Here is a 56253-nt window from a genome sequence, read left to right as displayed (position 1 = left end):
AATAAGGCGGGTAACCCAACTGACGTCTGATACCCATCTCATAGGCATAGAAACCTTCGTAGTCCTGATCCTTGGCAAAACGAATGGCATAATGCTGAGGATTATAGGACTGAATCAAGACCTGTCCTGCTTTCTCAGCTCGACCTGCTCGTCCAGCTACCTGGGTCAAGAGTTGGAAGGTTCTCTCAGAAGAACGGAAATCAGGCAGATTCAAGGCTGTATCCGCATTGAGAACACCAACCAAGGTCACATTTGGAAAATCCAAGCCCTTGGCAATCATCTGGGTTCCTAGCAATATGTCCGCTTCACCATTGCCAAATTGTTCAAGTAGAGCTTGGTGACTGCCTTTTTTACGAGTTGTATCTACATCCATTCGCAGAATGCGAGCCTCTGGAAAGAGTTCAACCAGCTCATCGTAGGCCTTTTGAGTTCCTGTTCCATAGTAACGAATACTGCGACTCTGACAGTTTGGGCAGACATGAGGAATTTCCTTCGAAAAACCACAATAATGACAGTTCATAGTCTTAGTGTCCATGTGGAGCGTCAGAGAAATATCACAGTTTGGACAGGTGTCCACGGTCCCACATTCCCGACACATGACAAAGCTAGAATAGCCACGGCGATTGAGCATGAGAACAACCTGCTCTTTTTTATCCAGTCGATCTTGAATGGCCTCAATCAGTGGTGGTGTAAAGTTTGATGTTTCATTTTGCCCGATATAATCACGAAAGTCAATGAGTTGAACTTCAGGGATACTTGCTAAAGGATTGGCACGTTGAGTTAGGCGTAGATGTTGATAAACACCCTTACCAGCACGCGCACGACTTTCTAGACTCGGTGTTGCAGAACCAAGGACTAATGCTGCTTGATTGTACTGCGCTCGTAAAAGAGCCACATCTCTAGCATGGTAACGTGGATTGCTGTCTTGCTTGTAGCTGGCCTCGTGCTCCTCATCGATAATGATTACCCCTAGATTTTTCAAAGGTGCAAAAATGGCAGACCTAGCACCAACAACTACCTGGGCTTCTCCTCGCTCCACCTTGCGCCATTCATCATACTTCTCACCATTGGACAAGCCAGAGTGGAGAATGGCAACTTTCTCACCAAAACGAGCAATAAATCGCTCGGTCATTTGAGGTGTCAGAGAGATTTCCGGGACTAGAACAATCGCTGTTTTTCCCAAATCCAAAGCCCCTTGGATAATCTGCAAGTAAACCTCCGTTTTCCCACTTCCAGTGATTCCTTGTAAAAGAAAGGGAGGGTGTTTCTTCCCAATCGCTCCAACAACCGCCTCACAGGCTTCTTTTTGTTCTGGATTTAACTCTAAGGATTGGCTAGCCTCAATGTCTTCAAAATAAGCCGCTGAACGTTGGACTTCTTTTTGCACGATGGTGATAGCACCGTGATCCACGAAGAAATTGACTTGTTCGCGTGAGTAATGTTCTAACAAATCAGCCAAAGGAACTGTTTCAGGATGTGCTAATAAATATTCTCGCAGTTCCAATTTCTTCTTGGCACGATTTGAAATTTCTAGCTTTTCTAACTGTTCAAGATGAACTTCAACCCAAGACTGCGTCTTAACCTTCTTCTGATCCACAGCCTGGTACTCTAGTTTTAAAAGCCCTTTTCGAGTCAATCGCATCATCTCAGCCTGCTTTTCTAAGTCTAGAGATGAAAATGCTAGAGACTCCTGTGAACCGAATAAGCGTTCTCTATCTTCTTGACTTAAGCCTTCCAGAGGATAGAGGATCTTATCATAGCTAGAGTTCAAAAATCCAGGGAGCATAGCTTTTAGAATGGAAATTTTGTAGGAGAAGACTGATTTACGTAACTCCTCTGCTAGCCAGAGTTGTTCCTCTGTTAAAACTGGAGAAAAGTCAAGTACCTCGGCAATCTCTTTCAAATCTTCGTCTGCCACATCTGCATCAGATTGAGACTCCATTCCAAGAACAATACCCTGAATCAAGCGATTGGCCTTCCCAAAAGGTACATGAACTCGCATGCCAACTTCCAGCATCCCCTCAAATTCCTCTGGAATCTTGTAGCTATAGGGCTGGTCTGTCTGCATCAAGGGAACATCTACAATGATTTTTGCAATAGCCATATCCTCACCTCCTTCTCTTCTTAAATCTTTTCAATTGAGTGAGTATTCTTGCAATAGAAAAAATAAGATTGAGTCCCCCCAACCTTAAATTTTTTCACCTTCTTCTTTTTCTTTCGCGATTTGCTCTTTGATTTTCTTTTCTTCTTCTTCTTTCAATCGTCTTTCTTCTTCGATACGACGGCGAACAGCTTCGCGTTTTCCTTCTGGATCTGGGTGGATGGTTACATTCCCAGATTCAATCTCTTCCAAGGCACGAAGTGTAGATTTTACAGATTTAAATTCTTGAGTTGGAGGTGCTCCAGCTTCTAATTCGTGAGCACGTTTTGCTTCCAAGATTACGAGTGAATATTTTGATGGTACCTTATCAAGCAAGGTATCGATAGAGGGTTTAAGCATCATTTGTTTGTACCTGTTTTCTAAATTTTATCGAATAGTCGGAGACTTTGGTAGCATATCCTGATAGTGACCAATCACACGGTCCACACGGAAATGTTCTGCTTCAATCACACGTTTTACACGTTCTGCGGCAAGAGGAACATGGTCATTGACAATGGCATAGTCATACTCACGCATCAAAGCAATTTCTTCCTTGGCTTTTTCGATACGCTGAGCAATCACTTCTGCACTATCTGTACCACGGCCTACGAGACGGTCTTGCAATTCTTCCAAATCTGGTGGTGTCAAAAAGATAAAGACAGCATCTGGAACTTTTTTCTTGACCTGAAGAGCTCCCTGCACTTCAATTTCAAGAAAGACATCGATTCCCTTATCAAGCGTTTCATTTACATAAGTCAGAGGAGTTCCATAGTAGTTACCCACATACTCTGCATACTCTAACATTTGCCCTTGACGGATCAATTCTTCAAATTCTTCCCGTGTACGGAAGAAATAATCAACACCATCTACTTCACCTGGACGTTGTGCCCGCGTTGTCATAGATACAGAATATTGAAATTGATTTTCAGAACTCTCAAAAATTTCTCGTCTAACCGTTCCTTTTCCAACTCCTGAAGGACCTGAAAAAACGATTAGTAAGCCTCGGTCTGCCATTATATCTCCTTTGGATAGTTTGTGAAATGACTTGAAAATTTCTGTAAGATTATATATCTAAAGCCATTTCTGCTCGCTACAATCTTTCTATCTAGTGTAACAAAAAAGCAGTAATTTTTCAACTGCTCTTTCTTATTTATTTTGCATAATCAACTGCACGAAGTTCACGAATCACGGTTACCTTGATATTTCCTGGGTAATCGAGATTGTTTTCGATTTTCTCACGAACTTTATGAGATAAGATTGTGACCTTGTCATCCTTGATTTGACCTGGATTTACCATAATGCGGATTTCGCGACCAGCTTGAAGGGCAAAGCTATTTTGAACTCCTTCAAAGCTATTCGCAATTTCTTCAAGGTCATGGAGACGTTTAATGTAGCTTTCGAGTGACTCACTACGAGCTCCTGGACGGGCTGCGCTTAAGGCATCCGCTGCAGCAACGATAACTGCGATCACACTTTCAGGTTCTACATCTCCGTGGTGACTTGCAATGGTGTTGATTACAACTGGATGCTCTTTGTACTTGCGAGCTAACTCGGTACCAATCTCAACGTGGCTACCTTCTACTTCACGGTCAATGGCTTTACCAATATCGTGAAGGAATCCCGCACGACGAGCAAGGGTAGCATTTTCACCAAGTTCGCTGGCCATAATACCAGCCAACTTAGCAACTTCAATCGAATGACGCAAGACATTTTGTCCGTATGAAGTACGGAACTGCAAGCGACCCATGATCTTCATCAAGTCTGGGTGAAGGTTCGGTGCACCAATTTCATAGGCTGCGGCTTCACCATATTCACGAATCTTGTTATCAATCTCTTGACGATTTTTCTCAACCAACTCTTCGATACGAGCTGGGTGGATACGTCCATCCTTAAGCAAGGTTTCCATCGTCATACGGGCAATCTCGCGACGGATAGGGTCAAAACCTGACAAGGTTACCACTTCTGGAGTGTCGTCAATGATAACATCAACCCCTGTCAAACTTTCAAAGGTACGAATATTACGTCCTTCACGACCAATGATACGACCTTTCATAGTATCATCAGGCAGATGAACCGTAGAGTTGGTAGACTCAGCCACATACTCACCAGCAATTCTCTGCATGGCTTGAGACAAGATGTCCTTAGCCAATTTGTCGGAACGTTCCTTAACTTCTTGCTCAGCCTCACGAATGCGACTAGCAATTTCCTTAGTCAAGTTTTCCTCTGTCTGGGCCAAGATAATGTCTTTTGCTTCCGACTGAGTCAGAGTTCCAATACGCTCTAGTTCAGCTTGCTTTTGTTTCTCAATTTCTTCTAGTTGCTCTTCACGTACATCAAGGTTTTTTGCTCTATCAGAAATACTTTGTTCTTTTTGTTCAAGTGTTTTTTCTTTGTTCGTCAAATTGTCATCTTTACGATCAAGACTGCTAGCACGTTCGGTCAAACGACTTTCGATTTGCTTGAGTTCTTGACGTTCTGATTTAAATTCAGCGTCCACTTCTTCACGGTATTTTCTGGCTTCTTCTTTGGCCTCCAATAGTGCTTCTTTTTTAAGAGACTTGCTTTCGCTCTTAGCTTCATTGAGTAATAAATCCGCTTCGCGCTCAGCTTGTCCTCGTAAATTAGTTGCTTCTTGTTCAGCATTTAAAAGCATCAGCTCTGCAGCCTCTTGTGATGATTTCATCTTGACTGAGATGCTGACATATCCAATGACTAAACCAATGATGACGGCAAAAACAACTATAACAATCGCCATAATTTCCATGTTTTTACCTCAATTTATTTGTTTATCCGAATGATATGCATTCTTATACATTCTACCATAAAAAATCATTTTTAACAAACCTTAAATTGAGGTTGTTTTGGACATTTCAAGTCTAAAAATCCTTATTTTCCCTAATAAAATAGGCTATTCTCCCTAAGTAAATTTTTAAAGATTTTTTTAGAAAAAAATAAGTTAAAAAGCCTACCTTTCAGTAGACTCAGTTTGATTCGATTTTAATTGGCACTCGACCAAAATTTTGTTCTGCGATACTTGGGTGTCCCAGTTGATAAATTTGGTCTGCCTTTTGAGTCATAGCATCCCAGGGCTCTTTGCCGATTCGACTAACTAGATGGACCTGGTCTTTCAGAGACTTGAGGTGTTGTCTGCCTTTTTCGGTAAAACCAAGGACATGAATACCTTCTGGAAGGTCACTTTCTCTGGCTTGTACCAAGATATAGGTCAAGAGGCGTCGCACACGCGCCTTGGTGTAGCGTTTGGTAGCAACTGCGTCGACTAATTCTTCAATAGACTGAACTGTCTTTATAGCATCCTTGATGCGCACCGCCATTTCTTGATTGACCTGATAAATGCTAGTTAGGTCAGGATTTGACAAGATTTGATAGCGAAGCAAAGGATAATAATCTTCCCAGTTTACCTTGCTAGCATTTTCAAAAAGGGCAACAGAAGGCATAAAGCGTTCTATGAAATCTTGGTCATTTTGGTGCTGACGAAGAGCTGTCGCCGAGGCAAAGTCCACATCCTTGTCCACAGAATGGTAACCCGCTCCCTGACGTTGAATTGGATGAAGCTTGATCTTTCGCCCCACTACCGCCTTAGCATATGCTAGAGCAAGGACATGATTGGGCGTATCACCAGAAAAATTAAGACCTGCAAATTCCTTCCACATAGCTTGGGTTTTCTGGGGATAAGAAAGAGAATCAGGTAAATTATCCACAAATTTCTCCATCTCTTGACCACGTTCTGAGTATAGGTCAGCAATTTTCTGATAATCCAGAACTTCCTCTGTCCCAAAGGCTAAGGTATCAATTCCCAAACGAGCCAAGATAGCCACTGCACCTTGGCCAAAAAAATCCGCCGCTTGGACACTGACTAAAAAGGGCAATTCCACTACCAAATCCGCGCCATGTTCCAGCGCCATCTGAGCCCGTGTCCACTTATCAACAATAGCCGGCTCGCCCCGCTGCATGAAATTCCCAGACATGGCCACAATTTTCAATCCCTCCGCCTGTTCCAGCAGGTATTTGTGTCCATTATGAAAGGGATTGAACTCCGCGATAATACCTGTGATAGTCATGGTAATCTCCTACTTCTGCGCCACAAAAAACCAACGGGTACTGGTTTCTGTTGGATCCTTATCCTCAAAGTCCGCAAAGAGTTTAAAGGATTTAAAGCCAGCCTGCTCCAGCAGAATATCATAGGTTAAGACTTCATAAGTACGCTCTTCATGGACTTCATCATGACGACTAAAGGAACCGTCTGCTTCCTTGACAAAGAAGGTCAGTTCATGCACGATTGAGTGAGGAGCTTCGTCCTCATAGGTATCCCAAAGCATAGCGAAGTCTTCCGCATTTTCATGATAAGAATAACCTGGGAAGACCTCATCTGTCTGGTAAGTCGAATGCACATCAAAGATAAAGACGCCATCTTCATTGAGGGCATTGTACACTTCCTTAAAGACGTCTCCAACCTCCACTTCATCTTGCATGTAGCAGATAGAGTCCGAATAACAAGTGACAAAATCGTATTTACCAGCCTTAGATAAATCCAGCATATTGCCTTCAATAAAATCAATCTTTTGCTTGGCTGAAGCCGCTCTCTTTTCAGCAATCTTCAACATATCCGCACTCAAATCAAGTCCAGTCACATCAAAACCAGCTTGCGAAAAGCGAACGGACTGGATGCCTGTCCCACAAGCCAATTCCAAGAGTTTCTTTCTGTCCTTGGTTTTAGGCAAATGGCGTAGCGAAAAGTCCGTCCATTTGTCGTATAAACTATCATCCATAACTGCATCGTAAACAGCCGCAAAAATTTCATAAGTCGCCATAATCATGATACCAAGAGCGTCCATGGCAAACACCACTCGCCCTTTACCTTTCAATCAATTTTTCTAAAATAAGCAAATAAAACCCAGTTGACTGCAACTGAGTTCAATTGTAACGCTATAGTCTTTTCGTTTGCTTTTAGTACTAGGCAACGAATTGCAGGCATAACTAGAGTTAGGCAAAATGAGTTAACGCCGTAATAAAAGATAAAGGAAAAGACTATAAAGTTTCTGAGAGATCTACAGAATTAGCCTCATGCCAAAGTTTTTCTAGATTATAGTGGACACGCATTTCTTCTGAAAAGATATGCACAACGACACTGCCGAGGTCTAGCAAGACCCAACCTCCAGCTGCATCACCTTCGACATGGCTGCCTTTAAAGCCTGCTTCCGCTACTTTTTCACGAATATTGTCAGCGATAGCATCCAACTGACGGCTATTCATTGAGCTAGTGATAACAAAGTAGTCTGTCACACTGGTCAATTCTTGTACGTCAAGTGCGAGGATATCCTCGGCACGTTTCTCATCAGCCGCTTTCACGACTAGTTCTAGTAATTCTTTTTCGTTCATTTAGTCCTCTTTCTAGAAAATATGTTTGTAATCTAGGACATCTGCAAAGCGCTCCTCCCAAATGCCCTCATAAAATTCATTTATCGTTTCTGCTGGAATGTCATCGCCATCAAACGTTGTACAAGTTCCTTCTGGAATAATAAGCTGATAGCCATATTCAAAGGCAACCTTGACAGAGGTATCCACACAATATTCTGTCTGCATACCACATAAAACTAATTTTTCAATTCCCTGTTTATCCAAGTATTCTTTTAAACCAGTTTCTTTGAAAATGCTGTTATACTTCTTCTGAAAGACCTTTTCATTAGGTTTTCGACTTAAAAGCTCAGATAACTGCCAATCTTCTGATGTTTGAGCTGCAGAGTTCTCAATATGTTGAACATAGATAATTTCGATATTCTTGCTTCTAGCCTGGTTTTGTAAATAAGAAATTTTTTCCAATAGACTTTTTGTCTGAAACCCAGTTTCCACTAAAATATTCTGAACATCAATGATTATAAAAGCCGTCTTCATTTAGTCCTCTTTCAAATAGTGCACATAGGCGTTATAGGTTTCAAGGGTTTGGGGATAGATGGGAAATCCCAGGTGAGCTAAATGCTCCACAGTACGAGCTGTTTCGTAGGCCACCGCCTTATTGAGCGATAGTTCAGCAATTTCACGCGCCTCATCTACTCCTGGAAAGGCACGATTGTGCTCGATGTAGTCTGCGACGTAGATAACCTTATCAAGGTCCGTCATCTGACCAGCTCCAACTGTATGAATTTCTATTGCACGAAAAATTTCAGGATCTTTCAAATCTAAATCTTCCTGAATCTTGTAAATTCCTACCATCCCATGCCAGACATTATTGCCCCAGTTTTTAAGGTCAGGGTCTAGCTGATAACGGTTAATCAAGTCTATAAATTTCTGATCTGACAGTTTTTTAGCATAGTCATGAAGGAGACCAGCTAAACCAGCCTTCTCAACATCTATACCGAAACGTTGAGCTAATTCAATAGCTGCACGCTCCACACCCAGACAATGGGTTAGGCGTTTCTCGGGTAGAATCTCTGCCATTTTTTCCAACAATTCTTCACGCGAACAGTTGATATAGTCTTGGTATGCCATCAGTAAAGCCCTTCTTTATCAATATAGTCTAGTACAGGCTTAGGTAGGAGAAAGTTAGGTGTGCGTCCTTGGGCGATGAAATCACGCACCATGCTGGATGAAATATCCATGAGAGGCACATCCACCCAGATAACTGGATAAGAAGTCCCTGCCTTGTAACGTGGACGCTGAACCCCCACAAACTGAACCAAATCGACCAATTCGTCAATTCGATACCACTTAGGCAGATAGTCTACCATATCGGCACCGATAATGAAATAATAATCTGTATCTGGATTCTTCTCTGTTAAAAGCTTCATGGTGTCGTAGGTGTAGGAAACTCCCTTGCGTTCTAGCTCGATTGTCTCAATAGCTAAACCTTCGATTCCTTCGATAGCCAATTCAAGCATTTTGAGACGGTGGGGTTCAGGAATGGTTTCCTTTTTATCTACGTGAGGTGGTTGGTATTCAGGCATGAGCAGAACCTGGTCCAATCCCAACTGTTGGCGCACTTGATCTGCAACAATCAGATGGGCATTATGAACGGGATTAAAATTTCCACCCAAGATACCGACTTGTTTGCGTTTTTTATCCTTGATTTCTGGCTCTAACTCCACTTTGATAAAGGGAGTTAATAATTCAATTGCCATAGGTTAATCTCCTTTAGTCTTCTGTAAAAACAGCTTTTGGGAGTATCGTTCTTAGATTTCTTTAACTTTTTTAGAAATCTTGCGATTTTCTTTCTTGCTTGATTGTTTATACAAAATCAAGATGCGTCCGATTTTTTGGACTGTATCCACACCGATTTCTTCTTCCAAGATTTCAGCTACTTCGTGGATATTTTCATCTGTGTTTTGCAAGAGAGTAACCTTGATCAATTCACGAGCGTCAAGAGCCTGACGAACGCTGGTTTTGATTTGGTCGTTGAGTCCATTTTTCCCGATTTGAATGATGGGCTTGAGGGTGTGTGCCTGGCTGTTGAGGAAGGCACGTTGTTTCGATGTTAATGACATATTCTTTCTTCCTTTTTTGATAGTTATTTTAGGTGGGGGGGGACGGTCGGAACTAATTTTTCAATGATTTCACCTTTGAAAAATGGATTTCCGGACCTCACAATTGAGCCTAGGTCTCAATTGTGCCCCTTGCCAATCTATGGATTGGCAATCACACCACGGCAATAACTATCTTTTTATGAGCTCACTTTGTTCGCTCAGTGATTTTATTTTAAATAATTGCTTTTCGTGTGACGACTGCGACGCCTTCTGGGGCCCAGACAGCGACTTTGGCGGTGCCTGTTACGCGAATCCAGCCGAGTCCTGAGATGACTAGGTCTGTCTTATCCTTGATGGTAAATACATGTTGGACTAGTTTTGGAAAGTCTTCTTTTTCCTTGGTATTTGGTGGCGTGAGGAGAGTTCCAAGGTGCTTATCGTAAAAGTCACTCGCTCCTTCAAGCTTGGTACGGTGAAGTTTGAGTTCATTGTCAAAGAAAGCTGTAAATCCTTGCTTTTCTCCTGCAATGAAATCAAAGCGTCCCAAGCCACCTAAAAATAGGGTTTGTTCAGGGTTTAGCTGATAGGTTTTTGGCTTGATTTCCTTTTTAGGGCTGATATACTTGAGATTTTTGGCCGTCAAGTAGTGAGCCATCTGGTGACGATGGATAATTCCAGGCGTATCGTAGATATAAGAACCATCATCGAGCGGAATTTCAATCTTATCTAGAGTTGTCCCTGGGAAGCGTGAAGTTGTGATGACGTTCTGGTCACCCGTAATTTCCTGGATAATAGCATTGATAAGAGTTGATTTCCCAACGTTGGTCACACCAACTACGTAAACATCACGTCCCTTACGGTAGTGCTCGATCTTGTCAATGACTTCCTTAATGGCATGCTTATTTTGTGCAGAAGTTAGGACGACATCGACTGGACGAAGACCCTCCTCATGGGCACGTTCCATGAGCCATTGGCTAATTTTACCAGGCTTAACAGACTTAGGAAGGATGTCTTTTTTATTTCCAACCAAGAGCACATCATTACCTGACACAAAGCGTGGCAATCCTGGGATAACAGAGCCATTGAAATCAAAGATATCAATCACATTGACCACCAAGGCATCGCTATCTCCAACCTCGTGCAAGAGTTTGAGGAAATCATCATCTGTCAACTGAACATCAGTGATTTCATTGTAGTGACGAAGACGGAAACAACGCTGGCAATAAACTTCTCCAGTTTCCAAACCTTTTTCAAGTGCTGACTGAGGTGTAAAACCTAAACCAGTCTTATCTTCCGTCTGAATGATTGCTCCACAACCAATACAGAGAATTTCTTCCATAATTAGATTCCTTTTTTATATGTAATCGGTCCGTACTTTTCAGCGATTTTTCTCATCACACGACGCTCACGCGCTCGGTTAATCTGAGTCTTAATAGAGTCGTGCTGGACCAAGGGTTTAACCAAAATCGAACGAATACCTGCTCGGTGGGCTGCTCGAATATCCGTCATCAGCTGGTCGCCTACCATGACCACTTGGTCTTTTTCATAGTGGAAATGTTTCATGGCACGGTTAATTCCTAAAGTAAAGGGCTTCAGTGCCCAGTAAACATAGTCAATATCAAATTTTTCAACTGCTCGTTTGACACGTTTGGGAGTATTGTTAGATACCACAATGATACGAATCCCAGCATCTCGGAGGTCATGCAACCATTGCTTCATCTCTACTGTTCCATCTGGATTATTCCAAGCAATCAGGGTATTATCCAAATCAACCAAAACAGCCTTGATCCCCTGCTCCTGCAGGCTTTGGACTGTCAGATCATAAACTGCTTCTACAGCAAAGTCTGGCATGTAGTTTTCAATCACCATTTTGGCTCCTTTTCTTTTATTTTCTAGTAATTTTCTTCAGCCATTGAGATAAGGCTGCCCATAAAATCAAGCTAGCCATTAAGATATAAATCCAAGCATTAGGCTCTTCTGTAAATGGTAGAGGAACATTCATTCCGAAGAAACCTGTAATAACCGCAAGTACTGCTAGTAAGACGGAGATAATAGTCAAAATTGACAAACTATCATTCAAGTTATTGTTTAGGATGTTGTTGTAAGAAGCTGAGAGTTGTTGCAAGACTTGAGAAATCAAGTCTGTCATAGACACCAACTGATGGGCTTCAATCATGGCATCATCAAACTGCTCTCGTTCGACATCATTAAATCTCCGATAAAGAGCATGGCCCTGGATATGTTCCAAGAGGAGTCGATTTTGTTTTGCCGCTGCTGTCAAGTAAACCATACCTGTCTCCAAGTCAGAGAGGGCGAAGAGATTTTTCTTTGTTGTAGTTTGACGTAGCAAGGCACTAATTTCGTCCTTACTTTTATCCATCTCTTCAATGACAGGATAATAAGCGTTACTGATAATCTCTAAACCAGCAAAGAGAAACTTGTAAATAGAAAGCGACTCATGGCTATCCAGATAAGCTAACATCTGATCAATGACATAAGCATTCTTATGGTTGCTGATGGTAATCATTCGTTTGTTTTCAACGATAAAGGTCATGGGAATCGCTTCATAGTAATCCTTGTCCTTTTCTAAATCCAGAACATTGTAGATAAAGGTCACAGTCCCATTCTCACGGTTATAATCCATATGGGCACGTTCATTTTTATCCAGCGCATATTCGATGGTTTCCTTATCTAATCCGTAGATTTCAGATAAATCTTCAAGATTTTTAATTTTTTCTACATCTAGGTTGATCCAAACACAACCATTTCCTAATTGCTTATCTAAAAACATCGTTTCTCCTTTACCAAACTCTTTCTATTGTACCATAAATCAAGTAAAATTTCAGTTCTCTTCTTTTCTTGAAAAATTGCTAACCACAGTAATATTGCGGTTAGGAACAAAGTGAAGGGCTTGGTCGTCACTTCTCAGTTGAGTCGTCCGAATTCCAACACTGACAACTTTACCTGATACAGTAATAGGACCATTGGTCAAAACAACCTCATCTCCCACATCCAACTGACGTTCAAAGAGAATAAAGAAGCCGTTGATGACGTCTGATAGAAAGCCTTGTGCTCCCATACCGATAGCTACCCCAGCAATCCCTGCACCTGCAAGCAAGCTAGAGACAGGTAAACCTAGAATGGATAAAATACAATAAATCAAAAAGAAATAAAGTGTGTAGTTAAAAATGTTTTCAAGCAAACGAGAAATGGTCTTTTGTCTACCTGCATCACGATTTGAAAACTTAAGTGAAGGTTTAACAATCTTTCCTACAGCAACATGGAGGAACTTTTTAGCTATGTAAAATAGAAGAATGAGAAGTAAAAGAGAAATCACCTTGGTCAAGAGATTCTCTAAAACAGTTGTTAGATCTAATTTATCCAAATAACGTTGAAAAAATTCTTGCATATAAAACTCCTTTTCTATCCATTATACCATAAATCCTTCCCAGCCATCCTTTTCATAAATATTCATTAATTCCAATGAAACTTATAACTCACTTGCTTTTCAAGCATATTTATACTATAATCATAAACAATACACAAAAAAGGAGACCTCTATGAAAAGAATCATTCGTGCTTGGAACAAAACAAATTTGATCAAACGTATCGGAATCGGAATGGCCTTGGGAGCAATTCTAGGTCTACTCGTTCCTAATCTAACTGGCATTGGTTTATTGGGAGATTTATTTGTAGGAGGACTAAAAGCTATCGCTCCTATCCTGGTTTTTGCTTTAGTCGCTAACGCCCTTTCCCAACACCAAAAAGGCCAAGATAGCAATATGAAAAGAGTCATTTTCCTCTATTTGCTGGGGACTTTTGCTGCGGCTCTTGTAGCAGTTTTGGCTAGTTTTCTCTTCCCTGTTCAGATGGTCTTGAGTAGCGCTAGCACAGAAGTTACTCCTCCAGACGGTATCGGACAAGTGCTCAGCAATCTTCTGCTAAAAATAGTAGATAATCCTGTCCACGCCATCATCGAAGCTAACTATATCGGAATTTTATCTTGGGCTATCGTCTTTGGAGTTGCCATGCGAGAAGCTAGCAAAAATAGCAAGGAACTACTCAAAACAATGGCCAGTGTGACTTCAAAAATCGTCGAATGGATCATCAACCTTGCGCCATTTGGTATCCTCGGGTTAGTCTTCGAAACCATCTCTGGCCAAGGTATCGCTAGTTTAGCAAATTACGGAATCCTACTCGGACTTTTGATTGCCACTATGGTTTTCGTTGCCCTAGTGATCAATCCTCTGATTGCTTTTCTCTTTATCAAGAAAAATCCATATCCCTTGGTGTGGAAATGCTTGCGTATCAGTGGCGTTACAGCCTTTTTCACCCGAAGTTCCGCTGCTAATATCCCTGTTAATATGAAACTCTGTGAGGATCTAGGTCTTAATCCAGATACCTATTCTGTCTCTATCCCACTTGGATCAACTATCAATATGGCTGGAGCTGCTGTTACCATCAACATCTTAACCCTAGCTGCTGTCAATACCCTTGGAATCTCAGTTGATTTTGCAACAGCCTTTGTACTCAGTATCGTTGCAGCCATCTCTGCCTGCGGTGCTTCAGGGATCGCTGGAGGTTCACTCCTACTGATCCCGGTTGCCTGCAGCCTCTTTGGGATTACCAATGATATTGCTATGCAGGTTGTAGGTGTAGGTTTCGTCATCGGTGTTATCCAAGACTCTTGCGAAACAGCCCTCAACTCTTCAACAGATGTCCTCTTTACAGCAGTAGCCGAATTTTCCTCTGCTCGCAATAAATAATCAAGGCAAGCCTATTTAGGGCTTGTTTTGTCTGGTTTCTATCAATTACTTTAGGAAATGTCTCATGTCTATCACCCAACGTACTTTTAAACTCGTTCTGGCAACCTGTTTAGCCTGTGTTCTAGCCTACTTTCTGGATTTATCTTCAGCTGTTTCTGCTGGGATCATCGCCCTTTTGAGCTTATCGGATACCCGTCGAAGCACCATTAAGCTGGCTCGCAATCGTTTATTTTCAACCCTTCTTGCTCTTTTCATTGGCGTCCTTTCCTTTCACCTGACTGGCTATCACATCTGGAGTTTTGGTCTCTATTTGGCTCTCTATGTCCCTCTGGCCTATAAACTTGGCTGGGAGATTGGCATTACCCCGAGTAGTGTCCTGGTCAGTCATCTCTTGGTTCAGAAGTCTACATCACCTGATCTGCTAGTGAATGAACTCCTCCTATTTCTGATCGGTACAGGATTCGCCTTGACTGTCAATCTTTACATGCCTTCTCGGCAAGAAGAAATCCATCTCTATCATCTCAAGGTAGAAGAAAAACTCAAACACATCCTACAACGTTTTGAATATTATCTTGGAAAGGGCGATGGTCGTAACCGTGCCCAACTCGTTGAAGAACTGGATCAGCTTCTTGAAGAAGCTCTCAAACTGGTCTATCTTGATCACTCTGACCACCTCTTTCATCAGACCGACTATCATATCCACTATTTCGAAATGAGACAGAGACAGAGTCGCATTCTTCGTAATATGGCTCAACAAATCAATACCTGTAATCTAGCCGCAAGCGAAAGCCTAATCCTTGCCCAGCTATTCGCTAAAATTGCGGATCAACTCAGTCAGACCAATCCTGCCAACGATTTATTAAATGATATTGAAAGCTACCTGCAGGTATTTCGCAATCGTAACCTCCCTAAAACAAGGGAAGAATTTGAAACACGCGCAACCTTACTTCAACTCCTGCGCGAATTGGAAAACTTTATTCAACTGAAAGTTGACTTCTATCAACGCTATTCTGAAGAGAAAAGCAATCTATCATAATCAAAAAACTTCTATTAGCCAAATAGTTGCTAATAGAAGTTTTTGTTATTTTAGGATTCGAATTGATAATTAGTGTTTTTTTCGAATCGACATGAGACTGATATCTCGTAAACTAAAGTACGTGAGGACCAGCATGGCTACTGTGATAAAGAATTCTGTTGGTAGCTGAAAGATTTGCAGGATGGACAACATAAGCAAAATCACGAGGGAAACGAGACCAAAAACAAGAATTACAATATTAACCGTTCCCTTGATACTTTGAGGTGTCGCAAATATATAGAGTAAGAGTAATAAAATCCCTATGATTAAATAGACCATTTTCTGCTCTTTCTAGCTCTTATTCAGCTGATTTTTTCTTTTTGTTTGCTTTCTCACGCTCTGCCTTGTTAAGGATTTGTTTACGCAAACGAATAGATTCAGGCGTTACTTCCATGTATTCATCGTCGTTCAAGAACTCAAGTGATTCTTCAAGAGTCAAGATACGAGGAGTCTTGATAACCGCTGTTTGGTCCTTAGTTGCTGAACGAACGTTGGTCATTTGTTTCGCTTTCGTAATATTAACAGTCAAGTCATTTTCACGAGAGTTTTCACCGATAATCATGCCTTCGTAAACCTCAGTACCTGGGTTAACAAAGATTGTTCCACGTTCTTCGATAGACATGATAGAGTATGTTGTTGCCTTACCAGTATCGATAGAAACAAGGGCACCACGGTGACGTCCACCGATTTCACCTGGAATCAATGGCAAGTATTGGTCGAAGGTATGGTTCATGATACCGTAACCACGAGTCATTGACAAGAACTCAGTTGAGTATCCAATCAAACCACGCGCAGGAACTAGGAAGACCAAACGAGTTTGACCATTACCAGTTGAAATCATATCCAACATTTCACCTTTACGTTCAGAAAGACTTTGGATAACAGATCCTTGGTATTCTTCTGGTGTGTCAATTTGCACGCGTTCAAACGGCTCACATTTAACACCATCGATTTCTTTTACGATAACTTCTGGACGAGATACTTGAAGCTCATAACCCTCACGACGCATTGTTTCGATAAGGATTGACAAGTGCAATTCCCCACGTCCTGATACAGTCCATTTATCTGGTGAATCAGTTGGCTCAACACGAAGAGAAACGTCTGTTTGCAATTCTGCTTGAAGGCGCTCTTCTACCTTACGAGAAGTGACCCATTTACCTTCCTTACCAGCAAATGGTGAGTTGTTGACCAAGAAGGTCATTTGAAGAGTTGGTTCATCGATGTGAAGAACTGGAAGAGCTTCAACTGCGTCTGTCGGAGTGATGGTTTCACCGACAAAGATATCTTCCATACCTGATACGGCAATCAAGTCACCAGCTTTGGCTTCTTGAATTTCACGGCGTTCCAAACCAAAGAAACCAAAGAGTTTTGTGACACGGAAGTTCTTAGTTGTACCATCAAGTTTAGAAAGGGTAACTTGGTCCCCAACCTTTACACTACCACGGAAGACACGTCCGATACCGATACGTCCTACGAAGTCATTGTAGTCAAGAAGTGACACTTGGAATTGAAGAGGCTCATCAGAGTTATCAACCGGAGCTGGAATGTGATCGATAATCGTATCAAATATTGGCGCCATAGTCTTTTCTTGATCTGCTGGATCATCTGACAATGAAGATGTTCCGTTGATCGCTGACGCATAAACGACTGGGAAGTCAAGCTGGTCATCATCCGCACCAAGCTCGATGAAAAGTTCCAAGACTTCATCTACTACTTCTGCTGGACGAGCTGATGGCTTATCAATTTTGTTAACCACAACGATAGGCACAAGGTCTTGTTCCAAGGCTTTTTTCAATACGAAACGAGTCTGTGGCATAGTTCCTTCGTAAGCATCTACGACCAAAACAACACCGTCAACCATTTTCATGATACGTTCAACTTCTCCACCGAAGTCCGCGTGTCCTGGTGTGTCCATGATGTTGATACGAGTTCCGTTGTAGGCAACTGCTGTATTTTTCGCAAGGATAGTGATTCCACGCTCTTTCTCAATATCGTTTGAGTCCATTGCACGCTCAGCTAACTCTGTACGCGCGTCAAGAGTTTCAGATTGTTTCAACAATTCGTCAACGAGGGTCGTTTTACCGTGGTCGACGTGGGCGATAATCGCGATATTACGGATATCTTCTCTTAATTTTGTCATGATTTCCTCTATTGTATTCAAAAATTTATTTTCTAACTGAACGATTATACCACAATTTTAAGCAAATGACTTAATTCAAGTAAGTGTAAATGTTTTCAAAAGAAAATTCATTCCTTCTCTTTTCTTTTCAAAAATCCCGACTTGTGATAAGATAGGCTGGTATGCGTTTAGATAAATTATTAGCCCAAGAAAAAATCAGTCGAAAAGCCATGAAACAAGCTCTTCTGAAAAAAGAAATCTTTGTAGATGGACTCCCTGCAAGTTCCTTTGCACAGAATGTTGATACCGGGTTGCAAGAGCTGATTTTCAAAGATAGAAAAATCCAAGGATATGAACACACCTACCTCATGCTCCATAAGCCAAATGGAGTCGTGACTGCAAGCAAGGATAAGAAACTCCCAACGGTCATGGACCTCCTTCCTCAGCATCTCCAGTCAGAGCAACTCTACGCCATCGGTCGTCTGGATCGAGATACGACGGGGCTCCTTCTCTTAACGGATAATGGACCTCTAGGTTTTCAACTCCTCCATCCTCAATATCATGTCAATAAAACTTACCAAGTAGAGGTCAATGGGCCACTAACTTCCGACCATATTCAAGAATTTAAAGATGGGATTGTTTTTCTTGATGGAACTGTTTGTAAACCTGCTCAGCTTGAGATTCTATCTTCAAGCCCTGATCTCAGCCGAGCCACCATCACCATCTCTGAAGGGAAATTTCATCAGGTCAAGAAAATGTTCCTCTCAGTTGGTGTCAAGGTCACTGCTCTCAAACGAGTTCAGTTCGGGGATTTCCTATTAGACCCTGAACTAGCAGAAGGTGATTGCCGACTTCTAAACAAAGAAGAATTACAGGTTATTAAAGCTTACTTAGAAAACAGTGGATAAAACAAAAAAAGCTTTAAACAAATAAAGCTTTTTAAAATCTTCTTTAGCGTATAAATACCATGACACCTAAAATAAAGTGAAGTGCAGAAATTACAATCCCTAGGATGGACAGATTTTTCTCTCTCTTATAGTCTAGGCCAGATTCTTTTTGATGTGAGTTAGCTAAGACTAGACCAATAATCCCCAAAATCAAACTTACCACCGGCGAAAGCAAACCAAGAATGATAGACAAAATACCTAAAACAAGTGACGCTTTTTTCTTTTCTTGCATATTCTAAAAACTCCTTAAACTCATACAAATGAATAATACTATAAAAATTAGCTTTATCAATTGGATAAAACAAAAAAAGCTTTTAAAGATAAAGCTTTTTTTGTTAGAATCCTGATTAGTGCATCATTAAGATGAGCCCTGCAACCCAGTTAACTACAGAAATTACAATCCCTACGATATTAAGAATTCGTTCTGTTTTGTAATCAAGCTCAGATTCTTTTTGATGTGAATTAGCCAAGACTAGACCAATGATCCCCAAAACGAGACCTACGATTGGAGATAGCAAACCAAGGACGATAGATAGGACACCTAAAACAAGTGATGGTTTTTTCTTTTCTTTCATCTTCAAAAACTCCTTAAATTTTATACTAACAATTATACCATAAAAAGCCAAGACTTTATATTAAACATATGTGACAAGATTTTTCACATTGTTAATTCGATTTCACCTTCCCTGTCCAAGAATCCAATCCGTAAGAGAGGATATAGATTTCTGAGAAACCTTGTTTTTTCAAGAAAAGTGCTGCGTTTGTGACACGTTGCGCACGTTGGTTTTCATAGAGAAGGACAGGTTTATCCTTGCGAAGAGCTGCAAGACTTGTCTTCAATTGATTTGAAGGGATATTACGAGCTCCGAGGATATGTTTTCTATGAAAATCAGCTGGATCACGCAAATCAATCAACTGACCTGTACGAATTAAAGACTCAAACTCTGCATTGTCTACAATTTTCGCTGCACGACGAATGCGAAGATAGTTATATCCCATCCAAGCCAACATCGCTATAATAAGTCCCCATAATACCCAAGTTACCATATTACTTAATCTCCATTTTTTTCTAAATAGTCTAATTCTAGTTTGTGCTCTCTGCGAAGAACAGCCTCCGCTTCAAGATAATCCAGCTTGTCCATCAAGCCTGCATCATAGATTCGAGATAGCTCGATCTTCATCAGTTCAATGTCATAGAGACGTTTTCCCATATAGACAATGATACCAAACTGTTTGAGAAATTGTTGCACATCGTAGAGTGTTTTCATAGCTTTCATTTTAGCAAATAATCAGAGTTTTTTCAATAGTTCCCTAATAGTTCGGGGTAGGTTTCCTTTTTTCACGATTATCTGAATTTCTTTACACTATGACAAAGAAGAAATCCTAGAGTCATTCCAACGATATTTTGCATGAGATTTGGGATGATTTCTGGAATAGCTGCTCCCCAACCATTCATCCAAGCTGATGCCAAGGCATAACCAGCTACCATGAATAAAGTCGCTAAGACTAAGCCTAGCCATTGCCATTTCCCTTTAAAACCTGCGAAATAGCCTTGGAAACCATGGTTAATTAAGCTAAAAATCATCCACTGAGGGTAGCCTGAAATGAGATCAATAAGAAATCCTGCTACACCTCCAACAACGGCCCCTTCACGACTGCCAAAGTAAAAGGCTGTGAAGAAGACTCCAACGTCCAAAAGTGTTAGAAACCCAGTTGGTGTCGGGATTTTTATAAAATACCCCAATACGACAGAACTAGCTGCCAAGATGGATACTAGGGCAATTTTAGTTGTTTTGGTTTGCTTCATATTGTCTCACTCCATATTGATCTGCTTGTGCAATGGCACGGTAAACAAAGGCTTTGGAAGTTTCAATTGCTGGTAATAGTTCCTCTCCCTTGACTAACTGACTGGCAATACTAGATGCAAAGGTACATCCTGCACCAGCATTTTGTCCTTGGATGACTGGATTTTCAAGGATTGTGAAATTCTCCCCATCATAAAAGACATCCACAGCCTTATCCTGACTGAGGCGATTTCCACCCTTGATAATCACTGCTGGTGCACCCAAGTCATGTAATTTCTGCGCTACAGCCTTCATATCTTCCAGACTTTCAATCTTTTGGTCTGCAAGTAACTCTGCCTCAGGAAGATTCGGAGTAATCACTGATACATAAGGGAAAAAGCGAATCAACTCTTGACAGAGCTCGCTGACTGCAACGTCGTGCGTTTCCTTACAAACCAATACAGGGTCCAAGACGACAGGAACTCCTGATCTTTCCTTGATGAAATTCAAAGCTCTCTCAGCAACACCGACTGTCGGCAAGAGACCAATCTTAATCCCTCCAAAGTCTACACTTTTCAGGCTATCCAACTGTTGTTGGAAAATAGTCTCATCCGTCGGAAAGACTTCAAAACCATTTTCTGTCAAAGCAGTCAAGCAGGTCATGGCTACAAATCCATGCAAACCATTCAAAGTATAGGTGGCAAGGTCAGCAGCTAATCCACCACCACTAAAAATATCATTTCCTGAAAGTGCTAAAATACGATTATTCTTCATAACGAATCTCCTTCAAATACAAACCATTAGACGCTGCAGTTGGACCTGCCAACTGTCTGTCTTTTTTCTCTAAGATGAGGTCAATCTGTTCAATCGGCATACGGTTGTTGCCAATTTTCAGCAGGGTTCCAACCATATTTCGAATCTGCTTATAGAGGAAACCATTGCCTGAGAAGGTAAAGGTCAAGAACTGCCCTGTTTCATCAACCCTAAGACTAGCTTCCGTGATCGTTCTTACCTTGTCTTCCACACTAGTTCCTGAGGCTGTAAAACCAGTAAAGTCATGTGTTCCCTCTAGTTTTTTTACAGCAAGCTGCATCCGCTCCACATCAAGTGGATAGGGATAATGAGTTGCATAATGGCGACGCATAGGATTTTTAGGACGTCCTCTATCCACGATAAACTCGTAGGTCTTGCTATGCTTAGCATAACGGCAATGAAAATCGTCAGCCACTATCTCAATCGAAATCACATCGATATCTTCAGGACTTTGGGTATCGAGAGCAAAACGAAGTTTTTCCTCATCCATCTGATAGGGAAGGTCAAAATGGATGACCTGACCTAAAGCATGAACGCCACTGTCCGTTCGCCCAGCGCCATGAATGGTAATGGCTTGTCCCTTATTTAATTTTGTTAAAGTTTTTTCAATTTCCTCTTGGACACTACGCGCGTGAGGTTGCCGCTGGAAACCCGCAAAAGCGTAGCCGTCATAAGAAATTATAGCTTTATATCTCGTCATGTATCTATTTTATCAAGAAAATTTCTCTGCAACAAGTTTGAGAATTAAAAATTGTAAGGGGACAATTTCTAGTGTAATTTAGTTCTTACCTAGATTTTCTCATTATGTATTTACGTTCTGGAACTTCAATGGTTTGAACAATTTCAAATCCCTCTTTTTGGTAGAGGTCTCTAGCTATTTGATTTGACTCAAAAACCGTTAGGGAAATACTCTCAATTTCTTCATTTTCAAACATTTCTTGAACGAAACCTTGGAAAGTTTTCCTACCTATTCCTTTTCCCTGCTTCTGTGGAGCTATGAGAAATCTTCCGATATGAAGATTTTTATCTTCTAATTTGATTTTCTGGATGATGCCTACAAACTCTTCTCCAGCAAAAATGGAAAAAATCCCTTCTAGTTTTTGTAAGGATTGGGCAATCAAGGGATAAGAAATCTTTGGTCCCATCCATTGCTTCTGAAAACTTTCTCCCAAAGCATTAGACCACTGACAAATGAGTTGGGCATTTTCTGACTGAAGTCCTTTTTCAAAGTGAATTTTCATATTTGTTCCTAAAACTTCTCCTATATCCAACTATTATACTCTTTCTCTTATTTTTTCCGAATAAATAAGTATGATTCATCTTTATTTTTTTCTTGTTGGAACGATTCTTGCTTCCTTTCTAGGCTTAGTCATCGATCGCTTCCCTGAACAATCCATCGTCTTTCCTGCAAGTCACTGTGATTCTTGTCAGACTCGCTTGAGACCACTAGATTTGATTCCGATTGTGTCCCAGATATTCAATCGCTTTCGCTGTCGCTATTGCAAGGCTCGCTATCCTGTTTGGTATGCCCTCTTTGAGTTGTGCTTAGGACTGCTCTTTCTAGCTTTCTCTTGGGATTTTCTAACTTTGGGGCAAGTCATCCTAATCAGCGCTGGTCTGACCTTGGGCATCTACGACTTTCGCCATCAGGAGTATCCTTTACTGGTATGGATTTTCTTTCATCTACTTCTAATGGCTTGCTCTAGTTGGAATCTAATCATGGCTTTTTTCTTGATTCTTGGAATCATTGCTCATTTCATCGATATCCGCATAGGGGCAGGAGATTTTCTCTTTCTATCTTCTTGTGCCCTAGTTTTTACACTTACAGAAATACTGATTCTCATTCAATTTGCTTCTTCAACCGGCATTCTAGCCTTTCTCCTGCTAAAGAAAAAGGAAAGACTTCCTTTTGTGCCTTTCCTCTTACTGGCTGCTTGTGTGATTATTTTTGGTAAGCTACTGCTTCTCGGATAAAGTCAGCGATTTCTGCTATTTGTCCTTCATGTAGAGCTTTAACAATCTTGGAACCGACGATAACACCATCAGAGACCGCATTGAAACGTTCCACATCAGCCTGAGTGGATACACCAAATCCTGTTAAAACTGGAATGTCAGCCACTTGATGAAGTTGGGACAAGTGCTTGTCCAAGTCATCTCGGTAATTTCCTGATTTCCCTGTCACCCCATTGATAGCAACGGCATAGACAAATCCTTCTGCCCCTTCAATGAGTTCCTTTTGACGCTCAATTCCTGTCGTCAAGCTGACTAAAGGAATCAAAGCAATGTCTGTTTCCGCCAAATATGGCTCTACAAAGTTGGCGTGCTCATGAGGGAGGTCTGGTATAATCAAACCTTTGACTGCTGTATCAGCAAGGTCTTTAACCAATTTCTCCACACCGTACTGAAAGAGGGGGTTAAAGTAGGTCATGATGACAAGCGGAATTTCTGTTTCAATGGTTTTCAAAGTTTCAACCAAAGCCTGGGTAGAGGTTCCGCGAGCTAGACTGCGCAAGCCTGCTTCTTCAATAACAGGACCATCTGCAACCGGGTCCGAGAAAGGAACTCCTACCTCAATGGCAGACACACCCAAATTTTCTAAAAAGTGAATTGTTTCACCGAGACCATCTAATCCTTTTTCGTGATCTCCAGCCATAATATAGGGGACAAAAATTCCCTTTCCAGTTGCTTTAATAGCGTTCAGTTTTTCTGTCAGTGTCTTAGGCATGAGCTTCTCCCTTCTTTGCTGCGTCTGCTTCCAAGCGGTCTTTAACTTGAACTACATCCTTGTCTCCGCGACCTGATAGACAGACAATCATAGACTTGTCTGGACCAAGTTCTTTGGCTAATTTCACCGCAAAGGCGATAGCATGACTAGATTCCAAAGCTGGGATAATCCCTTCCACACGTGACAAGAGTTGGAAACCTTCCAATGCTTCCTCATCTGTCACAGGCACATAAGTCGCACGCTTGATATCGTGGTAATGAGAATGTTCTGGACCGATACCTGGGTAGTCCAAACCTGCTGAGATAGAGAAGGCTTCTAAGATTTGTCCATGGGCATCTTGGAGCACATCCATGAGCGAACCGTGGAGAACACCTGGTCTACCCTTGGTCAAGGTAGCTGCGTGATGCTCTGTATCCACACCAAGTCCTGCCGCTTCAGCTCCATACATAGCTACAGATTCATCTTCCACAAATGGATGGAAGAGACCGATAGCATTCGAACCACCACCAACACAGGCAACTAGCGCATCTGGTAGATTTTCACCTGTCAATTCACGGTACTGTTGTTTAGCTTCTCGACCAATGACACTTTGGAAATCACGAACAATTTCTGGGAAAGGATGAGGTCCCAAGGCAGAACCAAGGATATAGTGGGTATCATCGATATTTGCTACCCAAGAACGAAGGGCTGCATTGACCGCATCCTTGAGCACGCGCGAACCATCTGTTACAGCTTTCACCTTGGCTCCCAAAAGTTCCATACGGAAGACATTGAGGGCTTGGCGTTTAACATCTTCCTCACCCATATAGATAGTACATTCCATGTTGAAAAGAGCTGCAGCTGTTGCAGTTGCCACACCGTGCTGACCGGCACCAGTTTCAGCGATAATTTTCTTTTTGCCCATGCGTTTAGCGAGAAGAACTTGTCCCAAGGCATTGTTAATCTTGTGTGCACCTGTATGGTTGAGGTCTTCACGTTTGAGGTAAATCTTGGCTCCACCAATATGCTGGGTCAAGTTTTTTGCGTAGTAAAGAGGTGTTTCACGTCCTACATACTGGCGCAAAAGTTGGTTTAACTCTTCTTGGAAACTTGGATCTGCCTGACTTTCACGATAAGCTTCTTCCAACTCCAATACTGCTGTCATCAATGTTTCTGGGACAAAACGTCCACCGAATTTTCCGTAAAATCCTTCTTTATTTGGTTCTTGATATGCCATGTTTTACCCTCTCTATAAATCTTCTTATCTTTTCATGATCTTTTTGTCCGTCTGTCTCTACCCCACTTGATACATCTACTGCAAAGGGAGTAAAGTGTTGAATTGCTTCTTCTACATTGGCTTCATTTAGCCCACCTGCGATGAAGAAAGGCTGAGATAGATCTTTCGTATCCAGTTGACCCCAGTCAAAGGTCTGACCACTTCCTGCCACAGGTGCATCAAAGAGTAGATAATCTGCCTGAGAACTTGGCACGTGACCATCTCCACCCACCTGTACTGCCTGAATGCTAGTACAAGGTAAATTCTCAAACAAATCATCCGCCACCTGGCCATGAATTTGGACTAAGTCTAAATCGACCTTTTCAATCGCTTCTAGTAATTCCTCCCGACTTGGTGAAACAAATACGCCAACCTTTTTTACATTTGTAGGAATAATCTCAGCCAGCTTTGCTGCTTGTCCCAAGGTCACTTGTCTTTTGCTAGGAGCAAAGACAAAACCGATGTAGTCGGCCCCTGCTGACACAGCTGTTTCTACCGCTCCTTTGGTCGATAGTCCACAAATCTTAACCTTTGTCAATCTGCAACTCCTTGATTCTCTGGGCTACATCTTCTGCCTGCATGAGGGCTGTTCCTACCAAAATTCCGTTAAAGTAGGGGGCAACTCGTTTCGCATCTGCTTCTGTAAAAATAGCAGATTCAGAAATGTACAAGCAATCGTCCTTAAAGTATTGGGCCAAGTCTACACTAGTCTGCAAGTCAACTTCAAAGGTAGTCAAATTACGATTATTCACACCGATAATTTGAGCTCCAAGGCGGTGGGCTACTTCTAGCTCTGCTAGATTATGAGTTTCCACTAATACTTCTAGACCAATCTCTGTCGCATAGTCATACAGTTCCTTGAGGCGTTCTTCTGATAAAGCCGCTACGATAAGCAAGATAACTGTCGCACCTGCATTGCGAGCACGGATGATTTGCTTTTCATCGATGATAAAGTCCTTGTTCAGTGTCGGAATCTGTACTTGATTGGAAATCTCACGAAGATAATCCAAATGACCCTTGAAAAAAACTTCATCTGTCAATACAGAAATCATAACAGCGCCGTTAGCCTCGTAAGTCTGGGCCTGTTGAACGATATCCACATCCAGATTGATATCACCCATACTTGGACTCGCCTTCTTGACCTCCGCAATGATTTGCAGACGTTCTTGATGGTTTTTCAAATATTCAGCTAAGCGATAGCTTGCTCGCAGGGGCTGAAGCTCCTCTCGCTCCATCTTTTCAACTTCACGTGCCTTCTGCTCTAAGATACGTGACAAAAATTCCTGACTCATTTTTGGTACTCCTGTAATAGTCTGAGTTTTTCAAGGGCCTTACCACTAGCAATCACTTGACGTGCCATTTCAACTCCGTCCTTGATACTGTCTGTTTTACCATTGGCGTAGAATCCTAGACCAGCATTTAAAACGGTTGTTTCCAAGAATGGACTTGGTTCGTTATTAAGAACACTGACAAGGATGGCTGCATTCTCATGAGCATTTCCCCCACGAATGTCCTCAATAGCAATGCGTTCCATTCCCAAATCTTCTGGGGTAAAGGTTGACAAAGTGATTTCACCATTTTCAAGAAGGGCAATGCTGGTAGTCCCATTCAAACCAGCTTCATCCAATCCTTCTGGACCAGCTACTACAATGGCACGTTTGCGGCCCATATTTTTCAAGACCTGAGCAGTACTTTCCAGAAGTTCTGGGCGACTGATCCCTAGAAGCTGTGTTTCCAAGACCATTGGGTGAATCAGTGGGCCTGTCAAATTCATGATGGTTGGAATTCCCAACTCCAAGCGTGCTGGCATGATATATTTCATAGCTGGGTGCATGTTTTTGGCGAAGAGAAAGACAATACCTGTTTGATCAAATACCTTACCCAATTGTGCTGGTTTGAGGTCAATATTGATTCCCAAAGCTTGCAAGACATCTGCCGAACCAGATTTAGAAGAGATGGAGCGATTGCCATGTTTGGCCATGTGGATGCCACCACCTGCCAAGACAAAGGCTGCAGTTGTAGAAATGTTGAAGCTAAATGACTTATCTCCACCCGTACCGCAATTATCCATAGCATCTTGAATGTTGGTTGGAATGTGTTGAGCATGTCCTCTCATAACTTGGGCGAGGGCTGTTCTTTCTTCAGGTGTTTCTCCCTTCATCTTGAGGGCTAACAGTAGTGAAGCGATTTGTGCTTCCGTCACACGTCCTGTTACGATGCGTTCAATCACATCTGTCATTTCAACACTTGATAAATCTTCAAAGTTCGCTAATTTTTCAATAATTTCTTTCATTTTGTGTTCCTCACTTTACAACTTTCTCGATAAAATTCTGAATAGAAGATAGGCCATCTGGCGTTCCAATACTTTCTGGATGATACTGCAAGCCATAAATCGGAAGAGTTTTGTGTTGGATCCCCATAATGGCTTGGTCATCTGTCGAACGAGCTGTCACTTCAAACTCTTCTGGCATCTCTTCAATTAAAATACTGTGGTAACGCATGACTGGACGATTATCCTCGATTCCTTGATAGAGAACTGAAGGAGTCTCAAATCGAATCTGGCTTTGTTTACCGTGCATAACTTTAGGAGCCAAACCCAACTTACCACCGAAGACTTCTGCGATGGCTTGGTGCCCTAAACAAATCCCTAGAATCGGTTTCTTACCTGCAAAATCACGAATCATTTCTTCCATCTTCCCAGCATCAGCTGGCCAACCTGGGCCAGGAGAAAAGACCAGTCCATCTGCCTTTGTAGCTTCTTCATAAAGAGTTGGATCATCATTTCTCAAAACCTGAACTTCTGCGAAATTCCCAATGTATTGAGCCAAGTTATAGGTAAATGAATCATAATTATCAATCAATAAAATCATGGTCTTAGTTCTCCCATTCTAGTCATAGATTTAGCTTTGTTAATGGTTTCCTGGTATTCATTCTGAGCGATGGAATCATAAACAATTCCTGCACCAGCCTGTACATAGGCTGTTTTATTTTTAAGAATCATGGTTCGAATAGCAATGGCAAAGTCCATATCTCCAGTTGCTGAAAGGTAGCCGATAGCTCCGGCATAAACGCCTCGTTTCTCTGTTTCTAATTCATAAATGCGTTTCATAGCACGAATCTTAGGGGCCCCAGAAACTGTTCCTGCAGGAAGAGTCGCTTTCAAGGCATCCATGGCAGTCAGTTCTGGAAGCAAACGTCCTTTAACCACGCTGGTCAAATGCATGACATAGCGGAAAAGTTCCACTTCCATATACTTGGTTACTTGGACACTTGCTGTTTCAGCAATTCGACCGATATCATTGCGTCCTAGATCCACTAGCATTCGGTGTTCTGCCGTTTCCTTTTCATCAGAAAGTAGATCACTTGCAAGTGCTGCATCTTCCTCGTCATTGGCACCTCTAGGTCGCGTACCTGCAATCGGATTGGTTGTTACAATACCGTTTTTTACGGAAACCAAGCTCTCAGGACTGGCACCGATGATTTGATAATCTCTGAAGTCATAAAAGTAGAGGTAATTTGATGGATTTGTCACTCGGAGATTTCTGTAAAAGTCAAAAGGATTTCCAGTTACCTCTGCGGAGAAGCGTTGACTGAGCACGCATTGGAACATATCTCCATTGCGAATCAAGTCGCGAGCTGTTTCTACCATTTCTTCAAATTTCTGAGGAGCGATATGTGGTCTAAACTGAAGTGGAGAAACGTCCAAATCTTCAAATTCATTTGATGCTGGGATTTTTAACTCCTCTAAAACTTGATCCAAAGCCACTTCTAGCTCATCATTGCTTCGATCACTGTAGAGAGCATCCTCGATGATATGAATTTTTTCTTTCTTGTGGTCAAAAACTATGTAGCTCTCATAGACGAAGAAATGCATATCTGGCGTCCCAATCGTATCCTCAGGAAGCTGACCAATTTCTTCATAGAGAGAAATCATATCATATCCAACAAAGCCGATGGCTCCACCACCAAAAGGTAGGTCTGAATGGTCCTGGCTCTTATGAGTCACCTCATAGAGGAAATCCAAGGGGTCACGATCAATGACTTGCCCATTTTGATAAAGAACTCCATTTTCAAACTTAATTTCAAAAACTGGGTTATAGGCTAAGATAGAAAATCGAGCATTTTCCTTTTCTCTTGGGATACTTTCAAGTATAACCTTGTGTTGTCCATTTAAACGCATATACGCCAAGATTGGTGATAAAACATCTCCATGAATGATTCGTTCCATTGTAATTTCCCTTTCAGTTCTTCTTAAATTCCGTGTTTATTCTACAAAAAATCCCCACGCAAAATAACTTGCGTGAGGACGAAATTCGCGGTGCCACCTCAATTATAGGATTTCTCCTATCTCTCATTCCTGTCTCAGAACCTTCTTGTAACAGGCTGTGCGATAAAGGGCACTCCCTTGAGAATCATGTTTTCTTCTCTCATTTCAGACGGACCCAACCTTACAGCTTTCTCTGCTTGTTTTCAGCAACCACAAGCTCTCTGTGAGAGAAATCTCTGTATCTTTTCCATCTTTTATTTTTTATCTTCAAGGTAGTCTGCAATAGCAGCTACGTCCTTGTCTCCACGACCAGAGACATTAATGACGATAATCTCGTCTTTACTTAGTTTTGGTGCTCGTTTGACTGCTTCTGCAATAGCATGGGAGCTTTCAATAGCTGGGATAATTCCCTCAGTCTTGCTAAGTAAAAGCAAGGCTTGGACAGCTTCTTCATCAGTCGCTGCGACATACTCTACACGACCAGAGTCTTTAAAGAATGCGTGTTCTGGTCCAACCCCTGGATAGTCTAAACCAGCAGAGATAGAGTAAACAGGTGCAACATTTCCATCTTCGCCAAAGACTGCATAGGTTTTCATTCCATCGACAATCCCTACACTACCCTTGGTCATTGTTGCCGCGTGTTTGTCGGTATCTAAACCGTGACCAGCAGCTTCTACCCCAACCAATTTTACTTCTTCATCAGCTACATACTGTGAAAAAGCTCCGATAGCATTGGAACCACCGCCCACACAGGCAATGACGTAGTCTGGTAGACGTCCTTCTTTTTCCAAGATTTGACGACGTGATTCTTCACTAATAACCTTTTGGAATTCATGAACAATCGTTGGATAAGGATGAGGGCCTACAGCAGATCCTAAAACGTAGAAGGCTTCAAGGTCATTCATCCATGCTCCAAAGGCTGCATCAACCGCATCTTTGAGGGTACGAGTACCAGTTTCAACTGCGTGAACAGTTGCTCCCATCATCTCCATACGGAAGACATTGAGACGTTGACGCTCCACATCTTCTGCCCCCATGTAGACATCACATGCCATACCAAATTTGGCTGCAGCTGCAGCTGTCGCAACACCGTGCTGCCCAGCTCCTGTCTCAGCAATCACACGTTTTTTACCCATGCGTTTAGCAAGAAGGATTTGTCCAAGGACATTGTTAAGTTTGTGTGACCCAAGATGGTTAAGATCTTCACGCTTGAGATAAATCTTAGCTCCACCTAGGTGCTCTGTCAAACTTTCTGCAAAATAGAGCGGTGTTTCACGACCTGAATAATCCTTCAAGTAATGGCGAAACTCAGCTAAAAACTCTGGATCATCCTTGTATTTATCAAAAGTCACTTCCAACTCATCTAATAAAGCCTGAATTGGTTCTGGTACAAAACTACCACCAAACTGTCCAAAATAACCTTTAGTTGTCATAAATTTTTCCTCTTTTCCATTGTTCCAAAATATGAAAAAGCCCACACACGGAATCTACTTCCATGTGAGGGCGTTTGTAACGCGGTACCACCTCATTTGTAAAGAGAATATCCCCTTTACATCTCTGCCTTGTCTAACAACAAGTTGCACTGTAAGGTGTGCCTACCGAATTTTCATTGTTTCAAATTCACTTTTAAAATCAGCCCAATTTCACTAGTTCCAACCACCTGTTCACAGTAACCACAGGCTCCCTGAAGATTAAAAATAATTACTTTTCTGATTTGTTGAGTTAATTATATGTTATTGTTTTTTCTTTGTCAACCGTTTTCACTAATTTTTTACTAATTTTTTTAATTATTTTTGTGAAGCACCTAGAACTTCATCAGAAACTTTGACAAAAGTCTCAATGATATAATCTACTTCTTCATCCGTTAATTTGGTGTGAAGCGGTAGTGTAATCTCGTTTACAAAGTAGGCATAAGCTTTAGGATAGTTTGCCATGTCAAAGCCAAGATTCTTATAGGCAGTCAAAAGTGGAAGCGGTTTGTAGTGAACGTTACTTGCGATTCCAGCTTTGGCCAATTCTTGGATGATTTGATTACGTTGCTCAAGACTAGCACCTTCTACATGGGTAACATAAAGGTGACGACAAGATTCAACAGTATCTGTCTCATGCGCCAATGGGTGAATACGAGTTCCTGTAAATCCACGGTCATAGCGAGTTACGATTTCTTTTCGACGTTGAAGCAAGCTAGGATAACGATCCAATTGTACCAAACCAATTGAAGCCATGATATCCGTCATGTTGCACTTGTAGGCAGGAGTTACGATATCGTATTCCCATGAACCTAGTTGCATCTTAGCTAGCGCATCCTTCGTTTGACCATGAAGAGATAGGATTTGGAATTCCTTGTACATTTCTTCATCGTCAATAGCTGGATTAGCTTTCCAGGTCGCACTTCCTCCTTCAGCAGTTGTAAAATTCTTAACTGCGTGGAAAGAGAATGATGTAAAGTCTGCAATGGAACCAGCTGGTTGTCCCTTGTAGGTTGAACCCAAAGCATGGGCGCTATCTGATACAACAACGATACGGTTAAAGACTTTTTGCCACTTGCTAGTAGCTGTAAAGAGGTCACGTTTCTTCTCAACAACTTGGAACAAACGGTCATAGTCACAGATAATCCCTGCAAGTTCTACTGGGATGATAACCTTAGTCTTCTCAGTAATCGCTTGCTCAAGTTTGTCATAGTCCATTTCAAAGGTATCACCTTGGATATCAACCATTACTGGTGTCGCACCTACGTGAGTGATAACGCTACATGATGCTGTATAAGTCATAGCTGGAACGATAACTTCATCGCCAGGCCCCACTTCAAGCACGCGCAAGATCAATTCAAGAGCTGCTGTTGCAGAGTTAAGGCAGACTGTCTTAGGTGTCTGAGTATAGACGGACAGACGACGCTCCAATTCTTTTGTCTTAGGTCCTGTTGTAATCCAACCAGAACGGAGGGTATCTGCTACTTCAGCAATTTCTGCTTCGGTAATATCGGGTGGTGAAAATGGAATATTATACTTTGGCATTGTTTTACTCCTTTTATCGGTTTTCAATCTTAGGACTACTTTATTTTAAAACTTCAAATACAGTCTGGAACATGATTTTGATATCTCCGAAGAAATTAAAATCACGTAGGTAGGCTAGATTATAGTGCATCTTTTCTGGAAGGACTCTTTCGACATAAGCTTGGTCGACCGACATACCTTTTGCAGTCATTTGACTGATAATGGCATCCTCGTCCTTATAGTTAATGCTGGCAAGCGATGTAATCCCTGCTGGTAAGAGCAAGGTAGCCATCATTTCAGGGCTGTACTGCTCAGTATAGCGTGGTACTTCTGGACGAGTTCCCACAAAGGACATCTCTCCTTTGAGAACATTGACCAATTGTGGAAGTTCATCCAAACGAACACGGCGAATGAAATTTCCAACCTTGGTGATACGGCTGTCATTGGCAGAAGTTACTAGACTTCCTTTCTTGTCCGCATCGGTCACCATGGTCCGGAATTTCCAAATCTTGAAATGTCGGTTGTACTGGGTTACCCGCACTTGCTTGTAAATGACTGGACCCTTGCTATCTAGCTTGATCCAAATGCTTAGAATTAGAAATACGGGTGAGGTCAAGATTAACAAGACCAATGCTAGAAACAAATCTAGACAGCGCTTGAGAATCAGAGAGCCTTTTCTTTTAGAAACAAGCTGGTAGTATGGTTTTACCTCACTTAATTGCATTTCTTGAGGTAGTTCATCCCATTTCAGCATGCACATTCTCCTCTGTTTTTTAATATGTAATCTTTAAACATTCTACATTATACCACAAAATGAAAGAGGCAGTGCAAGAAATCTGTATTTTAAAGGAATTCTTCTCTAAGAAAGAGCCCCTGCCTGCAAACTATACATCTTGTGATAGGTTCCTCCCAAGGCTAAAAGTTCCTCGTGTGTGCCGCTCTCAATAATACGTCCCTTATCAAGGACATAGATACAGTTAGCATCCTGAATGGTAGAAAGACGATGGGCAATGGCAATGGTCGTCCGGCCCTGTCTCATCTTGGCTAGAGAATTTTGGACCAAGGCTTCTGTTTCAGAATCAATATTGGCTGTTGCTTCATCCAAAATCAGAATTTTCGGTTGACTGGCAACGGTTCTAGCAAAAGCAAGAAGCTGACGTTGACCAGTTGAGAAACTCGAACCACGCTCAGACACAGGGGCATCATAGCCTAATGGAAAATCCCGAATGAAAGAATCTGCATCGACAAATTCTGCCGCAGCCTTAACCTGATCATCGCTGATATCTTGGTACATAGCGATATTGGACTTGATGGTCCCATGATAGAGGAAGGGTTCCTGTAGGACAAGACCGATATTTTTTCTCAATTCCTCTTGGCTATACTTACGAATATCCACACCATCTAGGAGAACTCGACCAGACTGGAATTCATAAAAGCGCATGAGAACATTAATGATAGAAGATTTCCCAGAACCTGTATGTCCGACAAAGGCAATAGTTTCACCTTTATTGACGGTAAAGGAGATATCATCGAGAATCTGATGTTTTCCGTCATAAGAGAAAGACACATGTTCAAAACGGATATTTCCTTCTTGAATCTCCGCTTGTCCATCTTCTTGGACCGGTTCATAGTTGGTCTCATCGATAAGTGCAAAAACACGACCTGCTGACACCATAGATGTCTGAAGTGTAGAAAAGTTTTGTGTTACCTCGATGAGGGGGTCAAAGAGACGATTGATATACTGGATAAAGGCATACATGGTTCCTGCTGTTATGCCTAAATAAAGACCACGATAACCAAAGTAAGCCATCAAAACCGCATAGCCCAAAAGCTTCAACAAACTCATAGCTGGACGTAAAAAGAGGGAGTCCAAAGCTACTGAACGGTTGGCGTAGACCAGATGTTCCTGGTTTATCCCATCAAACTCTTCTTGCAGGCGCTTTTCTTGATTAAAGGCTTGAATAATGCGAATCCCTTCGATATTTTCAGCCAGCTTACTGTTAATATCTGACAAGAGACTTCTGGTTTTTTCGATAACCTTGACGGATTTTTTACGGTAGAGATTGACCAAGAGGAAAATCAAGGGTAAAAAGAGTAGAACCAAAGCTGTCAGACGATAGTCCAGAACAAGCATGGTATAAAGGGTTGTCACAAAGATAAAGACTGCTGAGACAAAGCTGGATAAAATTCCTGAAAACATATCACTAATAGTCTCAGTGTCATTGGTCAAACGCGAAACGATAGAACCTGCAGGTGTTTTATCAAAATAAGACATGCCTAGCTTTTCCATATTGGCAAAGGCATCACGTCGAATGTCTCTAACAATGCTGTAGGACACACGCGCAAAGAGAAGGTTCCCCACATACTGGACAATGGTTTGAAGAATGTAGAGACCATAGTAGGCTAGCAAAACTGTAACAGCGAGCTGGTTGAGATTATGCAGATACTGGTCGATAAAGTGCGAAGCTACCAAGGGGATGATACTCTTGATAACAGTCGTCGTAAGGAGAAAAGCGAGTGCTAAAAAGGTGAGGAGACCGTAAGGCTTGAGATAGGACAACAAGCGTTTCAATACAGCCAATTGTTCTTGTTTATTGCGCATCTTCTTCTCCTTTCATTTCTAATTGTTGTGACTGGTAGGTTTGTGCGTACCAACCATCCAAGGCTAGTAAGTCTTCATGGGTGCCTCGTTCAATGATGCGACCATTTTGCATGACCAAAATCAAATCCGCATGGACAACTGCACTGAGGCGATGGGCAGTGATAATGGTTGTCTTGTCCTTGCGAGTTTCCTTGAGATTATCGATAATTGCGAACTCTGTCTTGGCATCTACCGCCGATAAGGAATCGTCTAAAATCAAGATATCAGGATTTAAAATCATAGCCCGACTCATGGCAAGACGTTGCTTTTGTCCACCAGATAGACTGACACCTTTTTCACCGATAACCGTGTAAAATCCCTGGGGCATGTCTTGAATATCTTGATAGACTTGAGCCAGTTTGGTTACTTTCTCTACTTCTGAGAAAGGCAGGTCAGGATTTCCAAAACGGATATTATCTAGGATAGAGCTGGCAAAGAGAAATTGATCCTGTGGGACATATCCCATCAAACTACGCAAGTCAGCTAGTCGATAGTCACGAATGTCATGGCCATTTAGATAAATGAATCCTTGATCAACGTCATACTCACGTAGGAGCAACTTAATCAAAGCGGTTTTTCCTGAACCAGTCTGTCCAACTAAGCCCAGAGTTTGCCCTTTTTCGAGACTAAAATGAATATCTTTCAGTGTCTCCTCGTCTTCAAAGGCAAAACTATCAATGGCATAGTCCAAACGCCCGTTTTCAATCCCGTCAAGTGGAGATTCTGGGTCTTTGACAGGTGATTCTTGGGACAATAGACTCTCAATCCGTTGATAAGAAACTTTTCCTCTCTGAGTGATATTAAAGAGGAAACCAATCGCCATCAAAGGCCAGACCAACATATCCAAGTAAGAGATAAAGGTAACCAGATTCCCAACGGTTACTTGTCCCGCTTGCACCATAAAGGCACCGACTAAGAGAGTTAAGGCATAGGAAGAACCAACAAAGAGCAAAACCATCGGGTCAAAGAGGCTATCATATTTCATGGTTTGCAGATTTTTTTGGAAGGTCAAATCATTGACTTCCTGGAAAGATGCCAATTCATCAGACTGATAGCCAAAGGACTTGGTTACCTTGATACCCGATACAGACTCTTGAACCTTATTATTAAGTTCAGAAAAGGCTGCTTGTGATTCTCCGAAAGCCTTATGGGTCTTTCTCCCCAGACGACTAGTCCCATAGGCCATAAACGGCAAGGGCAGAATGGCAACCAAGGTCATCTGCCATGAGATGCTAAAGAGCATAGTCAATAAAGTCACCAAGGCTGTGATAGAGGCATCCACTGCAGACATGACACCCCCACCTGCTAGACGAGTCAGAGCATTGATATCATTGGTTGCGTGAGCCATCAAATCCCCAGTCCGATAACTCTGATAAAAAGCGGGAGACATTTTTGTAAAGTGCTCAAATAGTCTTGAACGCATGATTTGTCCAAGTCGGTAGGAGGTCCCTAGGATATACATGCGCCAAACGTAACGCAGATAATACATCCCGAAAGCTGCCAGCAGGAGATAAAAGAGATGAAGCAGGAGCTCATCTTGTGTTAATCGTCCCGAAGTGATGGCATCGATCACGCGCCCCATGACCATAGGTGGGATGAGATTTAGTACAGAAACCAAAACCAAAGCTACAATTCCAACTAGGTAACGGCGTTTTTCTAATTTAAAAAACCACCAGAGTTTTTGGATGATGGACATAAAATTCCTTTCTAATGACAAATGGAAACCTGAGGCATGAACCCCAGGTTTTTCTTATTCATAGGTGACGACACTTAGTTGACCCTTGTCATACTCAGCGATAAAGATATTGGCCACATTATCATACCCTTGCTTATTCAGATGATCTATGAGCCATTCTTCCGTTAAGCTGAGAGTATCGAGGACATCCGACTGAATGACACCATCTGTGATGACAGGAAACTTAGGATTTTCATCTCCATTTTGTACTACAATCAGCTGACCGTTTTGTTCTCGTACAGCACGCTTGACTTCTTTAAGCTGGAAGATACCTTGGCTACGAAGTTTAAGGGCTACGTCAGAAGCTGATAAGCCAACAGATCGACAGGCTTCTGGATCGATTTCCCCATTTTTGATGAGTAAAGTTGGTTTCCCGTCAATCATTTGTTTTACAAAGCCAACGTTATTCGTAAGCCACTTGAGAAGCAAAACTAAAATCGTCCACATAATCAAGATCTCTGCATACTGAAGGATGGTAATAGAGCTACTATAGATAACCCCACCGATGATTCCCCCAAGAACATAGTTTTGGATTTGGTCAATTGCTGAGTTGGGCGCTAGATTTCCCTTCCCTGTCACATTGATAACAAAGACAAGAGATACAAGACCTAAAGCCAGTTTAATAAGAATTTCGATATAGTTAAATGTCATTTGTTTGCCTCCACTAATTCAATGTCACTTGTTTGATACAAGTCAAGTTTTTCCAAGAGATATTTATCCGGCTCACTGCCACTTAAGGCACGGTAGAATTTGTCTCCTACCTTGAGAAGGGCACCATCTGTGGCTGCAGAAGTATTAACGTAGACCTCTGATTTATCCACCCCTAAATCCTCAGAAACAACTTCTATAAAATGAAGTGACGTTTGAAATTGGTTGTTGGAAGCTTGATTTGACTGATAAGTAGATATAATACCGAGAATGACAGCCAGTAAAGCCAAAGACGAGATCATCACCAACTCGCGAAACTTGGTTCCTCGATGGTCGCGGTAAGCCTTAAAAGCAAAAAATCCAGTGATGGCAAGCAAGAATACTCCAAAGCCAATCATGACACTGTTTTGTTGGCCAATCTGGCTCAAGACATATTCATATGAGTAAAATTTCATTTGTTTTCAATCCTTTACATAAATCATTCTTTATTATAAAGGAATGACCTTGATTTTTCAAACTATACGTTGGGGAATTACGCGTATCAGACCAACTTCTCTAACTAACGACTCAAATACCTATTTCAAGATTCTGATTTTGATAATTGATAAGAATAGACACTAGGAATTATCACTACAAAGAAAAGTGTCAAGAAGAATACCCAGTAAACATATAGCTGAACAAAGGCATTTAGAAACAATAACAATCCTCCTAATACCCAAATTTTTCCAGCTATGCGATGCGTTTTGCTCCAGTTCTCATCATTCTCCAAAGTCCACGGAAGTCGAATACCGATTATATAATTTCGGCGTGTTTTGGGTAGATAATTTCCAATTACAATCATGATGACTCCCATAAAAATCTGAGCTAGAATTCCACTCATCATAGAATAACCCAAAGATACTCCGTAGATAGAAATCATCGATAGACAAGATACAAAAGGAATAATCCAGTAAATCAAAAGTTGTATTTTTGAACTAATATTGCTGGACTTAGGATCCTTGATCATCAAGAATAGAATCAACCAATGCATCAAAAGCATGAGAGCCGGTAATCCAAAGATAGCAAACATTTTATGATCGTAGCCATCTGCTTGTCCCAGTAGATTAAAATGAGTCGGCATCTTCTCTGGTAGTTGAAACCAGAGAACACAACCTACAAGGGTAGGCAGTAAGATAAGAAGGCTAGTATATAATACCAATTTCTTATTGATTTTTATCTTCATCTAAAAATCTCCTTTCAGTTCTGCTAACCACACCATCATATCCTCTAAAACTGATGTATTTAACTCATAATAAATAAAGTTTTTCTCTTTCATTTCACGAATCAAATCCGCTGCTTTCAAAATCGTAAGGTGGTGTGAAATTGTTGCACCAGTTAACTCAAAATGACTGGCAATTTCTCCTGCAGATAATCTGCCTGTTTTAAGCAAATTCAAAATCTCCCTCCTGACTGGATGAGATAAAGCTTTAAAGCTATTTGCAAAACTCATGGTGCTTCCTTTCTATTCGCAATATCAGTAAGGCAAGGAATAAGCAGGGTAGCACTGCTATCAATCCTGCTGGTGACGGACCAAAAATCAAGAGGCTTGAAGCTTTTTCTCCAGGCAGTTGAAAGAGTAATCCAAAACCTGCAGTTGCATTGATTGCCCCATGAAATAGTGCTGAAGCCCAGATAGATCCTGTTTTTTCCATCAACCAACTCAACAATATTCCTATGCTAAAACAAAATAGAAACATGGCAACAATTCCCAAAACGGGATATGAAAAATAAGTTAGTCCATAATTATAGCCTTGCAAATTGATTGGTAAATGCCATAGACTCCAAATGAGACCAAGCAAGACATGAGTCTGTACTAGTGAAAAGCGTTCTCTTAGAGCTGGGTAAAGATAACCACGCCAACCAATTTCCTCTCCCAATGCAAATAAGCTATTAAGAAAAGGAGCGTAGGTTAAACTAGCTAGCATTTGAATCAAGACCAAGGAAGATAGGGGGATCGGTGATTGAAGTACTCCTTTTTCTTGTAAGATGGCTTGAATAAATTCAAAACCAAGGCTGAAATTGTTAGGAAATACAAGAAAATAAAGTCCTGCTCCTAAGAAACTGATAACTGCTGGCAACCAGATAGCTAGTAAGTAAAAGCGCCAGTTCCTCTTGAGATTCACGACTAATTTAGACTTGATTCCACTAGGTTTTTTCGTTATTTTCCCTAAGAGAAAGACTGCAAGCGCAGGCATCCACATGGCCACAATACTAGCAAGCTGACTCCATGGAGAATTTAGTCCAATACCACTTATCCATAGTGCCAACCATATTATCCAAGCAAGACCATAAGACAAGACCACAAAAAGAAGGATTGTTCTCTTATTTGACATATTTGTAACTTCACTTTCTATTTAGATGTTTTTCTAAATAATATTATATACCTTTCCACTCCAAATACAAGAACTATTTAGATTTTTTTCAAAATAGTTGCGAGAATTTTTGTTTTCTAAGGATAAAGTTTAAAGAGTGAGTTTACGAACTAGAAACTCGCTGGCTTTACTTTTTTTTGATAAAATATAAGAAATACATCTAGAAAAGGTACACACTATGAAACTAATCTCATGGAATATTGATTCACTCAATGCAGCGTTGACGAGTGACTCTGCGCGTGCGAAATTGTCACAAGACGTTCTCCAAACCTTGGTTGCCGAAGATGCTGACATTATCGCCATCCAAGAAACCAAGCTTTCAGCCAAAGGCCCTACAAAAAAACACCTTGAGGTACTGGAAGAACTCTTCCCAGGCTACGAAAACACCTGGCGTTCCTCTCAAGAGCCTGCTCGTAAAGGCTATGCCGGAACCATGTTCCTCTATAAGAAAGAACTCACTCCAACTATCAGCTTCCCAGAAATTGGCGCACCTTCTACTATGGACTTGGAAGGCCGCATCATTACTTTGGAATTTGATACATTTTTCGTGACTCAAGTTTACACACCAAACGCTGGTGATGGACTCAAACGCTTGGAAGAACGTCAAGTCTGGGATGTCAAATATGCGGAATACTTGGCTGAACTAGACAAGCAAAAGCCTGTCCTAGCAACTGGAGACTACAACGTTGCCCACAAGGAAATTGACCTTGCCAACCCGGCTAGCAACCGTCGTTCACCAGGATTCACAGACGAAGAACGTGAAGGATTTACAAACCTTTTAGCCAAAGGATTTACAGATACCTTCCGCCATATCCATGGCGATGTGCCAGAACGCTATACTTGGTGGGCACAACGCAGTAAGACTTCAAAAATCAACAACACAGGCTGGAGAATCGACTACTGGCTCACAAGTAACCGTGTAGCAGACAAGGTTACCAAGTCAGATATGATCGATTCAGGAGCACGCCAAGACCATACACCGATTGTCTTGGAGATTGAATTATAAGGATTTTCTTTATGGACTACAATGCAGTTATTCCCGAGTTTATGGTCTCAAATATAGAACAGTCCCGTTCCTTCTACTGTGATTTGTTGGGTTTTACCATCGAATACGAACGACCAGAAGAAAACTTTCTCTTCCTATCTCTTGAAGATTGCCAACTAATGCTAGAGGAGGGGAGTAAGGAGGAACTAGCTGAACTAAACTACCCCTTTGGTCGTGGAGTCAACATCTCCTTCGGCATAGAGGATGTCCCTCGACTCTATCAGAAAGTAATAGAGTCTAACTATCCTATTCATCGTCCTTTGACCAAAAGAGAATTTCGTGTTGGTGAACAATATATCTATCCTCATGAATTTGCAGTTTTAGACCCAGATGGCTATTTTTTAAGATTTAGTGAATAAGAAAAAGGAGGCTGATAGCCTCTTTTTCAGTAGGTAAACATGAATTGACAGACCTGTAAATCCATTGACCAAAATCTTTGCTAAAGCCTATGAAATCAGTATGTCAAAGAACTTTGATAGCCGTTTTTTGTATAATTGAGTAGAATGAAATCAGAAAGCGAGGAAATTTTATGCAAGTCGGAAAACAAATCCAGCACTATCGTAAAAAGAAAAATTTATCTCAAGATGATTTAGCTGAAATAATTTTTGTCAGTCGCCAATCCATTTCCAACTGGGAGCGTGGCGCGACCTACCCTGATATTCAAAACCTGCTCTTACTAAGCAAGGTCTTTGAAGTGTCATTGGACAAACTAGTCAAAGGAGATTTGGAAACCATGAAACAAATTATTCACGACCAAGAGTTTATGCGCTATCAAAAAGATGAAGTGGTCTTTAGCTTACTGCTAATTGGCAGTCCTATCATCAGCACTCCCCTCATTCTTTATTTGGATGGATACGGCATCGCTATTAGTTGCTTGATTCTTGCTGTCGCTATATTCTACGCCCTACGCATTGAAAAATTCAAGAAAAAACATAATCTTCGTACTTATCGCCAGATTGTCGCCTATGAACAAGGACGCAGTCTGAGCGAGATTGAAGAAGCGGAAGAAAGGGGCAAAGCTCCCTACCAAAGAATCATCCTTCCCATTCTATTTGGCCTTGGAATTGGCGCTATTGCTCTGCTATTTTATTGGCTCTTACTTACTTTCTTCACTATCAAATAAAAGCGAAGTCATCAGACCTAGCTTTTTAAATGTATTAAAATTTATAGAGTTGTGGATAGTGAACACACTCTGGATTTTTAGGGCGTAACTATCTACTCATTTTATTTTATATCCTCACCTGTCTATCTTCAGATCGTTGTCCTGTGACAAACATGGTGAAGGTTGCCTTGCAGACATTTCGGCCATATTGGTTGATGATGTCAACATCGACGACACAAGTGGTACGTCCTTGGTGGACACATTCTCCTTTGATAGTGAGAACATCCCCTAGATTTCCAGCTTTCAGATAGTTGACGGAAGACTGGAGTGTCACCCCGTCTAATCCTAGCGAAATCACCACAAGTCCACTGATTTGGTCACAAAGGGTAAATAGATAGCCTCCATGAGCATTCCCATAGTAGTTGAGTGAGGAGTCCACTACTTTTGTCGTCACCACAACGTGACCATCTCTCATTTTTTCAATTTCATAGTTTTCAAAGGCAGATATAGCGTCAAAGTGAAAATCTTTCATACTTTCCTCCTGATGTTTCAAACGACACTATGATACTACTTTTCATAAGTCTATGCAAGGGAGAAGCACTTATTCAGGTATAATACCAACCTGCTCGACAAAGCGCATAAAGGCTGCTTGTCCTTCTTCTGTTTGCTTGTAAACACCTGCATCTTCCAATACCCGAGCGAAGATTTTACCCACAGATTCTTGGACAATTTCGAGAGCTTGGTCTTTGTCAGTCAATCCAGGATTGGATTCTTTCAACTCATCTGCCCATTCTTGGTGATAATCTGCTACTAAAACATCCTCTCCAACCAGGTAAGCTGCTACTTGCTCCACTTCTTCCTTCAAGCGTGGTGGCAAGATTGCCAAGCCCATGACCTCTATCAAGCCGATATTTTCCTTCTTGATATGTTGGACATCCTTGTGGGGATGATAGATACCATCTGGATGCTCTGGAGATGTTTGATTGTCCCGCAAGACCAAATCTAATTCAAACTGCCCATCTCTTTTACGCGCAATCGGTGTGATAGTGTGATGCGGTGTTCCATTACTTTCCGCCAAGACCTGAACACTTGGATCTGAGTATTGACGCCAAGAAAGTAAGATTTTCTCAGCAAGATTGGTCAAATCGTCTTTAGAATCTGAGGTCAATCGAATCACAGACATAGGCCACTGAACAATTCCTGCTTTGACAGATTCAAAACCTTCAAAGGTAAAACTTTTCTGTAAAGGCGCCACTTCCATTGGGAATACATGGCGACCACCTTGGTAATGATCATGGGTCAAGATTGAACCACCAACAATTGGTAGGTCCGCATTCGAGCCTGCAAAATAGCCTGGGAACTGCTCTACGATTGCTAACAAACGCTCAAAACTTTGGCGACTGATAGCCATAGGACGGTGTTGACTGTCTAGGAAAATACAGTGCTCATTAAAGTACGCATAGGGAGAATATTGGAAGCCCCACTCCTGCCCAGAAATATCAAAACGAATGATGCGATGATTGCTTCTAGCTGGATGATTGACACGACCATGATAGCCTTCGTTTTCCATACAAAGCTGACATTGAGGATAGTTGCTCGACTTGACCAACTTGGCTGCCGCAATCTCCTTTGGATCCTTTTCAGGTTTAGATAGATTGATAGTAATCTCGAGTTCACCGTAGTCAGACGGAACACGATAAGCAATATTCTTTGCGATGGCCTTTAGTTTGATGTAGTCATTCTTCTGACTGAGTTGGTAGAAGTCTGCAATTGCCTGCTCTGGTGACTGGGCATAGGTTGTCCAAAAGTCACGATTGACCTGACTTGGACAAGGGGTTACCAAGTCCATAAGTTCAGCACCGAGAATTTCACGCGCAGCCAGACTATCTTCAATCGTTTCCAAGCGAACGGCTTCCTCTACAAGCTGATCTTTAAGATCAATCAAGCCATCTTGGTCAGTCTTAACTTCCAGAACACCATCTCCCACCAGTGCTAAAACACAATTGGTCAGATAGATACGGTCCAACTCTTCAAAGCTACTTTCTGCAATGACTTTGGTCACAAAATTTTCTACTAAGGTCACTAGAAAACCTCCTTCTGACTATTCAAGAACGCGAGTTCCACCTGCCACTTCAGCGATATAGAAACTTGGAGCGTAACCAACGATTTCTTCATAGTGCTTGCCTACAGCCTCTTTAAAGGACTCAACAGCATCCTTTTGAACCAAGGCAATCGCACAGCCACCAAAGCCAGCTCCAGTCATACGAGCACCAAGAACACCTTCCTGAGCCCAAGCAGTGTGAACAAGGGTATCCAATTCCAAGCCAGTCACTTCGTAATCATGCTCAAGAGAAACGTGAGACGCATTCATCAAACGACCAAACTTGTCCAAATCTCCTGCTTGAAGAGCTGCTTGTGCTTTAAGGGTACGTTGGTTTTCAAGAACTGCATGACGCGCACGTTTCAAACGATTTTCATCTTTGATGAGGTAGCTGTATTCATCAAAAGCCCATTCATCCAATTCGCCTAAAGTCTGGATATCCAAGGCCACTTGAAGTTCTTCCACTGCCTTTTCACATTCAGCACGGCGTTCATTATATTTAGAATCTGCTAGTTCACGACGTTTGTTGGTATTCATGATCACAACAACATTGTCTTTCAAATCAAGTGGAACCAAGTCGTATTCTAGAGTGTTAGTATCTAGGTAAATAGCGCGTTGGTCAGCACCCATACCGATAGCAAATTGGTCCATGATACCAGAGTTAACACCGATAAAGTTATTCTCTGTCAATTTTCCGATTTTTACTAAATCTAGACGGTCCAATTTTAGGTCAAAGAGGTATTCTGCCACGACACCAGTCAAAAGCTCCAAAGATGCAGAAGAAGACAAGCCCGCACCATTTGGGATATTCCCAAAAACATAGAAATCAAAACCTTTATCAATCACATGACCAGCTTCTTGCAAGAAATGAAGGACACCTTTTGAATAGTTGGTCCAGTTGTGCTCTTTCTCAAACTTAAGGTCAGCTAGAGGCACTTCAATGATGCCTTTGTCCTCAAAGTTCGCGGAGTAGAAACGCAATACTTGGTCATCGCGCTTGCGTGCAGCTCCATAAGTTCCTAGTGAAATAGCAGCTGGGAAAACATGGCCACCATTATAGTCAGTATGCTCCCCAATCAAGTTGATACGGCCTGGTGAGAAGAAAGTTTGATCTGCTTCTTGACCAAAAACCGCAAGAAAGTCCTTGCGAAGTGCTTCAGCAGTAAGATGTTGTGTCATATGAATTCTCCTTTGACGAAATATTAGGTAAAAAAGTTTATCCTGTAATCGTTTTCTTCTATTGTACCCAAGGGTTTTGCTTAGGTCAACATTTTTACCGATATTTTACTAAACTATGAGTAAAAAGGAGGAAAAATATGCTATAATAACCTAAAAAGGAGGGGAATTATGGCTACACTCAAAGATATTGCTCAGCTAGCCTCTGTCTCGATCGCAACTGTATCCCGTGTCCTCAATCGCGATCAGAGTCTATCTGTGACAGAAGAAACCAGACATCGTATTTTAACCGTTGCCGAAGAACTAGGCTACACCAAACATCTCAAAACAGGTGAATCACATAAACTCAAACAGAAAATCGCTATCATCCAGTGGGTCAGTGAACAGGGAGAGTTAGAAGATCTCTACTACTACCAGATTCGCCTAGGAATTGAAAATAGAGCTCAAGAATTAGATTACGACATCTTGCGCTATTTTAATGACCAGCCTTTTACGCTTAGCGAAGAAGTCATTGGGATTCTTTGTATCGGGAAATTTAGCCAAGCACAGATTGCCTCGTTTGAAGAATATCACAAACCTCTAGTTTTCCTTGACAGTGATACGATTGCCCTTGGTCATACCTGTGTCATTACGGATTTCTATAATGCGGTTAGACAGGTTGTTGATTACTTTACAGATCATGGGCTTAAAAAGGTTGGTATCCTATCCGGTCTTGAAACTACTACTGACCAAGAAGAAGTCATCGCAGATAAACGTTTAGATTACTTTAAATCCTATATGCAAGAAAAGGGAATTTATAACGAAAAATTCATTTTCCAAGGCTCATTTACTGCCCAATCTGGATATGATTTGATGAAGGAAGCTATCGAAAAATTAGGGGATAAACTTCCACAGGCCTTTTTTGCATCCAGTGACAGTTTAGCCATTGGTGCCCTTCGTGCCCTTCAAGAAGCCAGCATCAGCATTCCCGAGCGCGTCAGCATTATTTCCTTTAATGATACCATTCTAACCAAGCAAGTGTTCCCACCACTTTCCAGTATCACAGTCTACACCGAAGAAATGGGACGCACAGGAATGGATATTTTGAACAGAGAAGTCCTTCACGGACGTAAAATCCCAAGCCTCACCATGCTAGGAACCAAACTGACGTTAAGAGAAAGCACCTTGCATTAAGTACAACACTTGAACATAAAAAAACCTAATAGAGATTCTCAAATCCTATTAGGTTTTTCTTTTTATACTCAATGAAAATCAAAGAGTAAACTAGGAAGCTAGCCGCAGATTGCTCAAAGCACTGCTTTGAGGTTGTAGATAAGACTGACGATGTCAGTTACCTATATCTACGGCAAGGTGAAGCTGACGTGGTTTGAAGAGATTTTCGAAGAGTATTAATCCATCACAATTATAGACTTGATAGTCTTGCGTTCATCCATAGCCTTATAAGCTTGGTCGATATCTTTCAGTTTATAGCTTGAAGTAAAGACACGACCTGGATTGATATCACCATCCAGAACAGCTTTGAGCAAGAATTGCTTATCGTATGTTGTTGCAGAAGCTGCTCCACCCGCAACAGAAATATTCTGAGCAAAGGTCGAACCAAGGGCACGGTTATTATAGTGAGGCACACCAACAATTCCCATACGACCGCCATTATGAAGGACACCCAGTGCTTGCTCAACAGCCGCCTCAGTACCAACACACTCAAGTGCTGCATCTGCTCCTCCTCCGAGGATTTCACGCACCTTGGCAATGCCTTCTTCACCACGTTCGGCCACAACAGCTGTCGCGCCTGACTCCAAGGCCATCTTTTGACGATCTTCGTGGCGACTCATAAGGACAATTTGCGATGCTCCACGTATCTTAGCTGCGATAACCGCACATTGACCTACAGCCCCATCCCCGATAACGACCACCTTGTCGCCTTTTTGCACATTAGCAACACGCGCCGCATGATAACCCGTCGGCATGACATCAGCAAGTGTCAAAAGTGACTTGAGCATGCCTTCGCTATAATCTGAAGGTTGACCTGGGATTTTCACAAGTGCCCAATTGGCAAAGTGGAAACGGATATACTCAGCCTGGACACCACCTGACCAGTTGGTGCCAATATGGCGGTCACAAGTCCCATCATAACCAGCACGACAGGCATCACACTCTCCACAACCATGAGTGAAAGGCGCGATGACAAAGTCACCTGGTTTTACAGTAGTGACAGCCTCACCAACTTCTTCAACGATTCCAATTGCTTCGTGTCCACTATTTTTGTGACCCGCTTTAATATCTGGATTTCGGTAACTCCATAGGTCTGAACCACAAACACAAGTGCGAACAATACGAATAATGGCATCATCTGCCGCCTCAATTTTCGGACGGTCAATTTCTGCTAGACCAACTTGCCCAGCTTTAGTATAAACTGCTGATTTCATAAAATTTCCTCTCTGTATCTAACTACTTTAAGTATACACTTTTTATTTAGCTTTCGCTCACTTATACTACATCTCATTAATGATGATGTTCATGTCCATGACTTTGACTTACTTCCAACTCCTCAATTTTCCGCTTATGGGCTTGGTGAGTTACTAGGTCAGCATCAACTTCAATGGTGATGTTTTGAAAACCATAATTTTTGAGCATGGCACGAATTGATTCTTTACAGACTTCCATATGCTCCACCTTTTTGAGACAAACATGGACAATGGCATTTTTTTCCAAACCATCCATGGTCCAGAGGTTTAGCTGATTAATACTAGCAACGTGGTCCAATTGCTCCAAGTCGCTTTTTACTTGCTTGATATCCACTCCTTCTGGCACTGCATCAAGGAAAATCTTGAGCGTAGACCAAAAACGAGGAATGGCTTTTGACAGAATGAAGAAGGAAATGATAAGAGATAAGAGCGGATCCAGAATATACCAGTCGGTAAATCGCAGAACAATGGCCATTAGGATAACAGCCAGCCAACCCAGAGTATCTTCCAGAAAATGCAGGCTAAGAATGGATTCGTTTTTTGTTTTTCCCTTACGAACTACTAGACTCGCCAATACATTGATACTGACCGCTATGATTCCTAACCAAAGGATTCCCTCATCATTGACCGGCTGTGGATGAAAGAGTTTTGTTATATTTTCCAAAATAACCAAAACGGACCCTGTCATGAGAATCACAGCCGTTACCAAGGCACCTAGAAGGCTAAACCGTTTGTAACCTAGGGTGTAATGACTATCTTCTTCACGATTGGAAATTGTTTCTAAAACGGCTGATACCCCAATTGCAATTGCATCTCCAAGATCATGGACAGAGTCAGCAAGAACAGCACTGGAACTAAACACTCCACCAGCGATAAACTCGATAATGGCATAACTCAAATTTAAGAAAAAAGCTAGCCAAACCGCACCTTTCATTGTCATTTTTTCATCCTCCTTTGGTATAATAGTAGTATAAATATTCCCTTTACTAGTATTATCTCTTACTCCGAAAAGAAAGGATAGGGGCAAACTGTTCTCTTTGTAAGTTACTGAACAATTTGTTCAAAGTGTCCATATGACTAGTCAAGACCGCCGCATTACCAAGACACGAAAAGCTATCTATACTGCTTTTTTACAATTATTGAATCAAGAAGATTACGAATACATCACAGTCCAAGAAATTATTGACCTCGCAGACGTTGGGCGCTCCACCTTTTACAGTCACTATGAGAGTAAGGAATTACTCCTAGATGAGCTCTGCCGTTATCTCTTTCATCATCTTTTTGAACGCGAGGAAAATATAACTACAAAGGCTTACTTGATACATATCTTTTCACATTTCAAAAAAAACCAGGACCACGTCACCAGCCTCCTTTTCTCAAAAAATGACTACTTCCTCCGTCAATTACAGAAAGAATTGGAACACCATGTTTATCCCATGGTAGCAGAGGATTTGCAAGTTTCTTATCCTAATATTCCTACTTCCTATCTCAAACATTTTGTAGTAACTAATTTTATCGAAACACTAACCTGGTGGCTCAAAAAAGGGAAATCTTATAAGGAAGATCAAGTAGTGAGCTTTTACTTAGATGTTTTAGAGATGAAGTAGCAAACACCAACTGTAGATTTCATACCACTCAAAAGAAAAATACCAGTCGACATTTTATCATTCAAATATTCCAATTCATCACGAGTATCTTACATCTACTTTCCACTTAATAATCTAATCAAACTATGATTTTTAAGCCAATAAATTCACTAAAAAAATTCTAAGACTTCTTGTCTTAGAATTTTTTTATCGTAACCAACTTTCGTCTAACTGGCCTTTACTTTTGCTAAAAGCTTTCCCATGCTCATCAATAACAGCATGAATCTCTTGGCATTGTTTGAGAGTGAGTCCTTCCAAGACGTCACTATAAACAGCATGCATTTCACTATAGGTTTTAAAGTTTCCAAGTCCTAAGCGTCGAAAAAGTCTTCTCGCATATTCATCCGAAATAAAAACTGGACGATCAAAAAGATAAAGTAAAAGTGCATCTGCAGTCTCTGGTCCAATCCCTTTTAACTCTAAAAGTTTCTTCCGTAAATCTTCTGTTCCAATCCTAGCAAGAACCTCAAAACCACCATTTTCTCTTAACCAGATCAGAAGTCCCTTAATCGTTTGAGATTTTTGCTTAAAAAATCCAGCAGGTCGAATACGTTCCTGTAAATCTTCTAGCGATAACTCTAGGATACCCTCCACTGTCATGATATCCATAAGACCAGCTAAAGCTAACTTGGCATTCTTCTCTGTTGTTCGCTGGATAAGAATAGTCGATACCAAATCTTCCAGTTTGTTATCCGATTGCCACCAATTTTGCTCTCCATAGTGCTTGCAGAGTCGCAAAAGAGTTTCTTGTATTTCATCTTTCTTGATCATTTCTTCAATAATCCCTGTTCCACCAAGAAATCATGTGCAACAGTATAAGCATCTTTGCCATCAATACCAACCTGGTAGTTTATCTGACTCATCTGGCTCTCAGTGATTTTACCAGCTAGTTTATTAAGAACAGCTTCCAACTCCGGATGTTTTTCGAGTAATTCAGCTTTCATGAGTGGAGCGCCTTGATAAGGAGGGAAGAGGTGTTGATCATCTTCTAAAATTTGAAGTTGGTAACGTTCGATTTCTGGGTCTGTCGAGTAAACTTCCATAATCTGAATATCACCAGATTTGATCGCATCATAGCGAAGAGCTGGCTCCATTGTTGCCACATTTAGATTCAATCCATAAACAGACTGTAACCCCTTGTTTCCATCCTCACGGTCGTTAAACTCCAGAGTGAATCCTGCCTTCAGTTTATCTTGAACTCCCTTAAGATCGGAAATAGTCTTCAAATTATATTCTTTCGCAATACTTTTAGGAACTGCAATCGCAAAGGTGTTTTGATAAGCCATGTGATTCAGCAAGACTAGATTATCCTGTTTCTTAATACCATCACGCGCAGCTTCGAAAACTTCTTCAGAGTCATTGCTCACTTTAGGAGCTGGCTGCAAGAGAGAACCTGTAATAGTCCCTGTAAATTCTGGATAGATATCAATGTCCCCTTTTTTCAGCGCTTGATAAAGGAAATCTGTCTTCCCAAAGTTAGGCTTGACCGTCACCGTCATATCCGTATTTTCCTCAATGAGAAGTTTGTACATATTCATGAGAATTTCAGGTTCAGGTCCCAACTTCCCAGCTATAACCAGATTTTCTTTTTCTTTCTGAGGAATCATGCTTGGAGCATAACTAGCTCCCAAACCAAGCACCATAACAGCAAAGGCTGCAACAATTGTACGCAACTTTGCCTTTTCCAACCATTTGAGAACAACATTAAAGAGAATGGCCAAAATGGCTGATGAGATTGCACCGATTAAAATCAGACTGGCATTTCGACGATCAATTCCCAAAAGGATAAAGGAGCCCAATCCTCCAGCTCCAACAAGAGCGGCTAGAGTTGCTGTCCCAATGATCATAACGGTTGCTGTTCGAACTCCCGATACAATAACAGGCATGGCCAGTGGAATTTCAAACTTCTTGAGTCGCTCCCACTTGGTCATTCCAAAAGCAATCCCTGCCTCCTCAAGACTAGGATCAATGCCGTTCAAGGCTGTAATCGTATTTTCTAAAATCGGGAAAATAGCGTAAATAACAAGGGCTGTGAGGGCTGGTAAGGTTCCAATTCCCATGAAAGGAATAAAGAGACCCAATAAAGCCATTGAGGGTATGGTCTGGAAGATACCCGCAACCTGTAGCACCCAATTCGCCACTTTTTTGTGGCTATTTAGATAAACCGCCAGCGGAATCGTCAGAAAAATAGCAACCAATAAGGTCAAAAGAGACAATTGCAAGTGTTGTCCAAGGGCCATTAACCATTCCCCAAAACGTTCTTGAAATGTTGAAATCAAATTAGACATGAAGGCTACCTCCAAACAAGTTTGCGACAAAGTCTGTCGCAGGCGCTTGTAAAATTGTTTCAGGTTCTGCGACCTGACGAATTTCTCCATCCTGCAAAACTGCAATTCGGTCACCTAATTTCAAGGCCTCATCCGTATCATGTGTTACGAAGATGGTCGTCATGCCGAATTCTTTATGTAATGCCTTGGTCAATTCTTGCAACTGCTTGCGAGAGATAGCATCCAAGGCTGAAAAGGGCTCATCCATCAGCAAGATTTTTGGTTCCCCAATGATGGCCCGCACAATACCAATCCGCTGTTGCTCGCCACCAGATAACTCGCTTGGTAAACGATGGGCATAATCTGCAGCAGGTAGGCCAACCTTGTCCAAGAGTTCTTCGGTTTTAGAGGCAATTTTCTCCTTGCTCCAGCCCTTCATCTCAGGAATCAATGCTATATTTTCCGCAACTGTCAAATTAGGAAATAGGGCAATAGCTTGAAGGACATAGCCGGTACTGAGACGTAATTCCCGTTCATCATAGTCCTTGATGCGTTTTCCATCCATGTAGATATTGCCATCTGTCGGTTCCAAAAGACGGTTAATCATCTTGATCATGGTGGTCTTTCCAGATCCTGAAGGACCCACTAGCACCATGAACTCTCCATTTTCAATGCGGAGATTGACATCTTTTAAAATGTCCTTATCCGTGTAGCGCAAGGCTACATGTTTGTATTCAATCATTTTTTTCCTCAATAAGTTTTCTATCTCTAAGAGTATCCAATAGGCTACTTGCTGGATGCCCTAGGACTTTTTCGATATCTGTTGAAACCCCAGCCTGTTCCCCAACTTTAATAGCTGTATAAGTACTGACCCAGGCATCGTACTCCCAAGTTTGTGCTGGCCATTTTTTCCGTGACTCATAAGCTTCTTCTACTGATTCATCCACATACGTGATGGCGTCACCCGTCTCCTTTGAGAGAAGCGCTACGATTTCTTCCATGGAAAGATCCTCTGGCCCAGTCAAGTTCAAGGTTTGATTTTCCCACTCCTTAGGATTTAAAAGAATCTCTGCTGCAGCCCTAGATGTGTCCTTACGGGCAACAGCTGACACAAGACCACTGCCGGCCGGACCACGAATCTCTCCATTTTCAAGCGCCATATCAATCAGGAAGTCCAAGTAAAAATTATCTCTCAAAAAAGTGTAGGTGAACCCTAATTCCTTGATATAGGCTTCTGTCTGGGCATGATCTCGAGACAAGGTGAAAGTTGCCTCCTCATCTGCCCCATAAAAGGAGGTATAAACGATATGCTCTACTCCTGCTAGCTTTGCAGCATCTAAAAACTCCTTGTGCTCCTTGACACGCTCAGGATTTTCCCGAGCAGAAACCATCAACAAGATATCGATCCCCTTTAAGGCCTCAACCACTTTTGGAGTATTTGTATACGACATTCTACGTATTTCCGCAGACGCGTAAACTTTTGCACGCTCTGGGCTTCGTGCTAGATGGACGGAAGCGATTCCTTTTTTATCGATAAGATCAGCCACATAGGAGCCTAAGTTCCCTGTTACACCTGTAATTCCGATCATAACTGTTACTTCCTTTCCCTAGATGTCATTCTCTTTAGCTTTTAGATTTGAGATAATTCTCTCTTGATAGGCCTCAAATTCTCGGATTTCTTGATCTGAAAAGCCTTGGTAGAAAATCTCTCCAAGTTCCCGACTAACACGGTCTCCAATTTTTTTTGCGCCCAACCAAGGTCTGTCAAAGAGATATATTTTTTCCTTTTATCCTGCGTGCAAGGTTGAATCGTGACCAATCCTTGTTCTTCCAATTTCTTAACCATACTGGTCAATGTATTATTGGCTAGACCCGTCGCAAGAGCGATATCGGTCGCTGTAGCGCACCCCAACTCTTGCTTCCACAAAATCGTTAAAATTTTTCCCTGTTCACTTCTGTATTGAGCATCTGGTTCCTTGTTCAATAGTTTTTGAAAGATACGCCCATTCAACAAACGAATCTGTAGAGCTTGGTAGCCCCCTAACATCTTATCCATTTTAACTCCTTTTTGTTCTATATCGAACCTTTTTAACCATTGTAACATTATTTATTACATCTTTCAACTGTTTCGATATCGAAATAATAAAAACTTTCTACTCAAAAGCAGAAAGTCATTTTTTGATAAAATCAAACATGAATCACATCTGAATCATTCCTCTTAAAGAAACTACTATGCACCAGATAAGGACCATACTTAGAATTTTGACTATAAACCAAACATAAAGGAATGATAAAAATTTTTATAAAATATAGTAAACAAAAGAGTAAGAAAAGACTAAAACTAAGATTCCTTAATTCAAAAAAATAAAGATAAAAGAAAATTAAAGCATTTGATAGAATATTAACCCCAGTAGCAAAACTGGCAGATAGAATATTCGTCTTAAGATGAGGATTAAAGAGTTTGACAGCAAATAAAGCCAATAAAGAAATATTATATACACAAATTGGCTTGTAATCATGACGATAAAAAACTAAACATTTATTGTTATAAAAATTAATCCCACTACTAAAATTACTCGCCTTGTTAATCCAAACATGCGAAACTCCACTAATATCACTCCAAGGAACAAATAAAGCTAATCTTCTAAGATAAATCCCTTTTGGAGATATAGAAAATTTCCAAGGGCAAAGAAAATTTATGCCAATGCCAACTAAAATTAATAAAAGAAGGCAATACACTAACTGTGTTTGATGAAAGCTAAAGGCGTAATTAAATATAGTAAATTCTTGAATTTCTCGCCCAGCAATTTGATAGACAACAAAAAGATATAAAAAAACTATAAATAGAACAAATCTATAATAAATACTATGAAACTTCACAATTTTTGGCATATATTCTCCTCACTGATAAAGTCATCATCGAATGACACTTTTCTATCTAACTTAACACAAGTATACCATTAAACACTCAAAAAGCATAAAAATGGAAGAAAGAGATTTTTATAAAAAGAGCTTGGCCAAGACCAAACTCTTCATTTTTCTACTCTTCCTCAACTAAGCGTTTAAACTCTGCTTGGATCTCTGTATTCTCTGTCGGTTTTAAGTACATGACACCACCATTTGTTGTTGGAGAATGAAAAACAATCGCTTCCCCTGTATCAGTTATCGCAAAAAAGTAGCTATGCACGTCCGGGTATTTATCCCAGTTACTATAACGTTCCACAATTCGATACTTAGCGTTACCTAAACCTGTATCAGTGTATTCCGCATTCATTTTCTCGCTTGGTCCATCTCCAAAGGTATAGAGATTATCCGCACCAACATCACCACCAGAAATACCTTTTTTGTAATTAGGTTGACCTAGTCTTTCGCCCCATCCTTTAATGAAGGATTCTAATTTTGCAGATTTGCTTGCATTCCAAGGAGCTTTTTGTCTATCCTCGGAGATAGAAGAGCTAGTCGAAGTTTCAAATTTTTGCCAATCTAAACCTCTTAAATCGATTTGATCAGATTCAGTTTTTCCAAAATTAGATCCAATATAATTAGATTCTATTTGAAATTCTTTTTCCTGAAGTTTACTAGCCCTCTCTTGCTTTTCATTTAACTTATAAAGAGTTCCATAACCTTTACCAGTTCCTGACGACCAACTTAATTCAAGAATCTCCCCACCTTGATAAATAATTGCCGCATTCCTAGCTCCACCATGTCCTGCAGCAAATCCTTCTGCTAAAAGCACAGGTTTACCTTCTTGTAAAGAGTACACTCCAGTTAAAAAGTATTTTCCACTTAAATTAAGATCAGCAACAAGTAACTCCTCAACCCCATCATCATTTAAATCAACAAAAGAGTAACGCATATCATCTGAACGATTTATAGCATTTTCAATAGACCAACTATTGATAGGACGTTCAGTAGCTTTTAAACTTTGATAAAGATTTGAAATTGAAGTTGAATCATTCGAAGTAGAAAATATTTTTTGGTAATCATCAAAAACTGACTTGTACAAATCTTTATAATCTTTCTTAGACTCCCCAGAGTTTATCTCGTTACTAGTAGTTGAAGTAGATAAACTAACATCTTTACTAGAAAGCTCAGAATTTTGATTACTACAACCAACTGTAAAAAAACTAAATATAAGAATAAACAGACTTCCTACTATACTTTTATGACCCATAAAAATCTCCTCTTGAAATGAATGGTGACCATAGCTTTGCTTACATTATATCAAATATTTGAGAGATTCGGTAAAATAAAAAAATCTTATATACAAATACTAAGTAAATAAGTTCAATAATTCTTATATTCGATACACCTTTAATAAATACTATATAGCTAAATATATTGTAGAGAAATCGTATAAGACCCTATAACAAAAGAGATTAAACCATTATTTAAAGCTAACCTATAATACCGTTAAATGATTATACAAGCTTACAGGAAATTAAAGAAAAGAGCATTAACGCATTGAAAAAATAAAATATAAATGAAAGATAAAAGCTAAGAAAAAGCCACGAAATCATTAAAAAATACTTTTATACTCAGTGACTTTAACAATACAGAAATCTAGAATCTCCCTAAATTTGAAAACAAAAAGAGCGAACCATTTTGTTTCGCTCCAGATAGTAAGTATTTATCACTCAACCACAGTTGACAAAGA

At 41.1% G+C, this 56253-nt stretch carries 62 protein-coding genes, 1 pseudogene and 2 other annotated features (1 of these 65 only partly in view); of the genes and pseudogenes, 9 read left to right on the top strand and 54 right to left on the bottom strand.

Annotated features, from left to right (window positions below; translation table 11 throughout):
• The 15 genes from AC3E7H_RS07925 to AC3E7H_RS07855 all read right to left on the bottom strand — a co-directional run.
• On the bottom strand, positions 1-2104 hold the 5' portion of the coding sequence (locus tag AC3E7H_RS07925) for a primosomal protein N' (RefSeq protein ID WP_000951888.1). It extends 293 nt beyond the left edge of the window; the window shows 2104 of its 2397 coding nt (coding positions 1-2104); the start codon lies at positions 2102-2104; its stop codon lies off the left edge, out of view.
• Between the two features lie 84 nt (positions 2105-2188).
• Positions 2189-2503 carry a DNA-directed RNA polymerase subunit omega gene (gene rpoZ / locus AC3E7H_RS07920; RefSeq protein ID WP_007554975.1) on the bottom strand — a complete coding sequence of 105 codons (315 nt, stop codon included), beginning with the start codon at positions 2501-2503 and terminating at the stop codon, positions 2189-2191.
• A gap of 24 nt (positions 2504-2527) precedes the next feature.
• On the bottom strand, positions 2528-3154 hold the full coding sequence (gene gmk / locus AC3E7H_RS07915) for a guanylate kinase (protein WP_000775049.1): 627 nt from the start codon (positions 3152-3154) through the stop codon (positions 2528-2530).
• 136 nt (positions 3155-3290) lie between these two features.
• Positions 3291-4904, bottom strand: coding sequence for a ribonuclease Y (locus AC3E7H_RS07910; RefSeq protein WP_000404896.1), 1614 nt, complete (start codon positions 4902-4904; stop codon positions 3291-3293).
• Between the two features lie 217 nt (positions 4905-5121).
• Positions 5122-6219 (bottom strand): nucleotidyltransferase, encoded by a 1098-nt coding sequence (locus AC3E7H_RS07905; RefSeq protein ID WP_000156369.1) that lies wholly within the window; start codon positions 6217-6219, stop codon positions 5122-5124.
• A 9-nt stretch (positions 6220-6228) separates the two neighbouring features.
• Positions 6229-6969 carry a class I SAM-dependent DNA methyltransferase gene (locus AC3E7H_RS07900; RefSeq protein ID WP_025171257.1) on the bottom strand — a complete coding sequence of 247 codons (741 nt, stop codon included), beginning with the start codon at positions 6967-6969 and terminating at the stop codon, positions 6229-6231.
• A gap of 217 nt (positions 6970-7186) precedes the next feature.
• Entirely contained in the window at positions 7187-7537 is a 351-nt protein-coding gene (rsfS, locus tag AC3E7H_RS07895) for a ribosome silencing factor (RefSeq protein WP_001003028.1), read from the bottom strand.
• Between the two features lie 12 nt (positions 7538-7549).
• Positions 7550-8050 carry a cysteine hydrolase family protein gene (locus tag AC3E7H_RS07890; protein ID WP_000844693.1) on the bottom strand — a complete coding sequence of 167 codons (501 nt, stop codon included), beginning with the start codon at positions 8048-8050 and terminating at the stop codon, positions 7550-7552.
• Positions 8051-8644 carry a bis(5'-nucleosyl)-tetraphosphatase (symmetrical) YqeK gene (gene yqeK, locus AC3E7H_RS07885; RefSeq protein WP_075228179.1) on the bottom strand — a complete coding sequence of 198 codons (594 nt, stop codon included), beginning with the start codon at positions 8642-8644 and terminating at the stop codon, positions 8051-8053.
• Positions 8644-9273: a nicotinate-nucleotide adenylyltransferase gene (locus AC3E7H_RS07880; protein ID WP_075228178.1), complete on the bottom strand. Its 630-nt coding sequence runs from the start codon at positions 9271-9273 to the stop codon at positions 8644-8646. Before AC3E7H_RS07880 ends, yqeK begins: the two co-directional genes overlap by 1 nt.
• 51 nt (positions 9274-9324) lie before the next feature.
• On the bottom strand, positions 9325-9636 hold the full coding sequence (yhbY, locus tag AC3E7H_RS07875; RefSeq protein WP_000060171.1) for a ribosome assembly RNA-binding protein YhbY: 312 nt from the start codon (positions 9634-9636) through the stop codon (positions 9325-9327).
• Positions 9637-9847: 211 nt separating this feature from the next.
• Positions 9848-10954: a ribosome biogenesis GTPase YqeH gene (gene yqeH, locus AC3E7H_RS07870; RefSeq protein ID WP_075228177.1), complete on the bottom strand. Its 1107-nt coding sequence runs from the start codon at positions 10952-10954 to the stop codon at positions 9848-9850.
• A 2-nt stretch (positions 10955-10956) separates the two neighbouring features.
• Positions 10957-11484: a YqeG family HAD IIIA-type phosphatase gene (locus AC3E7H_RS07865; RefSeq protein ID WP_049529952.1), complete on the bottom strand. Its 528-nt coding sequence runs from the start codon at positions 11482-11484 to the stop codon at positions 10957-10959.
• A gap of 16 nt (positions 11485-11500) precedes the next feature.
• Complete coding sequence (locus tag AC3E7H_RS07860; RefSeq protein ID WP_075228176.1) at positions 11501-12406, bottom strand: magnesium transporter CorA family protein; 906 nt, start codon at positions 12404-12406, stop codon at positions 11501-11503.
• A gap of 51 nt (positions 12407-12457) precedes the next feature.
• Positions 12458-13024 (bottom strand): mechanosensitive ion channel family protein, encoded by a 567-nt coding sequence (locus AC3E7H_RS07855; protein WP_001154834.1) that lies wholly within the window; start codon positions 13022-13024, stop codon positions 12458-12460.
• 151 nt (positions 13025-13175) lie between these two features.
• Between AC3E7H_RS07855 and sstT the strand changes: the two genes are divergently transcribed.
• The gene (sstT, locus tag AC3E7H_RS07850; RefSeq protein ID WP_075228175.1) at positions 13176-14381 is read left to right on the top strand and encodes a serine/threonine transporter SstT; all 1206 of its coding nucleotides are present in this window, start codon (positions 13176-13178) and stop codon (positions 14379-14381) included.
• A 64-nt stretch (positions 14382-14445) separates the two neighbouring features.
• Complete coding sequence (locus AC3E7H_RS07845; RefSeq protein WP_075228174.1) at positions 14446-15417, top strand: aromatic acid exporter family protein; 972 nt, start codon at positions 14446-14448, stop codon at positions 15415-15417.
• A 69-nt stretch (positions 15418-15486) separates the two neighbouring features.
• Here AC3E7H_RS07845 and AC3E7H_RS07840 read toward each other — a convergent pair whose 3' ends face one another.
• Both AC3E7H_RS07840 and typA read right to left on the bottom strand, forming a co-directional pair.
• Complete coding sequence (locus tag AC3E7H_RS07840) at positions 15487-15735, bottom strand: DUF3165 family protein (RefSeq protein ID WP_000262656.1); 249 nt, start codon at positions 15733-15735, stop codon at positions 15487-15489.
• A 19-nt stretch (positions 15736-15754) separates the two neighbouring features.
• Positions 15755-17596 carry a translational GTPase TypA gene (gene typA, locus AC3E7H_RS07835; protein ID WP_075228173.1) on the bottom strand — a complete coding sequence of 614 codons (1842 nt, stop codon included), beginning with the start codon at positions 17594-17596 and terminating at the stop codon, positions 15755-15757.
• A gap of 161 nt (positions 17597-17757) precedes the next feature.
• Between typA and AC3E7H_RS07830 the strand changes: the two genes are divergently transcribed.
• On the top strand, positions 17758-18483 hold the full coding sequence (locus AC3E7H_RS07830) for a pseudouridine synthase (protein WP_001234952.1): 726 nt from the start codon (positions 17758-17760) through the stop codon (positions 18481-18483).
• A gap of 43 nt (positions 18484-18526) precedes the next feature.
• Here AC3E7H_RS07830 and AC3E7H_RS07825 read toward each other — a convergent pair whose 3' ends face one another.
• The 8 genes from AC3E7H_RS07825 to AC3E7H_RS07790 form a co-directional block, all read right to left on the bottom strand.
• Complete coding sequence (locus tag AC3E7H_RS07825; protein WP_001156564.1) at positions 18527-18754, bottom strand: hypothetical protein; 228 nt, start codon at positions 18752-18754, stop codon at positions 18527-18529.
• A gap of 115 nt (positions 18755-18869) precedes the next feature.
• Positions 18870-19097 carry a hypothetical protein gene (locus AC3E7H_RS07820; protein WP_000660082.1) on the bottom strand — a complete coding sequence of 76 codons (228 nt, stop codon included), beginning with the start codon at positions 19095-19097 and terminating at the stop codon, positions 18870-18872.
• Positions 19098-19188: 91 nt separating this feature from the next.
• The gene (locus tag AC3E7H_RS07815; RefSeq protein ID WP_000259322.1) at positions 19189-19569 is read right to left on the bottom strand and encodes a rhodanese-like domain-containing protein; all 381 of its coding nucleotides are present in this window, start codon (positions 19567-19569) and stop codon (positions 19189-19191) included.
• Positions 19570-19574: 5 nt separating this feature from the next.
• On the bottom strand, positions 19575-19799 hold the full coding sequence (locus tag AC3E7H_RS07810) for a YqgQ family protein (RefSeq protein ID WP_000646475.1): 225 nt from the start codon (positions 19797-19799) through the stop codon (positions 19575-19577).
• A 68-nt stretch (positions 19800-19867) separates the two neighbouring features.
• Positions 19868-20329, bottom strand: coding sequence for an ECF transporter S component (locus AC3E7H_RS07805; RefSeq protein ID WP_075228172.1), 462 nt, complete (start codon positions 20327-20329; stop codon positions 19868-19870).
• The gene (locus AC3E7H_RS07800; protein ID WP_000794745.1) at positions 20307-21080 is read right to left on the bottom strand and encodes a bifunctional hydroxymethylpyrimidine kinase/phosphomethylpyrimidine kinase; all 774 of its coding nucleotides are present in this window, start codon (positions 21078-21080) and stop codon (positions 20307-20309) included. Before AC3E7H_RS07800 ends, AC3E7H_RS07805 begins: the two co-directional genes overlap by 23 nt.
• The gene (truA, locus tag AC3E7H_RS07795) at positions 21070-21819 is read right to left on the bottom strand and encodes a tRNA pseudouridine(38-40) synthase TruA (RefSeq protein WP_000199148.1); all 750 of its coding nucleotides are present in this window, start codon (positions 21817-21819) and stop codon (positions 21070-21072) included. The genes AC3E7H_RS07800 and truA overlap by 11 nt, the downstream gene beginning before the upstream one ends.
• Before the next feature lie 85 nt (positions 21820-21904).
• Entirely contained in the window at positions 21905-22360 is a 456-nt protein-coding gene (locus AC3E7H_RS07790) for a GNAT family N-acetyltransferase (RefSeq protein WP_000690690.1), read from the bottom strand.
• A gap of 70 nt (positions 22361-22430) precedes the next feature.
• Here AC3E7H_RS07790 and AC3E7H_RS07785 point away from each other — a divergent pair, with 70 nt between their 5' ends.
• The gene (locus AC3E7H_RS07785) at positions 22431-23093 is read left to right on the top strand and encodes a prepilin peptidase (protein ID WP_075228171.1); all 663 of its coding nucleotides are present in this window, start codon (positions 22431-22433) and stop codon (positions 23091-23093) included.
• Here AC3E7H_RS07785 and trpA read toward each other — a convergent pair.
• From trpA to AC3E7H_RS07700, 17 genes are all read right to left on the bottom strand, one after another.
• Complete coding sequence (gene trpA, locus AC3E7H_RS07780; RefSeq protein WP_001127038.1) at positions 23062-23844, bottom strand: tryptophan synthase subunit alpha; 783 nt, start codon at positions 23842-23844, stop codon at positions 23062-23064. The genes AC3E7H_RS07785 and trpA overlap by 32 nt on opposite strands.
• Positions 23837-25060, bottom strand: coding sequence for a tryptophan synthase subunit beta (gene trpB / locus AC3E7H_RS07775; protein ID WP_000331308.1), 1224 nt, complete (start codon positions 25058-25060; stop codon positions 23837-23839). Before trpB (AC3E7H_RS07775) ends, trpA begins: the two co-directional genes overlap by 8 nt.
• Complete coding sequence (locus AC3E7H_RS07770; protein ID WP_000169930.1) at positions 25038-25637, bottom strand: phosphoribosylanthranilate isomerase; 600 nt, start codon at positions 25635-25637, stop codon at positions 25038-25040. Before AC3E7H_RS07770 ends, trpB (AC3E7H_RS07775) begins: the two co-directional genes overlap by 23 nt.
• On the bottom strand, positions 25624-26391 hold the full coding sequence (trpC, locus tag AC3E7H_RS07765; RefSeq protein WP_000076570.1) for an indole-3-glycerol phosphate synthase TrpC: 768 nt from the start codon (positions 26389-26391) through the stop codon (positions 25624-25626). The genes AC3E7H_RS07770 and trpC overlap by 14 nt, the downstream gene beginning before the upstream one ends.
• Positions 26388-27392: an anthranilate phosphoribosyltransferase gene (gene trpD, locus AC3E7H_RS07760; RefSeq protein ID WP_000658718.1), complete on the bottom strand. Its 1005-nt coding sequence runs from the start codon at positions 27390-27392 to the stop codon at positions 26388-26390. Before trpD ends, trpC begins: the two co-directional genes overlap by 4 nt.
• 10 nt (positions 27393-27402) lie before the next feature.
• Positions 27403-27969, bottom strand: a complete 567-nt coding sequence (locus AC3E7H_RS07755) for an aminodeoxychorismate/anthranilate synthase component II (protein WP_000601917.1) — start codon at positions 27967-27969, stop codon at positions 27403-27405.
• Positions 27966-29327: an anthranilate synthase component I gene (gene trpE, locus AC3E7H_RS07750; protein WP_075228170.1), complete on the bottom strand. Its 1362-nt coding sequence runs from the start codon at positions 29325-29327 to the stop codon at positions 27966-27968. The genes AC3E7H_RS07755 and trpE overlap by 4 nt, the downstream gene beginning before the upstream one ends.
• 71 nt (positions 29328-29398) lie before the next feature.
• Positions 29399-29624: a binding site (T-box leader), on the bottom strand.
• Entirely contained in the window at positions 29621-30799 is a 1179-nt protein-coding gene (gene trpB / locus AC3E7H_RS07745; protein ID WP_000208448.1) for a tryptophan synthase subunit beta, read from the bottom strand. Its footprint overlaps the feature before it by 4 nt.
• Before the next feature lie 63 nt (positions 30800-30862).
• Positions 30863-31087, bottom strand: a binding site (T-box leader).
• Between the two features lie 66 nt (positions 31088-31153).
• On the bottom strand, positions 31154-32380 hold the full coding sequence (locus AC3E7H_RS07740) for a DegT/DnrJ/EryC1/StrS family aminotransferase (protein ID WP_001127355.1): 1227 nt from the start codon (positions 32378-32380) through the stop codon (positions 31154-31156).
• Between the two features lie 40 nt (positions 32381-32420).
• Complete coding sequence (locus AC3E7H_RS07735) at positions 32421-33113, bottom strand: sugar transferase (protein ID WP_000922181.1); 693 nt, start codon at positions 33111-33113, stop codon at positions 32421-32423.
• A 105-nt stretch (positions 33114-33218) separates the two neighbouring features.
• Positions 33219-34961 (bottom strand): ABC transporter ATP-binding protein, encoded by a 1743-nt coding sequence (locus AC3E7H_RS07730; protein ID WP_490676343.1) that lies wholly within the window; start codon positions 34959-34961, stop codon positions 33219-33221.
• Positions 34951-36696: an ABC transporter ATP-binding protein gene (locus tag AC3E7H_RS07725; protein ID WP_490676342.1), complete on the bottom strand. Its 1746-nt coding sequence runs from the start codon at positions 36694-36696 to the stop codon at positions 34951-34953. The genes AC3E7H_RS07730 and AC3E7H_RS07725 overlap by 11 nt, the downstream gene beginning before the upstream one ends.
• Before the next feature lie 54 nt (positions 36697-36750).
• Positions 36751-37386 carry a DUF421 domain-containing protein gene (locus tag AC3E7H_RS07720; RefSeq protein WP_414313059.1) on the bottom strand — a complete coding sequence of 212 codons (636 nt, stop codon included), beginning with the start codon at positions 37384-37386 and terminating at the stop codon, positions 36751-36753.
• Positions 37383-37838 carry a DUF3290 family protein gene (locus AC3E7H_RS07715; protein WP_414311394.1) on the bottom strand — a complete coding sequence of 152 codons (456 nt, stop codon included), beginning with the start codon at positions 37836-37838 and terminating at the stop codon, positions 37383-37385. The genes AC3E7H_RS07720 and AC3E7H_RS07715 overlap by 4 nt, the downstream gene beginning before the upstream one ends.
• 125 nt (positions 37839-37963) lie before the next feature.
• Complete coding sequence (locus tag AC3E7H_RS07710) at positions 37964-38605, bottom strand: SdpI family protein (RefSeq protein ID WP_000694126.1); 642 nt, start codon at positions 38603-38605, stop codon at positions 37964-37966.
• The gene (locus AC3E7H_RS07705) at positions 38606-38872 is read right to left on the bottom strand and encodes an autorepressor SdpR family transcription factor (RefSeq protein ID WP_000006514.1); all 267 of its coding nucleotides are present in this window, start codon (positions 38870-38872) and stop codon (positions 38606-38608) included.
• A complete protein-coding gene (locus AC3E7H_RS07700) occupies positions 38856-39755 on the bottom strand; it encodes a CPBP family intramembrane glutamic endopeptidase (RefSeq protein WP_000066799.1) in 900 nt (299 codons plus the stop codon). The genes AC3E7H_RS07705 and AC3E7H_RS07700 overlap by 17 nt, the downstream gene beginning before the upstream one ends.
• Before the next feature lie 217 nt (positions 39756-39972).
• Here AC3E7H_RS07700 and AC3E7H_RS07695 point away from each other — a divergent pair, with 217 nt between their 5' ends.
• From AC3E7H_RS07695 to AC3E7H_RS07685, 3 genes are all read left to right on the top strand, one after another.
• Positions 39973-40800, top strand: coding sequence for an exodeoxyribonuclease III (locus AC3E7H_RS07695; protein WP_070458073.1), 828 nt, complete (start codon positions 39973-39975; stop codon positions 40798-40800).
• A gap of 11 nt (positions 40801-40811) precedes the next feature.
• A complete protein-coding gene (locus tag AC3E7H_RS07690; RefSeq protein WP_000386133.1) occupies positions 40812-41198 on the top strand; it encodes a bleomycin resistance protein in 387 nt (128 codons plus the stop codon).
• A 170-nt stretch (positions 41199-41368) separates the two neighbouring features.
• Entirely contained in the window at positions 41369-41962 is a 594-nt protein-coding gene (locus tag AC3E7H_RS07685; RefSeq protein WP_485715208.1) for a helix-turn-helix domain-containing protein, read from the top strand.
• Between the two features lie 106 nt (positions 41963-42068).
• Here AC3E7H_RS07685 and AC3E7H_RS07680 read toward each other — a convergent pair whose 3' ends face one another.
• The 3 genes from AC3E7H_RS07680 to AC3E7H_RS07670 form a co-directional block, all read right to left on the bottom strand.
• Positions 42069-42473, bottom strand: a complete 405-nt coding sequence (locus tag AC3E7H_RS07680; protein ID WP_485715209.1) for a PaaI family thioesterase — start codon at positions 42471-42473, stop codon at positions 42069-42071.
• A 69-nt stretch (positions 42474-42542) separates the two neighbouring features.
• Positions 42543-44024 carry a UDP-glucose--hexose-1-phosphate uridylyltransferase gene (locus AC3E7H_RS07675; protein ID WP_490676341.1) on the bottom strand — a complete coding sequence of 494 codons (1482 nt, stop codon included), beginning with the start codon at positions 44022-44024 and terminating at the stop codon, positions 42543-42545.
• A gap of 18 nt (positions 44025-44042) precedes the next feature.
• On the bottom strand, positions 44043-45221 hold the full coding sequence (locus AC3E7H_RS07670; RefSeq protein WP_490676340.1) for a galactokinase: 1179 nt from the start codon (positions 45219-45221) through the stop codon (positions 44043-44045).
• 168 nt (positions 45222-45389) lie between these two features.
• On the opposite strand from AC3E7H_RS07670, the gene AC3E7H_RS07665 reads away from it, so the two are divergent.
• Entirely contained in the window at positions 45390-46391 is a 1002-nt protein-coding gene (locus AC3E7H_RS07665) for a LacI family DNA-binding transcriptional regulator (protein WP_075228162.1), read from the top strand.
• A 215-nt stretch (positions 46392-46606) separates the two neighbouring features.
• On the opposite strand, the gene AC3E7H_RS07660 is transcribed toward AC3E7H_RS07665, so the two are convergent.
• Together AC3E7H_RS07660 and AC3E7H_RS07655 are read right to left on the bottom strand one after the other, a co-directional pair.
• On the bottom strand, positions 46607-47644 hold the full coding sequence (locus tag AC3E7H_RS07660) for a zinc-binding dehydrogenase (protein WP_075228161.1): 1038 nt from the start codon (positions 47642-47644) through the stop codon (positions 46607-46609).
• Positions 47645-47720: 76 nt separating this feature from the next.
• Complete coding sequence (locus AC3E7H_RS07655) at positions 47721-48623, bottom strand: cation diffusion facilitator family transporter (RefSeq protein WP_000178033.1); 903 nt, start codon at positions 48621-48623, stop codon at positions 47721-47723.
• A gap of 133 nt (positions 48624-48756) precedes the next feature.
• Between AC3E7H_RS07655 and AC3E7H_RS07650 the strand changes: the two genes are divergently transcribed.
• Positions 48757-49290, top strand: a complete 534-nt coding sequence (locus AC3E7H_RS07650; protein WP_000203762.1) for a TetR/AcrR family transcriptional regulator — start codon at positions 48757-48759, stop codon at positions 49288-49290.
• A gap of 186 nt (positions 49291-49476) precedes the next feature.
• On the opposite strand, the gene AC3E7H_RS07645 is transcribed toward AC3E7H_RS07650, so the two are convergent.
• From AC3E7H_RS07645 to AC3E7H_RS07615, 7 genes and pseudogenes are all read right to left on the bottom strand, one after another.
• Positions 49477-50100 carry an endonuclease III domain-containing protein gene (locus tag AC3E7H_RS07645; protein ID WP_000591538.1) on the bottom strand — a complete coding sequence of 208 codons (624 nt, stop codon included), beginning with the start codon at positions 50098-50100 and terminating at the stop codon, positions 49477-49479.
• A complete protein-coding gene (locus tag AC3E7H_RS07640; RefSeq protein ID WP_000067275.1) occupies positions 50097-51617 on the bottom strand; it encodes an ABC transporter permease/substrate-binding protein in 1521 nt (506 codons plus the stop codon). Before AC3E7H_RS07640 ends, AC3E7H_RS07645 begins: the two co-directional genes overlap by 4 nt.
• Positions 51610-52338 carry an ABC transporter ATP-binding protein gene (locus AC3E7H_RS07635; protein WP_000575201.1) on the bottom strand — a complete coding sequence of 243 codons (729 nt, stop codon included), beginning with the start codon at positions 52336-52338 and terminating at the stop codon, positions 51610-51612. The genes AC3E7H_RS07640 and AC3E7H_RS07635 overlap by 8 nt, the downstream gene beginning before the upstream one ends.
• Positions 52331-53185, bottom strand: a complete 855-nt coding sequence (locus AC3E7H_RS07630; protein ID WP_000579478.1) for an SDR family oxidoreductase — start codon at positions 53183-53185, stop codon at positions 52331-52333. Before AC3E7H_RS07630 ends, AC3E7H_RS07635 begins: the two co-directional genes overlap by 8 nt.
• Positions 53186-53203: 18 nt before the next feature.
• A pseudogene (locus AC3E7H_RS07625) lies at positions 53204-53652 on the bottom strand (MarR family winged helix-turn-helix transcriptional regulator).
• A 131-nt stretch (positions 53653-53783) separates the two neighbouring features.
• The gene (locus AC3E7H_RS07620) at positions 53784-54488 is read right to left on the bottom strand and encodes a hypothetical protein (protein ID WP_001124475.1); all 705 of its coding nucleotides are present in this window, start codon (positions 54486-54488) and stop codon (positions 53784-53786) included.
• A 148-nt stretch (positions 54489-54636) separates the two neighbouring features.
• Positions 54637-55770: a DUF4767 domain-containing protein gene (locus AC3E7H_RS07615; RefSeq protein WP_000509911.1), complete on the bottom strand. Its 1134-nt coding sequence runs from the start codon at positions 55768-55770 to the stop codon at positions 54637-54639.
• Positions 55771-56253 lie beyond the last annotated feature (483 nt).

The sequence above is a fragment of the Streptococcus sp. SCPM-O-B-15304 (M98) genome, from assembly GCF_058200215.1.
This window is presented reverse-complemented; position numbering and strand designations above follow the sequence as displayed.

Excerpts from the sequence above, each read along its gene's own strand:
- rpoZ (WP_007554975.1), bottom strand. The coding sequence starts at position 2,503 with ATGATGCTTAAACCCTCTATCGATACCTTGCTTGATAAGGTACCATCA.
- gmk (WP_000775049.1), bottom strand. The coding sequence starts at position 3,154 with ATGGCAGACCGAGGCTTACTAATCGTTTTTTCAGGTCCTTCAGGAGTT.
- AC3E7H_RS07910 (WP_000404896.1), bottom strand. The coding sequence starts at position 4,904 with ATGGAAATTATGGCGATTGTTATAGTTGTTTTTGCCGTCATCATTGGT.
- AC3E7H_RS07905 (WP_000156369.1), bottom strand. The coding sequence starts at position 6,219 with ATGACTATCACAGGTATTATCGCGGAGTTCAATCCCTTTCATAATGGA.
- AC3E7H_RS07900 (WP_025171257.1), bottom strand. The coding sequence starts at position 6,969 with ATGGCGACTTATGAAATTTTTGCGGCTGTTTACGATGCAGTTATGGAT.
- rsfS (WP_001003028.1), bottom strand. The coding sequence starts at position 7,537 with ATGAACGAAAAAGAATTACTAGAACTAGTCGTGAAAGCGGCTGATGAG.
- AC3E7H_RS07890 (WP_000844693.1), bottom strand. The coding sequence starts at position 8,050 with ATGAAGACGGCTTTTATAATCATTGATGTTCAGAATATTTTAGTGGAA.
- yqeK (WP_075228179.1), bottom strand. The coding sequence starts at position 8,644 with ATGGCATACCAAGACTATATCAACTGTTCGCGTGAAGAATTGTTGGAA.
- AC3E7H_RS07880 (WP_075228178.1), bottom strand. The coding sequence starts at position 9,273 with ATGGCAATTGAATTATTAACTCCCTTTATCAAAGTGGAGTTAGAGCCA.
- yhbY (WP_000060171.1), bottom strand. The coding sequence starts at position 9,636 with ATGTCATTAACATCGAAACAACGTGCCTTCCTCAACAGCCAGGCACAC.
- yqeH (WP_075228177.1), bottom strand. The coding sequence starts at position 10,954 with ATGGAAGAAATTCTCTGTATTGGTTGTGGAGCAATCATTCAGACGGAA.
- AC3E7H_RS07865 (WP_049529952.1), bottom strand. The coding sequence starts at position 11,484 with ATGGTGATTGAAAACTACATGCCAGACTTTGCTGTAGAAGCAGTTTAT.
- AC3E7H_RS07860 (WP_075228176.1), bottom strand. The coding sequence starts at position 12,406 with ATGTTTTTAGATAAGCAATTAGGAAATGGTTGTGTTTGGATCAACCTA.
- AC3E7H_RS07855 (WP_001154834.1), bottom strand. The coding sequence starts at position 13,024 with ATGCAAGAATTTTTTCAACGTTATTTGGATAAATTAGATCTAACAACT.
- sstT (WP_075228175.1), top strand. The coding sequence starts at position 13,176 with ATGAAAAGAATCATTCGTGCTTGGAACAAAACAAATTTGATCAAACGT.
- AC3E7H_RS07845 (WP_075228174.1), top strand. The coding sequence starts at position 14,446 with ATGTCTATCACCCAACGTACTTTTAAACTCGTTCTGGCAACCTGTTTA.
- AC3E7H_RS07840 (WP_000262656.1), bottom strand. The coding sequence starts at position 15,735 with ATGGTCTATTTAATCATAGGGATTTTATTACTCTTACTCTATATATTT.
- typA (WP_075228173.1), bottom strand. The coding sequence starts at position 17,596 with ATGACAAAATTAAGAGAAGATATCCGTAATATCGCGATTATCGCCCAC.
- AC3E7H_RS07830 (WP_001234952.1), top strand. The coding sequence starts at position 17,758 with ATGCGTTTAGATAAATTATTAGCCCAAGAAAAAATCAGTCGAAAAGCC.
- AC3E7H_RS07825 (WP_001156564.1), bottom strand. The coding sequence starts at position 18,754 with ATGCAAGAAAAGAAAAAAGCGTCACTTGTTTTAGGTATTTTGTCTATC.
- AC3E7H_RS07820 (WP_000660082.1), bottom strand. The coding sequence starts at position 19,097 with ATGAAAGAAAAGAAAAAACCATCACTTGTTTTAGGTGTCCTATCTATC.
- AC3E7H_RS07815 (WP_000259322.1), bottom strand. The coding sequence starts at position 19,569 with ATGGTAACTTGGGTATTATGGGGACTTATTATAGCGATGTTGGCTTGG.
- AC3E7H_RS07810 (WP_000646475.1), bottom strand. The coding sequence starts at position 19,799 with ATGAAAGCTATGAAAACACTCTACGATGTGCAACAATTTCTCAAACAG.
- AC3E7H_RS07805 (WP_075228172.1), bottom strand. The coding sequence starts at position 20,329 with ATGAAGCAAACCAAAACAACTAAAATTGCCCTAGTATCCATCTTGGCA.
- AC3E7H_RS07800 (WP_000794745.1), bottom strand. The coding sequence starts at position 21,080 with ATGAAGAATAATCGTATTTTAGCACTTTCAGGAAATGATATTTTTAGT.
- truA (WP_000199148.1), bottom strand. The coding sequence starts at position 21,819 with ATGACGAGATATAAAGCTATAATTTCTTATGACGGCTACGCTTTTGCG.
- AC3E7H_RS07790 (WP_000690690.1), bottom strand. The coding sequence starts at position 22,360 with ATGAAAATTCACTTTGAAAAAGGACTTCAGTCAGAAAATGCCCAACTC.
- AC3E7H_RS07785 (WP_075228171.1), top strand. The coding sequence starts at position 22,431 with ATGATTCATCTTTATTTTTTTCTTGTTGGAACGATTCTTGCTTCCTTT.
- trpA (WP_001127038.1), bottom strand. The coding sequence starts at position 23,844 with ATGCCTAAGACACTGACAGAAAAACTGAACGCTATTAAAGCAACTGGA.
- trpB (WP_000331308.1), bottom strand. The coding sequence starts at position 25,060 with ATGGCATATCAAGAACCAAATAAAGAAGGATTTTACGGAAAATTCGGT.
- trpC (WP_000076570.1), bottom strand. The coding sequence starts at position 26,391 with ATGAGTCAGGAATTTTTGTCACGTATCTTAGAGCAGAAGGCACGTGAA.
- trpD (WP_000658718.1), bottom strand. The coding sequence starts at position 27,392 with ATGAAAGAAATTATTGAAAAATTAGCGAACTTTGAAGATTTATCAAGT.
- AC3E7H_RS07755 (WP_000601917.1), bottom strand. The coding sequence starts at position 27,969 with ATGATTTTATTGATTGATAATTATGATTCATTTACCTATAACTTGGCT.
- trpE (WP_075228170.1), bottom strand. The coding sequence starts at position 29,327 with ATGGAACGAATCATTCATGGAGATGTTTTATCACCAATCTTGGCGTAT.
- trpB (WP_000208448.1), bottom strand. The coding sequence starts at position 30,799 with ATGACAACTAAAGGTTATTTTGGACAGTTTGGTGGTAGTTTTGTACCA.
- AC3E7H_RS07740 (WP_001127355.1), bottom strand. The coding sequence starts at position 32,380 with ATGCCAAAGTATAATATTCCATTTTCACCACCCGATATTACCGAAGCA.
- AC3E7H_RS07735 (WP_000922181.1), bottom strand. The coding sequence starts at position 33,113 with ATGCTGAAATGGGATGAACTACCTCAAGAAATGCAATTAAGTGAGGTA.
- AC3E7H_RS07730 (WP_490676343.1), bottom strand. The coding sequence starts at position 34,961 with ATGCGCAATAAACAAGAACAATTGGCTGTATTGAAACGCTTGTTGTCC.
- AC3E7H_RS07725 (WP_490676342.1), bottom strand. The coding sequence starts at position 36,696 with ATGTCCATCATCCAAAAACTCTGGTGGTTTTTTAAATTAGAAAAACGC.
- AC3E7H_RS07720 (WP_414313059.1), bottom strand. The coding sequence starts at position 37,386 with ATGACATTTAACTATATCGAAATTCTTATTAAACTGGCTTTAGGTCTT.
- AC3E7H_RS07715 (WP_414311394.1), bottom strand. The coding sequence starts at position 37,838 with ATGAAATTTTACTCATATGAATATGTCTTGAGCCAGATTGGCCAACAA.
- AC3E7H_RS07710 (WP_000694126.1), bottom strand. The coding sequence starts at position 38,605 with ATGAAGATAAAAATCAATAAGAAATTGGTATTATATACTAGCCTTCTT.
- AC3E7H_RS07705 (WP_000006514.1), bottom strand. The coding sequence starts at position 38,872 with ATGAGTTTTGCAAATAGCTTTAAAGCTTTATCTCATCCAGTCAGGAGG.
- AC3E7H_RS07700 (WP_000066799.1), bottom strand. The coding sequence starts at position 39,755 with ATGTCAAATAAGAGAACAATCCTTCTTTTTGTGGTCTTGTCTTATGGT.
- AC3E7H_RS07695 (WP_070458073.1), top strand. The coding sequence starts at position 39,973 with ATGAAACTAATCTCATGGAATATTGATTCACTCAATGCAGCGTTGACG.
- AC3E7H_RS07690 (WP_000386133.1), top strand. The coding sequence starts at position 40,812 with ATGGACTACAATGCAGTTATTCCCGAGTTTATGGTCTCAAATATAGAA.
- AC3E7H_RS07685 (WP_485715208.1), top strand. The coding sequence starts at position 41,369 with ATGCAAGTCGGAAAACAAATCCAGCACTATCGTAAAAAGAAAAATTTA.
- AC3E7H_RS07680 (WP_485715209.1), bottom strand. The coding sequence starts at position 42,473 with ATGAAAGATTTTCACTTTGACGCTATATCTGCCTTTGAAAACTATGAA.
- AC3E7H_RS07670 (WP_490676340.1), bottom strand. The coding sequence starts at position 45,221 with ATGACACAACATCTTACTGCTGAAGCACTTCGCAAGGACTTTCTTGCG.
- AC3E7H_RS07665 (WP_075228162.1), top strand. The coding sequence starts at position 45,390 with ATGGCTACACTCAAAGATATTGCTCAGCTAGCCTCTGTCTCGATCGCA.
- AC3E7H_RS07660 (WP_075228161.1), bottom strand. The coding sequence starts at position 47,644 with ATGAAATCAGCAGTTTATACTAAAGCTGGGCAAGTTGGTCTAGCAGAA.
- AC3E7H_RS07655 (WP_000178033.1), bottom strand. The coding sequence starts at position 48,623 with ATGACAATGAAAGGTGCGGTTTGGCTAGCTTTTTTCTTAAATTTGAGT.
- AC3E7H_RS07650 (WP_000203762.1), top strand. The coding sequence starts at position 48,757 with ATGACTAGTCAAGACCGCCGCATTACCAAGACACGAAAAGCTATCTAT.
- AC3E7H_RS07645 (WP_000591538.1), bottom strand. The coding sequence starts at position 50,100 with ATGATCAAGAAAGATGAAATACAAGAAACTCTTTTGCGACTCTGCAAG.
- AC3E7H_RS07640 (WP_000067275.1), bottom strand. The coding sequence starts at position 51,617 with ATGTCTAATTTGATTTCAACATTTCAAGAACGTTTTGGGGAATGGTTA.
- AC3E7H_RS07635 (WP_000575201.1), bottom strand. The coding sequence starts at position 52,338 with ATGATTGAATACAAACATGTAGCCTTGCGCTACACGGATAAGGACATT.
- AC3E7H_RS07630 (WP_000579478.1), bottom strand. The coding sequence starts at position 53,185 with ATGATCGGAATTACAGGTGTAACAGGGAACTTAGGCTCCTATGTGGCT.
- AC3E7H_RS07620 (WP_001124475.1), bottom strand. The coding sequence starts at position 54,488 with ATGCCAAAAATTGTGAAGTTTCATAGTATTTATTATAGATTTGTTCTA.
- AC3E7H_RS07615 (WP_000509911.1), bottom strand. The coding sequence starts at position 55,770 with ATGGGTCATAAAAGTATAGTAGGAAGTCTGTTTATTCTTATATTTAGT.